Origin of the sequence: Nitrosomonas halophila (assembly GCF_900107165.1) — a bacterium.
GTDB classification, from domain to species: domain Bacteria; phylum Pseudomonadota; class Gammaproteobacteria; order Burkholderiales; family Nitrosomonadaceae; genus Nitrosomonas; species Nitrosomonas halophila.
In genome coordinates, this window is the sequence record NZ_FNOY01000010.1 from 1 (window position 1) to 57,671 (window position 57,671).

A 57,671-nucleotide genomic window follows, 5' to 3' on the forward strand; every position below is an offset into this window, starting at 1 on the left:
ATCGCAAACTCGTTTTGTTGGTGGTATAGGAACCCCAATATTACGAGTTTGTTTCTATCTATTAAATACTTATCTTAAAACGTCAACAGACCCTAGGAGGCTGCCCGATAATAGACTGATCTACTGCGGACGAACCTGCCAAGCTGGATTTTCCGATCCTTTTCGTTGAATAGAACCACTATTCGCCTCAAATGATCGAAAAATCCCGCTCAGCCAGCTTCGCCCTCGCTACGATCGCTATTCTCGGACAGCCTCCTAGCGCCTGCGCGGCCCAACCGGCACGTCCACTCTGCGCCACTGGCCGGGTGCCAATCCCTGCAGCGACCAGGGGCCGATCGCGGTCCGAATCAATCGCAGGGTAGGAAAACCTGCTTTCGCGGTCATTCGCCGAACCTGACGATTCTTGCCTTCTTTCAGTACGATTTCCAGCCATCTGGTCGGTACGGTCCTGCGAAAACGCACCGGTGGCACGCGTGGCCACAATCCATCCGGTTCGGCCACCTGGCGCGCTTGACAGGGGCGCGTCACGAAATCACCCAGGTCGATACCTTTGCGCAACTTCTGCAAGGCCGCTTCATCCGGCTCGCCTTCCACCTGAACGAGATAAGTCTTGGGTAATTTGTGGCGGGGATCGGCAATTCGATGCTGTAACAGTCCATCATCAGTCAACAGCAACAGCCCTTCACTGTCGGTATCCAAGCGCCCGGCCGGATAAACGCCCGCTATCGGAATGAAATCCTTGAGGATCTGCCGGTCACCGTCACTGGAAAATTGGCAAATTACGCCAAACGGCTTATTGAACAGGATAAGCTGCCCCATCAGACCCGCTGCGCCCGTCTGCGCGCAACCAGAAAAATTTGTCGAGACATCGTTGTAAGGCCTTCTTCGCCGAATAAGCTTTCCCATCATTATCACGTGGATCTAAACCGAGGGGCAACTTTTGACGGCCACAGGCATCACGGCATGCCAGCTGGAAGACTGGCCAGACATCAGTTTCCAACCTGCTGTTATAGTATGCTGTACGGACACGTATCTTCCAGGAGGCCCCCATCATGAAAAACTCGATTATCGCAACAGCCATGCTTGTGGCCGCGTGCGCAACTATTGATAAACCGAGAGAAAAGCCAGTTCTTTATACGGACAATGTTACCGGCAATCATGCTGAGCTTGCACTTTGCGTGACCCAACGATTGCAGGCGGATAGCAGGTGGTCGGTGCGCATGCTGCAGTTCAGAAACCGCTCCTATCAAGCTATCGATGCATCGGAAATTATCGCTTATGACGTGCGCTTGATGCCGGGTACTTTTGCGCGCAACATCCCGACCAATCCTGACGCAGTCATGGACTATCATGCTTATCCAAGGCTGGAAGTGGTGCATTCCTATGACGAAAGCACTGAAGCGTACACCCAGCCCGCTTACAGATTTTCCTTGATAATCAAAGAAACTGAGGCGGCAAGCGTCACGGCCACTCTCAAAGGAGACAGGCATCTGGGCAATATTGCCTGGCAACATTTACAGGCATGTTCTTAGAATGCCGGCAGAGCGGTTATTTGCCAGGCCGCCGGCAGCCTGACGAGCCCTGAGTATACCCGGTGTGTACACAATCTGTTATGGCCTGATTACTGAACGCGGGATTTCCAAACAATTCCCGGACATTGCGAATGCCAATTAACAAGGAATTTTATCGACTACGAAATGCCACGCCAAAAGCAAATGGTACAATAACACCAGTTGATTAATTGTTACGCGAGGATCCAGTATGGCTACGATTGAATCTATCCTGCATGAAACCCGAGTATTTTCTCCTTCCGCCGAATTTGCCAAGCGCGCCAATATCTCCGGAATGGCAGCGTATCAGGCATTGTGTGATGAGGCCAAAAGCGATTACGCCGGTTTCTGGGGAAGATTGGCGCGTGATCATATTAACTGGCACAAACCGTTCACGCGCGTGCTGGATGAATCCAATGCCCCTTTCTACAAGTGGTTTGATGATGGTGAACTGAATGTTTCCTGGAATTGCCTGGACCGTCATCTTGCGACGCAAGGGGATAAAACTGCGATCATTTTTGAATCCGACGAGGGTGAAATCACGCATTGCAGCTATCGCGAATTGCATGAACAAGTCTGCCAATTTGCCAATGGCCTGAAATCGCTCGGGGTCAAGCAAGGTGACCGGGTCGTCATCTACATGCCGATGCGTATTGAAGCAGTGATAGCGATGCAGGCCTGTGCGCGAATCGGCGCGATCCATTCAGTGGTATTTGGCGGTTTCTCGGCCAAAAGTGTACACGAGCGTATCGTCGATGCCGGCGCAAGCGTGGTGATCACAGCCGATGAGCAAACACGGGGTGGCAAGCACCATGCGTTGAAAGCCACTGTGGATGAAGCGATGAGCATGGGAAATACCGACCTGGTTCGTGCTGTCGTGGTCTATCGGCATACCGGCACCGATATCGGCTGGCAACCCGGGCGGGATAAGTGGTGGCATGAGCTCGTCGAGGGACAAGCAAGTGAATGTGAGCCCGTCTGGGTGAATGCCGAGCATCCTTTGTTTACACTGTATACCTCCGGCTCTACCGGCAAGCCCAAAGGGGTGCAGCACGCCACGGCCGGTTACCTGCTGGGCGTGATGACCAGCATGCACTGGATTTTCGATTACCAGCCGGACGACATCTTCTGGTGCACGGCTGACGTGGGCTGGATCACCGGCCACAGTTACGTCACTTACGGACCGCTTGCCATGGGGGCAACCCAGGTGATTTTTGAAGGCGTCCCCACCTATCCCGATGCCGGACGTTTCTGGAAAATTGTCCAGGATCACAAGGTCACGACTTTTTATACCGCGCCGACAGCCATTCGCTCACTGATGAAGCTGGGGCCGGATCTGCCCCAGCAGTATGATCTTTCTTCCCTCCGTTTGCTGGGCTCGGTCGGGGAGCCGATCAACCCCGAGGCCTGGATGTGGTATTACACCGAAGTTGGCCAATCGCGCTGTCCGGTGGTCGACACCTGGTGGCAAACTGAAACCGGCTGCCATATGATCGCACCGGCGCCCGGCGCGGTTCCGCTCAAGCCCGGCTCCTGCACACTGCCGTTACCGGGAATCGATGCGGCAGTGGTCGACGAAGCAGGACACGAAGTCGAGCCGGGTTATGGCGGTTTCCTGGTGATCAAACGCCCCTTCCCCTCTCAGCTGCGCACCTTATGGAATGATCCGGAGCGGTTCAAGAGAGCGTATTTTCCGCATGATATCGGGGGCGGGCGCTATTATCTCGCTGGCGACTCTGCACACTGCGATAAGGATGGCTACTTCTGGATTATGGGGCGCGCCGATGATGTACTGAATGTTTCAGGCCACCGGTTGGGCACCATGGAAATTGAATCGGCATTGGTGGCACACCCCTATGTGACCGAAGCCGCGGTGGTCGGCAGGCCGCATGAAGTCAAGGGGGAAACGATCGTTGCGTTCGTCGTGCTGAAGAACAAATTACCGCAAGGCGATCAAGTGGCTGAAATCACGGCAACCCTGCGGGACTGGGTCGCAAAGGAAATCGGCCCGATCGCCCGCCCCGAGGAAATCCGCTTCGGTGAGAATCTACCCAAGACCCGTTCGGGAAAAATCATGCGGCGGCTCCTGCGCGCCCTGGCCAAAGGTGAGGAAATCACTCAGGATACTTCCACCTTGGAGAATCCAGCGATACTGGAACAATTAAAGCAACCTGCACCCTAACATCTGACTGGCATAACTATTATTTCGATGGAACAACTTCCCTCTATCACTGATTACCCGGCTGGGATCAGCGTCATCGACGCGCAATATCATCGTCCTGGGCGTGCAGCGATTCACCTGATGGTGGAAAACGGCGTTGCTGCGCTGGTGGATACCGGCACCCGCTACTCGGTGCCAGGGGTGATGGCGGCCCTGGCCCACAAGCGCATCGCCCCGGAACAAGTCGCTTATATTTTTCTCACCCACATTCATCTTGACCATGCCGGGGGCGCCAGCGAGTTCATGCGGCAACTGCCTAACGCCAAGCTGATCGTCCACCCGCGCGGCGCCTCGCACATGGCCAATCCGGTCAAACTGATCGCGGGTGTCATGGCGGTTTATGGTGAAGCCAAATTCCGGCGCATGTATGGCGAAATCCACCCGATTGCGGCAGACCGCATCATCAGCGCGCCGAATGGCACCTGCATCGAACTGAATGGCCGGCCGCTGCATCTGCTGGATACACCGGGACACGCACGCCATCACTACTGCATCCACGATGCGCGCAGTCAGTCGATTTTTACCGGTGATACATTTGGCGTTTCCTACCGGGAGTTCGATGTAAATGGGTTGGAATTCGTTTTTCCGACCACTTCACCGGTTCAGTTCGATCCTGATGCCGCCCATGCGTCCCTTGACCGGCTCATGGCGCTCGATCCCAAGCACGCTTTTCTCACGCATTATGGCCGCATCGATAACTTGCCCCATCATGCATTGCACATGCACGCCCTGATCGATGCCTTTGTCGCTATTGCACAGCAAGCCCCACCATACCCGGACCGGCATGCGGCTATTGCGCATGCTCTGCAGGACTTGCTGCTGCAACGGCTCATGGCACACGGCTGTATATTGCCGCAAGACGCGATATTATCCCTGCTGCAAATAGACATCGAACTGAATGCACAAGGATTGGGAATCTGGCTCGATCAAATCACCCGGCAGCCGGCACAAACCGTACAGTCATAGCCAGTCCGGCATTCGCCGCCTCGCCAGAGCGAAAATCCTGCCGGGCTGGGCCGACTTGCCGAATGTCGTCTTGCGGCAGCACCGCACTGATAACCGTTCGCACAAATAGGCTTTTAGGCATGTTCAATGACAGTTTTTGGTTTAAGCTTGGAGGACTTGCTGTTTCCTCACAGGTGCTAAAAATCCATGAAACGCATGATAGTCTCGCTTACCACCAGCCTGTTTGCAGTCTGGCTGCTGTTTTCTTTGCTGCTGTATATCCTGCAACCGATATTCATTTATTTTCCTGACAATGCCGTCCGGATGAAGCCCCCAGGTTTTGGTCTGCACCATGAAACAGTCACACTGACCACGGCCGATGGCGTAAACATAAACGGCTGGTGGCTACCGCATGAAAATCCACGCGCAACGATGCTCTTCCTGCACGGGAATGCGGGCAACATTTCGCATAGATTGCAGAAGCTGCAAATCTACAACCGGCTGGGACTGTCTGTCTTGATCGTTGACTACCGGGGTTATGGCCTGAGCGAAGGCACTCCAACCGAACAGGGCACTTATCTGGATGCCGAGGCGGCATGGGCCTATCTGACACAAGTACGCCGCATTCCGGCCCGCGATATCGTGCTCTACGGTGAATCCCTTGGGGGCGTAATCGCGGCCAGGCAAGCCAGCCAGGTCGCAGCGGGTGCCTTGATACTCGAATCGACCTTTACTTCCGTCAGGGATATGGGCAAGCATTACTATCCTTTCCTGCCGGTCAATCTGATCACGCGCATCCACTATCCCGCGCTGGAGTATATCCAGGCAGTCGCCAGTCCCGTCCTGGTCATACACAGTCCAGCCGATGAAATCGTGCCATACGAAATGGGACGAAGACTATTTGAGGCGGCAAGCCCCCCCAAGGATTTTCTGGAGATCAAGGGAGACCACAATGGCGGCTTCCTGCGTAGTGGCGAGTTATACACCGATGGGCTGGATCAGTTTATTCAAAAGCATTTCGATCAGCCTCCAAACCGTCTGGAAAGTTAACTCCCATACATCGAAGGCTATGACACTGTTTGGACATTTCCGTCTTGGGCCCAGCAATCATCCTTCACCGGTTTTACGGTGCGCAAGCGCACCCTACCGCACTCCGCCCAAACAACTTCTATGACCCACAATATAAAAAGCGATGCGCATCCTTGATCGGATAGAACAAATCGGCAACCGGCTGCCGCACCCGGCAACCCTGTTTCTGATCGGATTGGGCCTGGTGATTGCCCTATCCTGTTTGGCGTCCCTGCTGGACTGGACGATTATTCATCCTGTCACTGACGAGCCATTGGTTGCCAACAACCTCGCCTCCAGCGCCGGGGTATGGTGGCTGCTCAGTCACCTGGTGGAAAACTTCATCAGGTTTCCTCCGCTGGCAATCGTCCTGGTCGGCATGCTCGGCATCGGCATGGCCGAGCGCACGGGTTTGCTGGCAGCGGCGCTGCGCTATCTGGTCGTGCGCATTCCCCCGGCATGGCTGACACCCGCCACATTGTTCCTTGGAATTATGTCATCGATTGCTGTCGATGCCGGCTACGTGGTGTTGCCACCGGTTGCGGCAGTGCTTTACATGGCAGCAGGCCGCTCCCCGCTGACCGGGATTGCAGTCGCCTTTGCCGGTGTCTCGTCCGGCTTTAGCGCCAACTTGTTCATCACTGCGCTCGAACCGCTGCTCGCGGGTTTCACGCAAAGCGGCGCAACGCTGATTGTGCCGGAATATCAGGTGGCCGTGACAGCCAACTGGTGGTTCATGATTGCATCGACCTTTGTGCTCACACTCACTGGCTGGTGGGTGACAGTCCGCTGGGTGGAACCCATGAGCAGCCGTTACACCATCACCTCCGGCCGGCAAGAGCCTGTTCTGGGCGAGCAGCTTGCCGAATCGGAAAACAAAGCGCTGCGTCAGGCATTACTCGCGCTGCTCGTGACTTTCGCTGTTTTTCTACTGTGCATCCTGCTGCCAGGTGCCCCCCTGTATGGCGAAGGGGTGCGTTTCTCACGCTGGATTGAGGCCACGGTGCCGCTGCTGTTCCTGATATTTGTCATCCCCGGGGTTGTTTTTGGCATCAGTGCGGGGTACATCAAAAACGACAAGGATGCCGCCCACCTCATGGGAGACACCCTGGCAGCCCTCGGCCCGTATATCGTCCTGGCTTTTTTTGCCGCGCAATTCGTGGAAGCCTTCAAGTATAGCGGCCTCGGAGAAATGCTCGCCATTGCCGGCGGGCAGATGCTGGTGGCGGCACAAATTCCCGCGCCGGTACTGCTGAGTGGGTTTGTCGTACTGGCCATGCTGGCCAACTTGCTGATCGGCTCAGCCTCGGCCAAATATGCCTTTCTGGCGCCGGTGTTCGTGCCCATGCTGATGCTGGCAGGACTCAGCCCCGAGCTCACGCAGGCCGCTTACCGTGTTGGGGATTCGGTCACGAATGTGATTACTCCGCTCAACCCCTACATGATCATCATCCTGGCCTTTGTGCAAAAATATGCGAAGGATGCCGGCATGGGCACGCTGATTGCCATGATGCTGCCCTATGCCCTGGCATTTGCAGTAGTCTGGATTCTGCTGTTGGTTGGCTGGTGGCTACTGGATATACCGCTCGGACCGGGAGGTGGCCTGTTATTCGATTTACAGGCGGAAAAAGGCCGCTAAGGAGCCGTGAAGGAATAAGTGTGACAATTGGGTGCGTCTGGTGGGATGCAATGCAATGCAAGGCGAGAGGAGGAGTCATAGCAAGGCTATGGCGACGACGAGTAACGCCGCAGTGCGCCCGCCAGATGCGATCCAAGTGTTACAGTTATTTATGAGCGACTCCTAACCATAGCTTTTGGGTTGTTGACACTGAATCGGCGCAGGGTGCATTGCATGCAGTGAGCAGAACCGGGTCGTCCGGTTTTGTGGCTATATCATGAGAGGAATCTAAGTGAAACACTTGCAGATCAAAAATATTCTTTTTCTGTGCACGGCGAATGCTGCACGCAGCCAGATCGCAGAGGGACTGGCGCGCAACCTTCTCGGCCCCAGCACCAACATCATGAGCGCTGGCGCTCAACCCACAGCGGTCCATCCCTACGCGATCGAAACCATGGCTGAGATCGGTATCGATATTTCCCGCCAGCGATCGACATCAGAAATGGACATCGATCCCGCCAGCATCGATCTCGTTATCACCTTATGTGCTGAAAGGGTCTGCCCATCCCTGCCAGCGAACATCAGGCATCTCCATTGGCCGATCCCCGACCCGGTTCCGGACGATCCGGCGCTGGCACCCGATGCAATACGGGCGCACTTCCAAGTCACGCGGGATCAGATCCAGGCACGTATAGAAATTCTGGCAAGTCTGCTCAATATACCCCCAGGACCACTGCCACAGGAATTCCATGGCAGCATCCGGGTAAACAGCCTGCCTCATAGTGTCCGCTTTTATGCCTGGCTGCTCGACATATGGCCCAAGGAATGGACACACCGTTATGCGACATTCATCCGCCCGGATCTGAATCTCAACTTCGTCCTGCTGGTTTCGGACGGCAAAGCCCTGCACCATGATACGCTCTACCATCTTGGCATTGGCGTTGCCAACCGGAACGAGGTGATCGAGGCCTACCACCGGGCAATCGCCGTCGGCGCCCAGGTCGAGAAACCGCCGCGCACAACCTGGAAAGGCACCCCCCTGCACGAGCTATGGCTCAAGGATCCGGATGACAACCTGGTCGAGATTTATGCGCGCCTGACCGACGACGAGCTTTTGCAGAAACCCGAGAATGAAGCGCCGTCCTATCTGGTACCCGGCACGGCGCCACCACCGTGACAGATTTGCCTGCAACCAAAATCCCCGGCTGACCATTACCGGGAAAAACCAACCGTATCAATCATTCAGAGGCACGCACTCAATCCGCAACATAGAAGAACTGGGCGGGACCACTACGACGAATACAAGAAGCAGTACGGTGACGAGCCGGAGTTGATCGAAGAAATGATGAAAAACGAACGCTTTGTGCTGCCGCCCTGTATGCGTGCCGTTTTGAGCCCGACAGCAGCTTCAGCGCAGCGCCAATAGCGCCATGGTACACATCTATCGGCACATTGGCCGCTTGATCATTTAATATAAACAACGAAAACAATATCATGATCAACAAAAAAGCCGAGGAAGCGTTATCCGAGTAATCTGAGCAATTGAGCATGGCGTTATTTGAAACCACATCTGCCAGTATCAGCCGTGGGGAGGCCGCGGGAGTTGAGTATGCGTCAGTTGTTAAATGTGATTTTGTATATTTTGAAGACAGGGTTGCCAATGGCGGCAATTGCCTCGTGAATTCCCGGCCTGGTGCTCGGTTTATTACTATTTTCACCGCTGGTCTCATGACGGGACATGGGAACGCCTTCATCATTTGTTGCGTTCCCGCTTGCGAGAGAAATGTGGACGACACAAACAACCGACGGCAGGCTGCCTGGACAGCCAAAGCGTCAAATGCAGCGCAGTTCCTGGGCAACGTGGTTTTGATGCAGGTAAGAAGATCAATGGCCGTAAACGCCATATTCTGGTGGACATACTGGGATTACTGTTGACGGTTGTAGTGACTGTTCCAGTGTACAGGACCGTGACGGTGCTCGCCTGCTGTTCCGTCATCTGCCGGGCGGGTGCAAAAGATTGAGGAAGATTTGGGTGGATGGTGGCTATAGTGGTCGCTTGGTAGACTGGGTTGCCGAGCGGTTTAAATTCTGTCTGGAGGTGGTTGCGCCCAAGGAAAACCAGGAAGTTTGTGCTACTGCCTCGTCGCTGGGTAGTTGAGCGTACTTTTGGCTGGCTGAAAAATTACTGAAAGATTCAGTTATACGAAATTTCCGGATAACTGCCGCTGATTACACCGTCATTCCCGCGCAGGCGGGAATCCATATCGCCTGCGGTAAACAACCGCAAACATGGCTGATCAGGCTGAAAGGCGAGACAACAAAATATCTGGAGGAATTGGGCCATGAGTAACCTGAGCTTTGCAAAACTCGATGTCCTGAAGGCCAAGCTGGGTGCCTCCCGCCCGCTGAATATAGAGGTCGCCAACAATCTGCATGATAACTTGGTGCTGAATGGACGCACCACAGCAACGCCATTGAAGGGAACACACTGACCCTGAAAGAAACCAAGGTCGCACTGGAATTAAATGAGTGACAGGTGGTAGGTGGTAGGGGTGGACGCTTACGGATGAACTGGTATTTTCGCCAATGATAAATTCACTTTCATCCTTCACACTAAACCAGGATGTTAAAATATGGACTATGCATCTGCAACTGCGCCACAATACGCTCCGCTTCCACCGCGACGGCTGCGGGAAGGTTAACTTCAAAGAAGCTCGCCTAGCCGACCATGAGTGCTTCGATGCGCGCGCGCAAGGCAGGCCAGAGCGACCGGTCTACCGGATAATGTTCCCCGGTAGCGTTGAACGGAAAAAATCGTACGTTAAGCTATCACCTGCAGATTTAACCATAGCACAGTGTATCAAAAGCCGGCAGCACATCCATTCGATACGTTCTTTGCCGGCCCTTTAGCCTTCTCAATGTTGCTGCTGTGCGTGCAAACTGGATGGGTAGTACTACTACTCATAGCTGCTGGGCACACACCCCTTTGCGGCACTCATACTTGGCACGGCTCCGATTCACGATGGCGTCAGCGGCAAGTATCACTGGCACGCCCACCACTGTGGTCAGTGATACACTCACCTAGTACTCCGTTCCGCCAAACCGCTTACATGAAATCGCGCCTTCGCCTGTCATGCGTTGTTGCAAATCCTTGCCATAGCTACGGCTATGACTGCGGTTTGCGCCTAGCCTGGCAGGCGAATCCATCGATTTCATTTGCAAGCTAATTGACGGAACGGAGTACTAGAGGCAGGGCCACCGTCAACTCGAAGAAATCGGAAATGCAAATCAGCGCCCAGGAATATCATGTGATACTCAAGCGCAGCGCCAGCGCAGCCAAGGTTGCCGCGAGCACGGGAACAGTAAGTATGACACCCACCTTAAAATAATATCCCCAGGTGATCATTATGCCCTTGCGCGCCAGCACATGCAGCCAGAGCAGCGTCGCCAGTGAGCCGATAGGCGTGATCTTCGGCCCCAGGTCGCTACCGATCACGTTGGCATAGATCATGGCCTCCTTAACCACCTCTGACGCACTTGCCTCATCGATGGACAGCGCCACCACCATCACCGTTGGCATGTTGTTCATGATGGAAGAAAGCAGTGCCGCCAGGAAGCCCGTCCCGAACGCGGCCCCCCACACGCCGCCCTGCGCGAATTGATCAAGCAGGACGGCGATCTCATTCGTCAAGCCCTGGTTGCGCAGGCCGTAGACCACGAGGTACATCCCCAGCGAAAAGATGACGATCTGCCAAGGCGCCTCGCGGACTACCTTGCCGATACTGATGACACCTCCCCGTGCCGCGGTAGTGAGCAGGATCACTGCACCTACAGCGGCCACAGCGCTGACCGGAACCCCCATCGGCTCGAGACCGAAGAATCCGAGGAGCAGCAACACTAGCACGGCCCAGCCCATGCGGAATGTGGCCCGATCGCGGATGGCCTCGTGCGGCATTTTTAGCTGATTCATGTCATAGGAAACCGGCAGGCTACGGCTGAAGTAGAGCAACAGCACGACAAGCGACACGATGACGGCCACAAGGTTTACCGGCACCATCACGACAGCATAGCGGTTGAACCCGATGCCGAAGAAGTCGGCCGAGACGATATTGACTAGGTTGGATACGACAAGCGGCAGGCTCGCCACATCGGCGATAAACCCCGCTGCCATGACGAAGGCCAATGTAGCGGCAGGACCGTAACCGAGTGCCAGTAGCATGGCCATGACGATGGGAGTGAGGATCAGTGCCGCGCCGTCGTTGGCGAATAGCGCGGCCACCGCCGCCCCGAGCAGGACGATGAGCACGAACAACAACCGGCTGCGCCCACCGCCCCAGCGCGCCACGTGCAGAGCGGCCCACTCGAAGAACCCAGCCTCGTCCAGGAGCAAGCTTATGATGATGATGGCGATGAACGCTGCGGTGGCATTCCAGACAATGTCCCAGACGATAGGAATGTCCTCGAGGTGAACGACGCCGGCCAATAGCGCCATGATGGCGCCGATGGAAGCGCTCCACCCGATGCCGAGGCCCCTGGGCTGCCAGATCACCAGCACCAGGGTGGCAATGAAAATAAGCAGTGCGACAAGCATGCCGTTAATCCTCCCTCTTGAGCGGGTTTTCCATTTTTTTCAGGTGACCCAGCAGATCGATGCGGGAAATAACACCGATCACCTTGCCTGCCTCCATCACAGGCAACGAAACCAGGCGATGATTTACCATCAACCGCGCGGCCACGGAAGGATCCATGTCCGGCCCCACGGTATGGATTTCGGCGGTCATCACCTCCGCAGCGGTGCGTCCCTCGGCTTTGCCCGGTGCGTGGCCGCGAGGGTTGAGGAAGGAGATGTAGAAGTTCTCCTTCCAGACCGATTCGCGAGGTTCGAGACGCTCATCGGCGCCGCGGTAGACCAGGTCCGCCGCCGTAACAATGCCGAGCAGGCGACCGGCTTCATCGACCACCGGCATCCCGTTGATGCGGTGCTTCAGCAGCAGATTCGCGATTTCCTCGACAGGGGTATCGGGCCGAACAGTCAGGGGGTCGGGGGTCATGTAGTTGCGGATCAACATAGCTGTACTCCTAGGTTTGAGTTTGAACAAGGGCCCGCAGGCGTTCCACGCCGACCGGCTCATCCTTCAGCAACGGAACAACCGCATAGCGATCCGCATACTGATTCGCCACGGCGTTGATTTCGCTTAGCTCGTTGGCGGCGCGCTGGCGCAACAACGGTGATTTGACCGAGGCCGCCGCCACGCTGGTATTGATAATCCATGCCCACGGCTCGAGCTCAACTGTGTCACGCGGGAGTACGGTCAACGTAGCGGGGATATTCTTGAGCGCCGTTTGTTCCCGTTCGTGGATCGCCGCGGCGAGTGGGTCATTGTCCGCTTCGATGCTGGGCAGGATACCGTTGATGAGGAGATGCCGCTGTTTGAGGCCGATAGCAGCCAACTCTTCATGGGGGTGCGCGCCACTTCGCGCAGTGTCGCCTGCTGTGCGCGTGCGACCAGCACGAGACGTGTTTGCATTGGATCGGCCAAGGTTTTGACAGCCGCCTTGTACTGGACGCGCTGTTTCTCCAGGCCGGCCAGCGGGCCAAGACACGAGGCGTCGCCCTTGCCCGCTTCCAGGAAACCCGACCATGCGCCAGGTGGTTGAAAGTCGCCTCAGCCAGAATGGAACGACAGGAGTACCCGGTACAAAGGAAAAGAATATTCATATCGTCGTCGTTTTGGTGGGGATGGGGACAGTCGTAGCCTTGAAACCCTTAGAAGCAATACGCATTTCAATGCACTCAGCTGGGCTGCCTGAACAGCATTCTTCGGTGAGATACACGATCAAGTCCAGCATTAACGGGATATCTGCGCGATAGCGCTGGAAGCGCCCCTCCTGTTCAACCGTCACCAGGTGAGCTTGTGACAACGCCTTTAAGTGGAAGGAAAGGTTTGCCGGGGGCACATCCAGCATGGCAGCAATCTCGCCAGCCACCATGCCTTCTGGTCCCTTCTTGACCAGCAGTCTGAACACATCCAGACGTAGCCCTGATGAGAGAGATTCGAAGATAGATGTCGCAATTTGTTTCTCCATTGTTGAATAATACAACAACTATTTAAATAATATTAACCGTAAGGTTATGCATCTGTTTAAGCTATCTCTTACCCTGAATATTGCATCAATGAAGGAGGCAATTCCTTCTAAATGTTTTATAAAAATGTTTTATAATTCAGTTATCTAGTACTCCGTTCCGCCAAATCGCTTACATGAAATCGCGCCTTCGCCTGGCAGGCGTTGTTGCAAATCCTCGCCATAGCTGCGGCTATGACTGCGGTTTGCGCCTAGCCTGGCAGGCGAATCCATCGATTTCATTTGTAAGCTAATTGACGGAACTGAGTACTAGGCAGTATTGGTGCATTGGCTCTGAATTTTGATGCAACCGATAATGCGGTTGCACGGCAAACAATCAGGAAGGCCATTCTTTCACAGCTACTATGATCAGTAATGCCCATACCAGAAACTCTTTCTTTCATGCTGCAGCCAAACTGACACCCGGATAGCACGTTCCAACATTTCAAGCTGATTTCTTCCGCAGAAAATGAATCTGCGGGAATCAGCTACGCTTCAAACACTCTAAAATTGCAATTTAATACGACTTTATACCTATACCCAAATCTACTGCGAAATCCGAAATATCAAGGCAAACTTGAAGAAAAATCCAATCTAGATGACATGCTTTATTATCGGACCATCAAAATTTTGATATAGCCAGTGCCCTCCCCGACTCGTCCCTTTGCCGTGACTCATCGCATGGTCTTCAATCTGGCCGTGCCGATGACGCTCGCCTACCTGACAACACCGCTGCTGGGACTGGTCGATACGGCCGTGGTTGGCAGATTGGGCGAGGCGTCACTGATCGGTGGATTGGCGGTGGGCGCCATTCTGATCGATTTGGCGCTGACAACCTTCAATTTTTTGCGCTCTGGCACGACTGGTCTAACTGCCCAGGCTTTTGGCCGAGCCGACGCAGTTGAAATTCAGGCGACGCTATTGCGCTCCCTGATGATTGGCGTGACTTGCGGCCTGATCCTGCTGGCACTGACCCCGCTGCTGCTGGCGATTGGACTGTATCTGATGGATCCTGGCGACAAGGTTGCCATAGCGACCCAGCAATATGTACAGATCCGCATGTTTGGCGCGCCGCTGGCATTGGGCAATTACGCGGTGCTGGGCTGGCTGATTGGATTGGGCCGGACAAAAACTGGTCTGTTACTGCAGATCGTACTCAACGGCACCAATATCGCGCTCTCCTTCCTGATGGGTCTGCACTTGGGATTCGGCATCGAGGGCGTTGCGGCGGCCACTGTCATCAGCGAATTACTTGCCCTGTTGCTCGGCCTGAGTATTTGCCATCGATTGCTTGCAGGGAATAAGCGCCCATCCAGCGAGCGATTGTTTGATCGCGCCGCCCTCTGGCGGCTGGCCAATCTCAATGCCGATATCATGCTGCGCTCCTTCGCCCTGCTCTTCGCCTTCGCATTCTTTACCGCTCAGGGGGCTGAATTGGGCGAGCAGACACTGGCGGCAAATGCCGTATTGATGAATTTCCTCATGATCGCTGGTTATTTTCTTGACGGGCTGGCAACCTCTGCCGAGCAGCTGGTTGGACGCGCCATCGGTGCCAATTACCGCGCGGGTTTTGTGCGCAGCCTGCGTCTCACCCTGGCCTGGAATTTGTGCATGGCCGCTTTGCTCTCGCTGATTTTTGGCCTGTTTGGCGAGACCTTAATCGCAGTGATGACCACGCTGGAATCAGTGCGAATGGAAGCATCGCACTATCTGTTACTCGCTGCTTTGCTGCCGCTCACCGGCGTGCTGGCGTTCCAGATGGATGGTGTCTTTATCGGTGCAACCTGGTCGCGCGAGATGAGCCGGATGATGCTGGTTTCGCTCAGTGCCTATTTGATCGCATGGTGGCTGCTGCAGGATTTTGCCAACACCGGTCTGTGGCTTGCCTTGCATATCTTTCTGCTGGTGCGCGGCCTGACTCTGTCCGTGCGTCTGCCGGTCAGAGTCAGGCAGGCCTTCAGGCAATCATGAGTAGCAACATTTGGCTGGCATTTACTGGAATCACATTGAAATTCATCAGGCCGGACAGCAACAGGCATGCTACCGCTCCCGGTCAGGCTCATTTCCGGTCAGCTGATTCGACCGGGTCAACTGCCGTTTCAGCTGCTGTTTCAGCTGCTGTTTCAGCTGCTGTTTCAGCTGCCAGCGGATCTGGATGAGAATCCTGGTATGCCTCAAAATCTTCCTGCCGTGGATCCAATTCCAGAATGACCGTGGTTGAAACAGGCGCCACCCCCACACAGTGGGTCTGTTCCTCGACTGTCGGGTCTCGTTCCTTCAACGAAGAACGTATGCCCAGCAGCAATAACAGCGACAACGCAGCAGCTGTCAGGAAAAACAATCCCGGTGGTCCCAGCCAGGTGACCGAGAATCCTCCCAGGATCGGCCCGATTACGCTGCCCAGACCAGCCGAAAACAGCATGGTCGCGCTGGCAGGAACAATTTGATGATGAACAAGCATGTCATGCGTCAGGGCCAGGCATAACGGATAGATGCAGGCAACGAGCCCATAAAACAGCGATACGCTCAAATATAGCCAGAGTATTGATTGGTCCCCCAGCCATGCGGCCACCAGCCCGGCAGCAATTGAACCGCCGATGACCACCAGAATCAATATGCGCCGGGGCACAAAATCCGACAAAAGGCCAATTGGCCACTGCAGAAGCATGGCAGCCAGAATAGCCAGCCCCATGAATGCCGCCACTTGCCCGACATCCAGCCCGGACCGGACGGCAAAGATTGGACCAATCGCGGCAAATGCGCTCAATGCAATCGCACTGAACAAGGCGCCTGCAACACCCAGGGCTGACTTTCGCCAAAGTTCCAGTATGCCCAGACGTTCCCCTGCCTCCAGCTCCGGCGCTGGGGAACGCGTGAGCGACAATGGAATCAATGACACAACAATTAGAATGGCCGCAACAATAAACAAATGATGTGTGGCTGGATCACCCCATCCAATCAGGAATTGGCCGAGTGATGCCGCCAGATAAAACAGTACCATGTAAGTGGCGAGCAGTTTGCCGCGAGTTTCTGCTGTTGCGCGGGTATTGGCCCAGCTCTCGGTAATCAGCATCAGCCCTGCGATACAGAAACCCAGGACCAGACGCAACACGCCCCAACCGATAACTGAAATATGGATGGAATGCAGCAGTGCAACCGCACCAGCAACAGCGCCAAATACCGCAAAAGCCCGAATATGCCCCACACGCCGGATCACATGTATCCCGAAAAGTGAGCCGAGCACAAAGCCGATGGAAAAGAAAGCCAGAACCGTCCCGGCAATGCCGGCCCGGTAACCTTCGAGTTCCATTCTGAGCGCAATCACTGTTCCCAACAGATTGTTGCCCATTACCAGGAGTATGAGGCTAAGAAATAGGGCGACAATACTGAGTAATGTTTGAAGTAGCATCACAGAATCCCAAAAAAATCATTAAAACGATTCCAGCGAATGCAGTCTGTCACATGACGTCACCCCGCAACCCGGTTTTGGCAAGCAACCTGGCAGTATTATTGGAAAAACGCTGCAGTCGGCATCAGCTCCTCCGCAAAGCGGATAACATATTGGGTATTGGGGCACAGGACAAGAGCAAGCTTACGACAGGATCATGCCAAGAAACAACAATGCTGCCATGTGCCTGAAAATTGCGTCATCCACCATAAAGCAAACTCACCCATGGCGGGGCACCACATGTTTTTTGAGAAATCCAACTATCTGCCCAGCAGAACACTCAAATCAGCATCAGCCGGCGAATTCAGGATAAAACTGCCGTCACGGGATGGCGTAGCAGTCCGCATTTCGGATGACTGCGTCACCCTATGATCAATTTGGATCTAGAATGACAGACTCATTCTGGAAGAAATTATGTAATCGTTCAATCTGTCTCTGAATTATTTTCAGTGACAGTGTAGTGCATGCAATGCGTCCTGGACGAATATCATGCTTGCCTGAAACGAGCATCAAGCACCACTGCTTTTTAGTATAAGCTACTTGGGTTGACATGGCTAATCGTAGCCGACGCGCAATGACGGTTGCCGGAAAAAGAACTCGCTTCGCGATTCTCAGCCGCCGGTTTTTATGGTGCCCAAGCGCACCCTACCGCACTCTGCCCTCCTTGCCAGACAGGTAGCAGGAAAGGTTATCCATAGTTTTAAAAGCAGTACATATTGACACCTATCCTGCTGCGGCATGATCACCCGAGTTCAGTGTTTCTAAACTGCTTCCAACCCCAAAACTGCATTCGACGACTGCGGTTGTGGGATTAAAATGTCTGGTCTTGCCGACTGTCCAACCGCCTCATGCTGCTGGGTCAGCCCACACTCTCAACAGCTTGCGCAGCACTTTCCGGCAAAGGTTCGCTGGAGCCGTCTGGAGCGGATGACGATGCCAGCAGCGAACCTTCTTTTGCTTGCCGGTATTGCAGAAGTTTGAGCGGATCGATAATCAGTATGGTCATGTCTTCTCCTATCATGGCCGCACCGGCCAAACCGGGTACACGCGATAATTGTGCACCGAGATCTTTCATGACGATCTCGCACCGCCCGGCCAGTTCGCCGGCATGGAGTGCCAAGCGGCTTTGATCGGATTGTAGCAACAGTATTCGCTGATAGCATTTGATCACGGGAGCCTGATCGGCTTCTCCCAGCAGATGCGGGAGATAGCTCACCGGATAGCGTTCTCCCTGCCAATCGATGCCTCCGGTCTGGTAGGCGGTTGTCAAGGTCATATCATCCATTTCCAGAACCTGTGTCACGAGTGGTACCGAAATGCCGTATATGTTGCCAGCCACGCTGGCGACCCAGGTACGCGTAACGGTCTGCGACGCTGGCAAACGCAATGTGCAAGTCATCCTTTGGTTATGTTCGGCAGTGATGGCGATGCTGACACCGATTGCTGCCAGTGCATGCTGGAAATCATCCAGGCTATCGCTTGTGCCACATACTTTATCCAGCACCTCGTCCGAGGCAGTCATTTCAGGTTGATGTACTTTCCCGCTCTGGTGAAAGTGCGCGCCAGCCGGCTGAATGCCGCCAGCTGATAATGTGATGATGAAGCCATTGCCTTCCTGGCGCAGATTGAGCGTGATCTGACCGGTTTCCGCTCTGCCAGCCTGGCACGGTTCATCGGCTGATTCGGTCCCATGTTGCAGAACGCCCCGCAGCACATGCGTGAGTGGTGCTCTGATGGTCTCAAGCATCCTCTGCTCAATCGCCAGATCTTCTCCCTGAATAATGAAATTGATCTGTCTGTCTGTATCTCGAGCGCTTTCGCTGACCACCTGCTGCAGCTGTGTGCACAAATGCGAAAGGGGCTTGAAGCGTATGTTGTCCAGTGTCTGCTGTAACTGGTAATTGAGATGCACTTGCTGGTCCAAAGCCGACTTAGCAGCCTGCTGGGTTGCCAGCAGATTTTGATGGACGCTCAGCAGCTCGTCTAGCTCCATCTCCAGTTGCTGGGTTAATTGCGGCAAGTGTATGGAATGGTCTGGCTGCCCAGCCTCTGCCGGGACCGGATTTTCGGCTGACGATGAGGGCGTGCCGGGTGAATAGCTATCTGCTCCTGTTTTTGCTGCATGCAGGCGTTCACGCATGTGGCGGATACTTGTGCCCAGATGCTGCAGCTGCTGCTCAAAGCCATATAGTTGTTTCTCGACTTGTGAACGGGCCACACTCGCCTCGCTCGCATCATCCACCAGACAGTCGATCAAACCGGCTTCCACCTGCAGAATGGAGGCCTGTCCACCGGTCCCAATCGCTACAGGCTGATTGCAGACAGGCACAGACGGTATGGTATGCGCAGCGGTCTGATGGGATCCGGATTCGCTGGCCTCTCCTACGATCGGGGTTTGGGCCGCTTGATCTATTGGAGCACTGCCTGCATCAGATAGGGTATGCTCGCTGACTGTTTCTGTCACCAGGCTCGTGACTGCCTGATCCATCGACTGGGGCTGATCCTGCTCCACTGCCATGACTGGTTGGCACAAGCCCTCGTCTGATGGAACGCTGGCGGAGGATTGACTGGCTTCAAGCATGAAGCTCCTGATCTGCTCAATCAAGGCTGCGGCCTCGATTTCGACTTCCCCATTTTTGGCGAGCTGCGCACACCAGACACCAAAATGCTCATGGCTTTCTGCCAGCAGCGCCAACAGGCAATCCGTTGCAGGGGCTTGCTCGCCCAGCCAGCGATTCATGAGTTGTTCGATGCGCCAGGCAACCTCACCCAGATCCGGTAGTGCTACCATGCGGCCACTTTCCTTCAGTGTATGGAAACCTTGCCGGATGGCGGCCAGTGCTTCCAGGTCGGCAGGGTTGTAGCGGCATGCCTGCAAATTCTCGGCGATGCTGGCCAGCACGTCATTGCACTCATCAAGAAAGATTGTCAGCAAGTCTGTATCGATCATGGATTCGCTGCTTTCCGGGGAGGCAGCGGTTGATTGCGGAAGAGGCTCGCTGCCGGTATCAAGCGCTTGATCGGCTGGAGACTGATCAAACATGCTGATGGCGGCTTCCACCAGCGCTTCCCGATCTGGTTGAGGATTTCCGAGGGTTTCAATATAGAAACTAAAACTGCTGAGTGCATCAGCCAGCAAAGTTTGTTCGCCAGGATGCGCTGATTCGGCCGGATTCATCAGTTTCTTGGCCTGGCCATGGCATAAATCGAGCAAGATGCCGGCACGATCGAGCTCGAGCATGGCCAACATGCCGCCAATCTGTGTAAATAACCGTGGCAGCATGGACAAATCATCACGAGCTCCGGCATCGATAAAAAATCGCTCGAGAATGTCTTCAATTTGCGTCAGATTGGCGCGTATTTCCTGCGTGACCTGCTGCATCAACGCTTGCGCCTGCGCCGGATCCGTATCCTGATGTGTTTCAGGCGCATCGGCCGAAGATGGCGCCACTGTTTCACCAGCCATTAACGCATGTATACGGCGAGCAAGCAATGCCGCCTTTGATGACAGCTCCGGGGGAAGCTGCTGGATATTGTCCAGCATATTATCCATCAGTGCCAGGCTACCCGTTATCGCCAGCAAAATGCTGTCGTCCTCGCCAGCTGCTGGCATGCTCAATCCGGACCAAGCGTCGTGCACCGCTCCGAGCAATGTTTTCAGCGGCGGACAATTCGACTTAGCAGCAAGAACCTGGAATTGCTCGGACAAGGCCGTTAAAGTGGCTCGATCTTCCGCTTCTTCGAAGCTAAACCGGTACCAGCGGTCGGTGATATCGCTCAACAAGGCACGCATGGCCTCCAATTCGGACGCCGGCAACACCAGGTCTTCCTCCGCGATTTCCGCCAGCGGGTCTAAATTATCGAATGCAGTCAGCAATTGCTGCCAGTCATAGACACGATTGATTTCCTGCAATCGTTCACTCACTGGCTGACAACGTGCGACGCGGTACAGGAGCTCCCTGGTCAACTGATCGGCAACGGTGTGCGCTTCGTTATTGAGCCGCCTGATTTCCTGCTCAATTTTTCCGCAGAGCCGGCGGATGGAATGATCAACACTCTGCTCTTGATGCAGCAGGCTGTCCAGAAAACCGGTAGAAATCCACCAAAAAGCTCTCTGTTCGATTGGTGCCGGCAGCTGCTCGATCATGCGTACGGCATCGATCATTTGCAGCAGACTTTGCTTGTTGCCCGAGTCCCGCAGCCAATTGACCAGGCCAGTCTGGAATAACGTGCGCGCCTGCCGGGCGGCCGTTTGCCTGGCAGGCGTATCAAGATCGGATGATGCCGGGGTGAGCGGCAATGATTCACGCATGCTGGGAAAAAACAAATCGCTTGCGGGAACCTCCTCCAATCCCTGCACCTGCATGATCTTACGATAGACAGGAAACAGTTTGGCGGGATTGTCCTCCCCGCCATCCACCAATGCATTCAAGTAACGCTCTATCGACCGCAAGGATTGGCTGACCACCTGAAGCGTATCGGGCTGCGATGCTATTTTTTGCTCGCACAGGGACTTGAGCAAGGCTTCCAGCTTCTGGCTCACAAATGCAATCCCGCTCAGTCCCAGCATTTCCAGCATACCGTTAAGTTGATGGGTGTAATAATGACAATTTTCGATTTGCTGGCCATCAGCAGGATTGCTGGTATAGGACTCCAGATGACGGTAAATCAGGCGAAAAATCTGCGCAATCGCTTCTCTAATGCCGACGACGGAAGATATATCGATTTTGGTCTCAGTATTCATTGCACGGCTTTCCTAAATCTTGAGAATGAGAGTAAGTATTCCACATTGAACAATCAGCTGGCACGGATGCAAGCCTTTGCACCGGGTCATCATGGACCAGGAGGCCATGGTGCGCTGCCATCTGGCTGGCTGCAATCAGATATCAGATGCATGAAAATTATATTGACATATCCGGACACCACGATAGAGTAATCGCAGACTGCTGGAGACAAAAATGCAAAGAAGTTCGTAAAAACAGCGCTTATCGGTACTTTGCAGCAATAGCAAAATCAGATTTCTGGCAGCGGCCGGAGAGTTGTGCCCGCTCGTTGCGGCATGAGAAGGTGCATGAAGGGGGGGCGGCAAGCAGCAATGCGGGTTGATCGATGCCGTTTTTATCGAAACCAACCCGCTCGCGGTATGCGGCAGATTCGATATGAACCTGGCTGATTCAGGTTGTCAACCGAGAAAAAGCTTATAGGCGGGGTTGGTGCTTTCTTCCCAGTAGCGATAACCCAGCTTGTCAAGGAAATCCCTGAATTCGTGTTTTTCGTTTGGCGGCACTTCCATCCCGACCAGCACGCGGCCAAAATCTGCGCCATGATTGCGGTAATGGAACAAGCTGATGTTCCAATGGTGGCTCATATGATTCAGAAAATTCATGAGCGCACCCGGTCTGTCCGGGAACTCAAAACGATACAGGATTTCATGTTTGACATCCCGGGAGCGGCCACCCACCATATGACGGATATGCAGCTTTGCCATCTCGTTAGCCGTCATGTCTTCGGTACGCAGACCGCTATCCCGCAGACTCTGGATTAAATGCAAAGCTTCTTCGCGGTTACGCACCGATACACCGACAAAGACATGGGCTTCCTTGGGATCGGCATACCGGTAATTGAATTCTGTAATGCTGCGGGCACCCAGCAAGCTGCAGAACTTCTTGAAACTGCCGGGTTGTTCGGGAATCGTTACAGCCATGACCGCTTCCCTTTGCTCACCAAGTTCCGCGCGCTCGGAAATATGGCGTAACCGGTCAAAATTCATATTGGCGCCGGAAGCCACCGCGACCAGCGTTTCATGCTGCAGATTTTCCCGCTCGACATAAGCCTTCAAGCCAGCGACGGACAGCGCACCGGAAGGCTCGACGATGGCACGGGTATCTTCAAAAATATCCTTGATGGCCGCACAGATCGCATCGGAATCGACCAGCAATATTTCATCGACCAGTTCCCGGCATATGCGAAAGGTTTCCTTGCCTACCATTCGAACCGCGACACCATCGGCAAACAATCCCACCTGCGACAGTTTCACGCGCCTTTTGTTTTTCAGGGAACGATGCATCGCGTCGGAATCGACTGGCTCGACACCTATGATCTTGATATTGGGATCGAGCCGTTTTACATAGGATGCAATGCCGGCAATCAGGCCCCCCCCGCCTATCGGCACGAAGATTGCATGGATCTTGCCTGTATGCTGACGCAGGATCTCCATCCCTATCGTTCCCTGCCCGGCAATGACTTCCGGATCATCATAGGGATGGACAAAAGTTGCATCTTCCTTTCTTGTCAGCTTCAATGCGTACTCATACGCATCGTTATAGGAATCACCATGCAACAGAACCGTCGCACCCAGAGCCATCACAGCGTTGATCTTGATCTGGGGCGTGGTTGCCGGCATGACAATGGTGGCCGAACAGCCGAGTTTGCTCGCAGCCAAGGCCACGCCTTGGGCATGATTACCAGCTGAGGCAGCGATCACGCCATGCTGGAGCAAATCTGGGGGGATTTTCGCCATCTTGTTGTAGGCTCCCCGCAGCTTGAAGGAAAATACTTGCTGCATGTCTTCTCTTTTGAGAAAGACTCGGTTGTGCATGCGCGCTGACAAAGACGCCGCCCGATCCAATGGGGTTTCTATGGCGACATCGTAGACACGGGCCGTGAGTATTTTTTCAAGGTAATTATTCTTCATGGGATATATTGGATGATCGGCAGCAACAGCAGCCTGAAACAGCATAACCTGGCTACAATTCCAAACCATCGCTATACTATGGCCGATTTGATCAGCGCGTCCTGCCTGGCATGGCTGACAGAAAACATTGGTTACATTTTATTGTCGTGCATGTTGCATGCAGTATGCTCTGGCTGCTGCAATGGCTTATTCTATCATGCAGGATGCGCGGTCAAGACAGTAAGTCGTTATCTCTATCGGTAAAGTACATGCACACTATATAATCCCAGCTGCCTCAATTGGCCACTCAGCATATTCGTACAAGGTAAATTTTACCGGTCATGCCCATCATTATGATCTGAATTACAACATTGCGATCCCGCTCTAAGGAGCCGTGAAGGAAGAAGTGTTACAGTTATTTATGAGCGACTCCTGACTACCCACATTCAATACCAATAAAAGGAGAGATATATCATGCGTTTTTTTCATCGCATTCGTGTGGCACTCGCATTACCCTTGATACTGAGTCTTATCCTCACCAGTTTTCCCATGGCGGGTTTTGCCGCCAGCCATATCAGCACGGATCAGCTCATTGAAGACAGCATGCTTGCGACTGAACGTGCACGGATCCATGAATTTATGTCGCGCGAGGATGTGCGTGCTGAAATGACCGCTTTGGGTGTGGACCCGGATGAGGCGCTGGCCCGTATCAATAGTTTCTCGGATAGCGAAATACAGCTGATAGCCGGACAGATCCATGCCCAGCCCGCTGGGGAAGGCGCTATTGGCCCCATCATTGGCGCTCTGGTCGGGGTATTCATTATTTTGCTTATCACCGATTTGCTTTGCCTCACTACCGTCTTCAACTTCACCAAGTGCGCAAGATAAAGCTTCAACCCTGCAGCTGCCCCAGTTGGGCTGGTGGCGGCAGCATAACTCTACGGCTTTGCCGGTATGACCCGGCAGGCCGTAACGCAATGGCCGCGTTGCCATGTCCTGAAATGGGATCGCCATTTCTCTTCATGCCAGCTCGCCATGCTCTCTTAGGGCTCGCTAATGAGCCCTAAGCTACTGCGCCTATGCCAACAGGCCCAACTGGGGCAGGTCAACCTGAAACTGCGCGCAGGCCTGCAATGCTGTCTGCTGATGATTCTGCTGAGCGGTTGCACCGCACCGCAAACCCGGTTGGCGCTGGAACAACCAACGGGGTTTGCCAGGCAGGCGATAGTCGCGAATGTGCCATTCTATCCGCAAGAGGCGTATTACTGCGGTCCGGCAGCGCTCGCCATGATGCTAACCTGGGCAGGCATGCCAACCGGGCAGGAGCAAATAGCCCCCGAGGTTTTTACGCCTGGCCGGCAAGGCACGCTCACTCAGGATATATTGGCTGGCGCGAGACGCCATGGCGCTCTGGCAATCACCGTTGATTCCCTGAGCGATATCCTGACCGAGATTTCAGCAGGTAATCCCGTTATGGTATTCCAGAATCTGGGTCTGAAAATCTGGCCACAGTGGCATTTTTCGGTGGCTGTGGGTTATGATCTGGCCAACGAAAATCTGCTGTTGCACTCTGGCCTTACGCCTTATCGCACGACTGATCTGCATGCCTTCGAGCAGACCTGGCAGCGCGCTGGCGCTTGGGCGGTTACCATTACAGCACCCGATCGCTTGCCGGCAACCAGCACGGAAATTGCGGCACTGAAAGCGGCCGCCGGGTTGGAACGTGCGGCGCATTACACGGCCGCGATCACAGCCTATCAGGCCATCATCCAGCGCTGGCCCGAAAGCAAGATTGCTCGCATGGGGATAGGCAATACGGAATACAAGCAAGGCCGGTTTGAACAAGCGGCCACTGCCTTTCGTGCAGTCATCCAGATCGATGCTGCCTATGCCGCTGCCTGGAATAACCTCGCCCATGCGCTTGCCGGCCAGGGGCTCGGCAGCGAGGCGGCCGCAGCTGCCCGCAGGGCCGTTGTCCTGGACGCCAGCAACCCAGCCTATCAGGCGACGCTGCACGCGATCATACAGGACTGATGGCGCCCGGATTCCTGCTTTCCAGACAGGCTGGAAACTATGATGCCAAGGTGGCCAGAACCGGTTTAACCCAATCCGCGTGCCAGATCCGTTCTGATATCCGCTGGTGATTCCAGTCCAACTGCAATCCGCAACAGCCCGTCGCTGATGCCGGCAGCATCGCGCGCTTGCTGACTGATGCGGCCATGTGTCGTGGTGGCTGGATGAGTGAGTGTACTCTTGGTATCGCCAAGATTGGCTGTAATCGATAACAACTTGGTCGCATCGACCACGCGCCAGGCCATCTCCCGGCCCCCCTTCACTTCAAACGAAACGATACCGCCACCGGTCTTCTGCTGCCGCATGGCAAGCCGATGTTGCGGATGCGAGGGCAAGCCAGGATAAAAGACGCGCGCCACGTTAGGATGTGCTTCCAGCCATTGGGCGATTTCCAGTGCATGGGCGGAATGCGCCTGCATTCTGATGCCCAGGGTTTCCAGGCCTTTCAGGATCACCCAAGCATTAAACGCACTCAGCGTGGGCCCTGCCGTACGCAGGAAACCGAATATGCCGCCTTCCATGATCAAATCACGATTACCCAGCACTGCGCCGCCGAGCACCCTGCCCTGCCCATCCAGGTATTTGGTGGCGGAATGAATCACCAGGTCCGCGCCCAATTTCAATGGCTGCTGCAAGGCTGGTGTGCAGAAGCAGTTATCGACCACCAGCCACGCTTGGTTTTGATGGGCGATTGCAGCCAATGCTGCAATATCGGAAATTTCAGTCAATGGATTGGAAGGTGTCTCCAGAAAAAACATTCTGGTGCTGGGGTTAACGGCGGCCTGCCATTCTCCAGGTTCCGTAGCGGAGACAAAAGTCGTTTCGATTTTGAAACGATTGAGAATGTTGGTAAAAAGATTGACGGTCGAGCCAAACAAACTGCGTGATGCGACAACATGGTCTCCGGCCGATAACAGCCCCATCACACAGGCCAAGATGGCAGACATTCCGGAAGCAGTCGCAATACATGCTTCCGCCCCCTCCAGGGCAGCCAACCGCTCTTGCATGACAGTCACGGTTGGATTGGTGAAACGTGAGTAAATATTGCCGGGCTCCTCACCGGAGAAACGCGCCGCAGCCTGTGCGGCGCTATCGAATACGAAGCTCGAGGTTAAATATAAGGGTTCCGAATGTTCGTTAAATTGACTGCGGTGTATGCCGGCATGAATTGCCAAAGTCTCGAGATCTAAATCGCTGGTCATGGAGGTTCTTCAAAAATCAGTCTATCGGCAACAGGCTCAAATCGAGCTGGGTCGCGCGCCCGGTTTGTGACTGGCTGCCGGCGTTGCGCTGTGATTCGATTTTGTATAGGTATTCCTGGGTGACATTCCCCGCAATGTAGCGCCCATCAAAGCAGGAAGTCTCAAAATTGCTGACTTGCAGGTTGACACTGGCAATCGCCTGTTTGAGCGCATCCAGTTCTTGATAGACTAGGTAATCTGCCCCGATTTCCCGGCAAATCTCCTCATCGGAACGGTCGGTTGCAATCAACTCCTGGCGAGTCGGCATGTCTATCCCGTACACATTGGGATAACGCACGGGGGGCGCAGCTGAAGCAAAATAAATCTTATTGGCCCCTGCTTCCTGTGCCATTTGCACGATCTCGCGGCTGGTCGTGCCGCGCACGATGGAATCGTCGACCAACAAAACATTCTTGCCTCGGAATTCCATTTCAATCGCATTCAGTTTCTGCCGGACCGATTTGCGCCGATGTTGCTGACCGGGCATGATAAAGGTTCTGCCGACATAGCGGTTTTTAACGAATCCCTCCCGGAAGTCTATGCCCAGGCGATTGGCCAGCTGCAGGGCGCTTGGACGGCTCGATTCGGGAATCGGGATGACCACATCGATATTCAAATGCCGCATCGATGTACTGATTTTGTCGGCTAAATTGATCCCCATGTTGAGACGGGTTTCGTACACGGAAATCTCGTCCATCATCGAATCGGGCCGTGCTAAATAAACATACTCAAAAATGCATGGATTCAGGCTGGACTGGGTAGCGCACTGCTGATTGTAGAAATTCCCCTCTACGTCGATGAAAATGGCTTCACCTGGCGCAACATCCCGAATCAGGCGAAATCCGAGCGTGTCGAGCGCAACGCTTTCGGATGCCACCATGTATTCCGTACCGGCATCTGTTTCGATGGAACCGAATACCAATGGCCGAATGCCGTATGGATCACGGAAGGCCAGCAATCCATAACCGGCAATCATGGCGATGACCGCATAAGCCCCCTGACAGCGTTCGTGCACCCCCGAGACCGCCGAAAAAATTGCTGCGGGATCCAGCTGATAGCCGGCTGCGCGTTCCTGCAACTCATGCGCCAATACATTCAATAACACCTCGGAATCGGAATGTGTATTGACATGACGACGATCGGCGATGAATAACTCATGGTTGAGTGTATCGGCATTGGTCAGATTGCCGTTATGCGCCAGCACAATCCCGAAAGGTGAATTGACATAAAACGGTTGCGCTTCGGCAGGCGAAGAGGAAGAGCCTGCCGTCGGGTAACGCACATGGCCTATCCCCATATGGCCCAACAAGGCCCGCATGTTACGGGTACGAAAAACATCGCGCACCATGCCCAAACCTTTGTGCATATGGAAGGTATTGCCTTGGGCGGTTACGATACCGGCAGCATCCTGACCGCGATGCTGCAACATTAGCAGGCCATCATACAATAATTGATTTGCAGGTGACCGGGCTACTACACCTAGAATTCCACACATAGCGAGCTCGCTGAAAAAAGTGGATTACAAGAGAATTGAAAAGCTACCAATATGATTCACATGCATGGATGTGAATCAAACAGTCCCAAATGGGCTATCTATCAAAAACGACAAGATCCCTGAATTCCTGGGGCAACCAGGGAACGATATCAGCGGCCATGATTTCCAGTGGCTCGCTCAGCACCGCCTCCTGCCAGAAGGACTGTTGAGGCAATGGCGTGAAGCCGGCGGCTAATACCAGGAACAGCACGATGACCAATCCGCGCGCGAATCCAAATGCGGCGCCCAGCATTCTGTCGACAAGACCAAGCCCCACGCTCCTTACCAATGTTGACAGCAATTGAGCCCCCAGCATGGCCATCAGGAGCACAACAAAAAATGTCACGGCAAATGCCGACAGCATCCGAATGGACGGATCCTCAATAAAATCAGCCAGAAAGGGTTCTATCTCGACTGAATAACGGCTGGCAACAAAGAAAGCGATCACCCAAGCCAGCAGTGATACAACTTCTCTCACCAGGCCACGCGTTACGCTCAGTAATGCAGAAACAGATACGATGCCCAGCACAAAATAGTCGAAAGCCGTCATCTATTTACTCGTGATTACACCGCTTAAACCGATTGCCTTCAATCGCTCGTGTTCAGTCTCGGCCACGTCGCGTGTGGGAAACGGGCCAATGCGCACCCGAGTCATTTCATTATTGCCGATCTTAATTGTTTCGGTATACGCGCTGATGCCATTGGCAATGAGATTTTGCTGCTGCTGTTGAGCTTTGGAAACATCAGAAAATGCGCCCAGTTGTATGACAAATGCTCCCTCAGGTTTTTTTATGGCGGTTTCCTTGGCAACTTGATCCCGATTGGCTGGCCGCATCAGCGAAGGCTTTCTGGCTGGTACGGGTATCCCGCCGACTGCCGGATACTGGCTAGGCGGAATATCCGCCACTGCGGGAAAATCCGGATCGGTGAATGGCAACGGCTTGTCCAGTTCGGGCGCAATGGTCATATCCTCGGCCAAGGATTTATCCTCTTCGGGCAGCATCCAGGGGTAGGCGTCATCCACCAGATTTTCAGAAGGAATTAGAATGTCGATTTCCTGCTGCTCCGGCTTGGGTTCATCATCCAGGACCATAGGTAAAATGACCACTGCCAGAACGACAAGTGTAATCGCACCTATCAGGCGTCGTCTAGCGCGTTTCCTCAGCAGGATCTCTTCTTCACTGATATCTCTGACCATTTATGATTACCTGTTCATTTTCAAGAATTCGACATACCATGGCCTTCCATGACGGCACCCACTGTATGGAAAGATCCAAAAACGCATATTCTATCATTATCATGCGCATGTTCGCGCGCGTATGCGTAGGCACTGCGCACATCAGGAAATACATGTATAGCTTCTGGTCTGGCAACGCCCGCACCCTCAAGCGCTTGCGCCATTTGAGCCTTGGTGGCGCCCCGCGGCACTTCCAATCCCGCCACCAGCCAGCGGTCCATATGTGCTCCGAGTGCCTGAATCGTCGCGACCATATCCTTATCTTGCAACATTGCCACAATCGCATAGGTCTGCCCCGCAGCAGGCAAGGTACTGAGATTGAGCGCCAGTTCACGCGCCGCCGCCGGATTATGCGCGACATCCAGTATGGTCACAGGTTTACCAGGCAATACCTGAAATCTTCCCGGCAAGGTGACTTCAAGCAATCCCCGTCGAATGGCATTCATTGGCACCGGCAATCTGTCACGCAAGGCATCCAATGTAGCCAAGGCAGCACTGGCATTCTGCAATTGACAAGCGCCCCTCAAAGCGGGTAAAGGCAGACTGATCCCAGCACCATCGGAGCCTTGGTAATGCCATTGCACAGCATCAATTTTCTTGTAGCCAAAATGCTCGTGAATGCATGAAAGCCTGGCACCCATGATCGACATCTGCTGGCGTACACCTGGCGGTATGTCCGGTTCGGCACAAACTGCAGGCCTGTCGACTCTGAAGATTCCGATTTTCTCCAAACCGATGGCTTCACGGGTAGTGCCGAGATATTCCATGTGGTCCATATCAATACTGGTCAAGACCGCACAGTCAGGATCAAACACATTGACAGCATCGAGGCGCCCGCCCAGCCCCACTTCCATGATGGCAACATCCACCTCGGACTGGATGAACAGCAACATTGCTGCCAGGGTGCCAAATTCGAAATAGGTTAAAGATGTTCGGCTCAACTCGCGTGCCGTTTCGATGCGCTCAAAAGCAGAACATAAAAGATGATCTGAAATTTCCTGTTGATCGATACGTATCCGTTCCTGGTAGCGCACAAGATGTGGTGATGTATAACAACCGACGCGATAACCCGCGCATCCGAGTATCGATGCGAGCATGGCACACACCGAACCCTTGCCGTTTGTGCCGCCGACGATGATGACAGGAAAACCGGGCGTCAGGCCGGCCACCTCCTGCACGCTTTTCACCCGTTCCAATCCCATATCGATGGTTTTGGGATGGAGTTGACCAAGATAGTCCAACCAGTTATCCAGTGTCATTGACTGTGCGGCCATGATTCGCTGTGGCGCGGGCTAGATTGAGCGCTCAATCTGAGAAACAGAGAAAGCACTCAAGCCTGGTCAAGATTCTGCAGTAAAGGCTGGTTGGGTCACGGGAACTGGCGAGCGCATCAGCAAAGTGCATAGATTTGCCAAGCGATCCCGCATGGCCCGGCGATCGATAATCAAATCGATCGCACCATGTTCCAGTAAAAATTCCGCTCTCTGAAAACCCTTTGGCAATGTCTGCCGGACGGTCTGTTCGATTACGCGCGGACCGGCAAAACCGATCAACGCACCTGGCTCTGCAATGACGACATCGCCAATGAAGGCAAAACTGGCAGAAACGCCTCCCATCGTGGGATCGGTCAATACAGAAATAAACGGCAAGCGCGCTTTGCTCAGCTGCCCCAATACCGCCGTGGTTTTCGCCATTTGCATGAGCGAGAACAGGCCTTCCTGCATGCGTGCCCCGCCGCTTGCGCTAAAGCAGATAAAAGGAATATGATGCGTGATACTTGTCTCGACCGCACGAATAAAGCGTTCGCCGACGACCGAGCCCATCGAGCCCCCCATGAATCCAAATTCAAAAGCGGCGGTGACGACAGGCACAGATTTGATATGGCCACGCATGGCAATGAGCGAGTCGGTCTCGTTTGTGCTGGTAGTAGCTTGTGACAGTCTGTCTGTATAGCGTTTGCTGTCGCGGAATTTCAAGGGATCCTGAGGCAGAATTTCAGCCCCGAGCTCGTGACGATCTGCCGGGTCGAGCAATAGCTCGAGCCGCTGCCGCGCAGAAATCCGGTTGTGATGCCCGCATTTCGGGCAGACATTGAGATTCTTTGCAAGATCGGTGTAATAAAGCACCGCTTCACAAGAGTCGCATTTGCTCCACAATCCTTCCGGCACAACTTTCTTCTCGCCATTTTCCTTGCGCTTTATTTTGGGCGGGATAATACTGTGAAACCAGCTCATGAATCAGCTTCCCTCAAAGAGTTATCCGTTTTTGTTCCATCGATGGCATGACGCAAGGACTGCACAAACTGACCCACGTTATTCAGTAAATTGTCGGCTGAAGATTGCTCGATCTCTTCCACAATACGGCTCCCCACCACGACGGCATCCGCCTGTTCGGAAATAATCCGCGCGGATTGTGCGTCCCGTATGCCAAATCCCACCCCGATCGGCACATTAATGTAAGTGCGAAGCGATGCCAGCTTACGATTGACACTGTCGATATCGAGATGCGCAGCGCCCGTCACGCCTTTTAGCGAAACATAGTAAACGTATCCCTTGGCAAGTTTTGCCACTTGTTCAATCCGCGCTTGTGGTGTGGTCGGTGACAAGAGAAAAATAGGATCTATATCCCATTGTTCCAGGCATTGCACCCATTCCGCACATTCTTCTGGCGGATAATCCACCACCAATACGCCATCAACCCCAGCTTCATGCGCTTGCTTTGCAAAATTGGCATACCCCATCGCCTCGACTGGATTTGCATACCCCATCAGGACAACCGGAACTGTTTGATTAGTCTCTCTGAAGGTAGCCACCAGCGCCAGCACGTCTTTCAGGCCAACATGGTGTTTCAACGCCCGTTCGGATGCGCGCTGTATGGTCGGACCATCGGCCATCGGATCGGAAAAGGGCACGCCCAGCTCGATGAGATCCACCCCGGCCTGGACTAATTGATGCATCAACGCAACGGTAGTCTTGGGATCAGGATCACCGGCAGTGATGAAGGAGATCAATGCCTTCCGGTTTTGTTGCTTGAGACTGGAAAAAGTCGATGCAATACGATTCATTTAAAAGTTACTCAGTAGCGTCAAATAGCTGAAATTCTTACCCGGCATGACTCAATCGATCAAAGCGAGATACCTGACTGCTGCGCGACCGTTGCCATGTCTTTGTCACCCCGTCCGGACAAGTTGACCAGAAGCAATTGATCCTTGGCCAAAGTGGGCGCCAGCTTGGCGGCGTAAGCCAGTGCATGGCTGGATTCGAGCGCCGGCATGATGCCCTCAAACCGGCAAAGTGTATGAAATGCAGACAAAGCTTCTTCATCGGTGACCGCAACGTATTCGGCGCGGCCACAATCCTTGAGCCAGGCATGTTCAGGCCCGACGCCCGGATAATCCAGCCCGGCAGAAATGGAATGGGTCTCGATTATCTGTCCATTCTCGTCCTGAATCAAATACGTGCGATTGCCATGCAACACACCCGGTCTGCCAGTGACCAACGTTGCCGCATGCTGGTGGGTGTCGATTCCTTTGCCTGCCGCTTCCACACCGATCATGCGAACATTTTCCTCGCCGACATAGGGGTAGAACAAACCGATAGCATTTGATCCGCCTCCCACACATGCGATCAGGGCATCGGGCTGCCTGCCATAATCCTCGAGCATTTGCGACTTGGCTTCCCGTCCGATGATAGCTTGAAAATCCCTGACCATCATCGGATAGGGATGGGGACCGGCTACGGTACCGATGATGTAATAGGTATTTTCGACATTGGTTACCCAGTCACGCATGGCTTCATTCAGCGCATCCTTGAGGGTACGGGAACCCGAATCGACCGGGACCACCGTTGCGCCAAGCAGCTTCATGCGATAAACATTGGTCGCCTGGCGCCTGACGTCTTCCGATCCCATGTACACGATGCACTCCATGCCATAGCGCGCAGCGACTGTAGCACTGGCCACACCATGCTGACCTGCACCGGTTTCCGCGATGACCCGGGTTTTGCCCATACGCCTCGCCAGCAGCGCCTGACCCACAGTATTGTTGATCTTGTGCGCACCAGTATGGTTGAGATCTTCACGCTTAAGCAGGATCTGCCCCCCCCCCAGATGATCTGACCAGCGCTTGGCATGATAAATGGGGCTGGGCCGACCCACATAATGCTTTAATTCTCGATGAAACTCCGCCTGAAACTCGGCATCGTTCCGGTAATGCTCATATTGCTCACACAGCTCTTCCAGCGCCGCTATCAGCGTCTCGGCAACAAATGTGCCACCATATGGGCCAAAGTGGCCATGTGCATCAGGAAGATTGTAAATCTTCACAAGATTTTACTCCTTGCATAAAAGCAGAAATTTTAGTGACGTCCTTAATGCCTTTCGCGGATTCGACACCGCTTGAAACATCGATGGCCAAGGGACGCGTTTGTTTGATTGCATCCGCAATGTTACCGGGATGAAGACCGCCTGATAATATCCATGGCAGCGACATCGTGGCAGGGATCAATTTCCAGTCAAAAACTTGACCCGTCCCGCCCGGCTTGCCAGCCGTATAGGTATCGAGCAACAACCCTTGCGCATGTTCATGCTGCCGGGCATATTGTACCAAATCTAGCTCTGCTCGGACACGCACGGCCTTGATGTAAGGCAAACAAAATTGCGCACAAAATTCAGGCGATTCATCGCCATGAAACTGGAGCAAACTCAGGCCGGCTGCCGAGCAGCTTTCCTCTACCCAGGATTTATCAGGATTGACGTATACTCCCACAGCATGCACAAACGGGGGCAGAAGTTTCACGATCCGGCGGACGGCTGCAGGCGCTATATATCGTTCACTCTGGGACCACAGGATGAACCCAATGGCATCTGCTCCGCACTGGACCGCTGCGATGGCATCTTCTGGACGGGTAATTCCACATATTTTCACACGAACACGCATCGACTGAGTTTCCCAATAAGCTTGATGTTAGATGATTGCAGGCGGCCAGAATCCGTGCAAAGCAGCAACTGGATCAACCGTTCCACAAGCAGGGAAGTTCCATTTGGAGTCGTAACGGACGCCTGCCAGATACAACCCGTCTGGAGAAAATGTCGGGGCGGCAAATTTGCGGTCGCGCTGCTCGAGCAGCATTTGTACCCATTCGGGCGGATATTTGCCTTTGCCTACGTAAATCAGGCTCCCCAGGATGTTGCGAACCATATGATGCAAAAATGCATTTGCACGAAATTCAAACAGGAAAAAATGTCCCTGGCAGTTGATTTCCAGTTTGGTCAGCTGACGCACCGGACTCTTCGCCTGACATTCTGATGAACGGAAGGCACTGAAATCATGCGCACCCATCAGCATTCTTGCTGCGGCACGCATTTTTTCCAGATCGAGGCGGTCGTGAATCCAGCCAACTTTTCCCTGGCAAGCACCAGGACGCGCAGGCCGATTCAGCAAGCGATACAGGTAAGTACGCTCGATTGCACTGAAGCGGGCATGAAAATCGGAGCTGACTTGGGATGCCCATAGCACCGAAATATCGCCCGGCAGCCAGGCATTGGCACCCCGCACCCAGGCGCCCAATGGCCGCTGCACATGGGTGTCGAAATGCACCACCTGATAGAGCGCATGCACACCGGCATCCGTCCGGCCTGCGGCAACGACGTGTACCGGACTGCAGGCTATGCGCGACAAAGCGCTTTCCAGTTGGGTCTGAATCGACGCATGCTGGAGCTGCTTTTGCCAACCGCAGTACTCCTGGCCATTGTATTCAAGGATTAGGGCGATTCTCACAGCAAGATTAGTTGATCTCTGCCATTTGGGGTCGATGTCATGCTAGCGAAATGATGGCCTGCTTCCAGCCTGCCATGGCAACTGCCGGGCTGGGTGCGAAGTCATTGGAAGCAGCTTGCCAGGTAATGCACGACAAGCTTAATTCATTCCATCCAGCATCGAACGAGCCTTTGCCTGTTGTTCACTATCACCCTCTGCGAGCACCTCCTCGAGTATTTCCTTGGCGCCTTCCTTGTCATCCATTTCGAGATAAGCTTTGGCAAGATCTATTTTTGTTGCCACCTCGCGCCACTGCAAATCTTCATCGACAGGATAATCTTCAGCCGTTGTGCTCGAGGACTCATCGCCCAGATTCAAATCGATATGCGTCAAGTCTGGTTCCCTGAGCGATTTGCCCCGCAAGCCATGATCTGTATCGGCGCTGCCCACATCCGCGATATCTCGCTGTGAATCGCCCCCATGCGCATCCTCGATCAAAGTATCATGCTGCCCAATTTTTTCCTCGGCATGGTCATCATTGCGCTGTATGTCCAGATCCATGCCATAATCCGGGAAACTCCATTCCGCCTCTCCGGAATGATCCTCGAGCTTACCGGCATCTTCTTCAGCCGGGCTGACTGGATCGGGGCGCATGCCCCCGAGGGATGTATCTAGTTGGGTTGCCTCATCCGACAGGCTTGATGTCTCAGGCGCCCAGTCCGATTCAAGTGACAGCAGCGTATCGGCCGCATTTTCACCGGGATATCCATCCCCATCCTTCGAGAGGCTTTCTTCGACTCTATTCTCAAACTCGGACCTGGCATGCTCATGATGATCATCATGAAGTTTTAATGCAGACTGATCCATGCCAGTGTGCATCTTTTGTTGATTATCTGGCTCAAAACCGGTTTCCGCAAATGCTGCGGAAACCCGCCCTGCTTCGTTACCAAGATGGCTATATGAGGCCATGTCATCAAAATCATCGGCTTGCTCACTTTTTCGGCGAGCGATCGACGCAGCCAGCCAAATAGCGAGCAAGGCCGCAAGCGTTCCACCGAGCAATCCGCCATAGTCCGCTGTCAACGCGGAAAAGGTATCGAACATAGAAAATTTTTCGGATGTCGAATCTTCTGGTCGCTCGATGGCGTTGGGCAGCAGTTCAGAAGAAACCGGCTGTGCGGGAATTGTAAATTCAGGTATCGCCAGATCTTCCATCGGCTGCGGTGCCGAATTGGCAGCCAGGGCCATTGCTGAACGCGCCCCAGAGTACACCTCGTCATCTATCGGAACTCGATCCTGGGCGACCGGAATCCGGGTGTCCTCGGTTGTATTTTTCAGCTCGAGCAAACGCTGTAATTTGGCAATATTCTGTTCTAGGATTGCAACACGCTCATTGGCTTCCGCTAGCGCACGCGCTTTCGCGATGGCGTCTTCTTCCATCATACGCAGATATTGCTGTGCAGAATGGTTGTCGTCCTGCTTATTGGATTGCGGATCGCTATCCAGCAACTCTCCTTTTGAAAGAATCAAAACTTCTTCCGGCTGAGATGCGCCAGTCGTGGTTAATTTCTCTGAAATGGCAGTTATCTTGCCTGTGTGCGAACGGCGGATTTCATTGCTGCCTGGTACACCGGTGGCCATATCTGCGATATTTCGCCGGTAATTGTTCCAGCGCTCAGTCTGTATACTGACCTCACGAGTCGCTGTTTGCGGCGTAATGGCAGCAATGACGCTCTGATCAGGAATCCGCAGAATAGCTCCCACCTTGAGCAAATTCATATTCTTCTGCAGGAAGGCATCGCGGTTGGCACGGTACAGAGCTACCAGCATTTGATTAAGGTCAACATTGCCGGGGGATACCTGACGCGCAATTTTTGTCAAGGTATCGCCATGGTTAACCGGCCCGTAGGTCTTCCCGGCTTGGTCAGATGAGCCTGTCTGAGCGCTGGCGCCCCTGGGCGAATCATCGCTACCTTCAGCTGGGCCATCAATCTGCCCTCTGGCTGGCACCGCGGTACCGGCTGCCTGGGCTTTCGCTGGGTCGAGCAATACAGTGTAATCACGCAGCAGGCGCCCTGAAGACGAGTTAAGCTCGACCAATAAATTGATAAAAGGCTCATTGACAACCTGAGGGGAAGTCACCAGGAGATAGGGTTGGCCATCTATCCGTTGCTCCACTGAAACCGACAGCGATGAGTGATAGGGCAAATAGTTAAGACCTGCTTTCCGAAAAGCCTCGGATGATGCCACCCCGGCAGACAAAGAAGCAGCCTCTTGATCCGTGACCGATACCAGTGCGATTTCTGCTTTAAAAGGTTGCCCGAGATATGATCCCACGGTCAACTTTCCCAGACCGGCCGCATGGATCACCCATGAAGACATGAGTACGAGCACCAACAATGCCTTAAGGACAATACGGGAAAAATCCATCTCTTTCCTGAAATCAACTGTCTTCACACAGATACCTCTCTTATTTCTCGGATTAGCCTGGATAGTAGCATCGAAGAAAATTAGTGGAAAATTTGATAACTCATCGCAATACCGTTTATTTCGATAAATCTCATCAAAACCATCGGAGTTGTGGTCAGCCCCAATAACCATTCCGGTATGCCTGCCCGTAGCGGATGCTCAAACGCTTTCTCAGCTGAATAATGGTAGCGAGCAGGCCCAGAACCGAATAATCGATGGCTATGCTGCCTGCTGTTCAATCAGAATGCGCAGCATTCGGCGCAAGGGTTCAGCGGCGCCCCATAATAATTGGTCACCTACTGTAAAGACAGAAAGATATTCACCACCCATGGCCAATTTGCGCATGCGTCCGACATGCACATCCAGTTTACCGGTCACGGCAACTGGCGTGAGCTCCTTGGTGGTGGCTTCCTTATCGTTGGGTATGACGCGCACCCAATCATTGGCCCCTGCGACCACCGCTTCGATTTCATCCAGCGGAATATCCTGCCGAAGTTTGATTGTCAACGCCTGACTGTGGCAGCGCATGGCGCCTATGCGCACACAAATACCGTCAACTGGTACCGGCTGATCGGTGTGACCCAGAATTTTATTGGTCTCAGCCTGTCCTTTCCACTCTTCCCGACTTTGTCCGGGCGCCACTTCCCGATCTATCCAGGGTATCAGACTCCCTGCCAAGGGCACTCCAAAATTTTCTGCAGGAAACGTCTTGTCGCGCAGTTTTTGCGCGACTCTGCGATCGATTTCCAGGATATTGGATGCAGGATCATTCAGCAAATCCTCTGCCACATGGTGGGTTTCACCCATTTGCAGCAGCAACTCGCGCATATTCTGTGCACCAGCACCCGATGCGGCCTGATAGGTCATGACACTTGCCCACTCGACCATTTCCCGCTCGAATAATCCACCGACCGCCATCAGCATCAGGCTGACTGTACAATTGCCACCGATATAGCTTTTTACACCCTTGTGCAATGCTTGCTCGATTACAGACCGATTCACCGGATCAAGAATAATCACGGCATCATCATGCATTCTCAACGCGGAGGCCGCGTCTATCCAGTAACCCTGCCAGCCCGATTCGCGCAGTTTGCCAAACACCTGGTTGGTATAATCGCCTCCTTGGCAAGAGATAATGACATCCATTTTCTTGAGCGCCACGATATCAAAGGCATCCTTGAGTGGCACCATTTCCTTGCCAATATCCGGCCCTGCCTGACCCACTTGGGAGGTCGAAAAAAATACGGGGTCAATCAATGAAAAATCATTTTCTTCACGCATTCGTTGCATGAGCACGGAGCCCACCATACCCCGCCAGCCCACAAATCCTACTTGTTTCATATAATTCTTTAAACCTTTTGCAAAAGAAAGTTATCGATCAGTTGCTCATGCCCACATTGAGCGATTATCCGCCTGGCCAGTGCGAAACCTACATATTCGCGAGCACCGCATCCCCCATTTCCACCGTACCCACCCTTTTCATGCCCGATTCAAAAATATCGGCCGTCCGATATCCCTGCTTCAATACTTTCTTAACAGCATGCTCGATGCGCGAAGCAGCAATTTCCTGATTGAATGAATAACGCAGCATCATGGCAGTTGAAAGAATGGTCGCCAAAGGATTGGCAATATTCTTGCCAGCGATATCGGGAGCAGAGCCATGAATCGGTTCGTACAACCCTTTATTCTGGTCATTCAGGGATGCGGAAGGCAGCATTCCGATCGAACCGGTCAGCATCGAGGCTTCATCCGACAGGATATCGCCAAACATATTGCCCGTCACAATGACATCAAATTGTTTCGGATCGCGCACCAGCTGCATGGCTGCATTGTCTACCAGCATATGCGTCAGCGCCACATCCGGATATGTTTGCGCCGTCTCCGTCACAATATCGCGCCACAGTTGCGTACATTCCAGCACATTCATCTTGTCTACCGAACACACCTTGCCCTGCCGCCTGCGGGCGGCCTGGAATGCGATATGGGCGATGCGCCTGATTTCGGATTCAGAATAGATCATGGTATTAAAACCCACTCGCTGCCCATCTCTTTGTTCAATCCCGCGCGGCTGGCCGAAATAGATATCGCCAGTGAGCTCACGGACAATGAGGATATCCAGTCCCGCCACAATTTCCGGTTTCAGCGTTGAAGCATTTGCAAGCTCCGGATAAAGAATGACCGGACGTAAATTGGCAAACAAATTAAGTGTCTTGCGTATGGTCAGCAGCCCTTGTTCAGGCCGTTTTTCTCGAGGCAAATTATCGTATTTCAGTCCACCCACTGCCCCCAGCAGAACGGCATCGGCTTCGATCACCAATTTGCGGGTTGCTTCGGGAAAAGGCTCGCCGGTGGCGTCAACGGCACAACCACCCAGCAAACCGGATTCAAGCTCCATCTTCAATCCGTCTGCCATCAGAAACCGTAAGACACGCTCGGCCTGCGCAACAATTTCTGGACCGATTCCGTCACCGGCCAGCAATGCAATTTTCATATCACTTGTCCATTTTTATCACGTGAATAACCAGGGCTGTTGTTGCCGCCGGTTTTCCTCGAATTGCCTGATTTTGTCGGCATGCTGCAAAGTCAGTCCGATTTCATCGAGTCCGTTGAGCAAGCAGTGCTTGCGAAATGGATCAATTTCAAAGGGATAAACATCATTCGAGGCTGCTGTAACCGTCTGTGCAGCCAAATCAATCAGCAAACGATAGCCGTTGGTAGCAATCGTATCCTGGATCAATTTATCCACTACAGCCGCCTCCAGCACGATTGGCAGCAATCCAATCTTGAAACAGTTATTGAAGAATATATCGGCGAAACTTGGGGCAATAATGGCCACAAAACCATAATCCTGCAAGGCCCAGGGCGCATGCTCCCGGCTCGACCCGCAACCAAAATTATCACGTGCAACCAGTATTTGGGCACCTTGATAACGCGCCTGATTAAGGATGAAATCCGGGTTAATCTGACGTTGCGAGGCATCCATACCTGGCTCGCCATGATCGAGAAAGCGCCATTCATCGAACAAATTCTGTCCAAAACCGGAACGCTTGATGGATTTCAGAAATTGCTTGGGTATAATGGCATCGGTATCGACATTGGCGCGGTCGAGCGGTACGACCAGGCCATGACATCGCTCAAATTTTTTCATGTATTTAGATTTTATTTAGCCGTTCTTTCAATCGCTTCGCCGCCGCGCTGAAGATCTTTACCAAATCCTTGCACGGTGTTGCAGGCCGACAACTGCGCCGCAATGGCCAGCAATAGAAGAAATGTGAATATCATTTTCATGTTTAATCCCGGAAACAAAGAGAAACTTTATTGACGAGGAAAAGCACGCACATCGACAAAATGGCCGCTCACAGCCGCTGCCGCCGCCATAGCCGGACTGACCAGATGGGTACGGCCTCCCGGACCTTGCCTGCCTTCAAAATTACGGTTGGAAGTCGACGCACAACGTTCTCCCGGCATCAATCTATCATCATTCATCGCCAGGCACATCGAGCAGCCCGGTTCACGCCATTCAAATCCAGCTTCAAGAAAAATCTTGTCCAACCCCTCCTGCTCAGCCATGGCCTTGACCAATCCAGAGCCAGGCACCACCAACGCCAGCTTGACATTTGGCGCAACATGCCTGCCTTTGACAACTTGCGCGGCTTCGCGCAAATCCTCGATACGGGAATTCGTGCAAGACCCAATAAACACTTTATCGATATGGATATCTTCAATCGGCATATCGGGCAATAGCCCCATATAGTCCAGTGCATGCTCAATATCCTTGCGCTTGACTGGATCGGCGCACTGTGCCGGATCGGGTACACGCCCATCAATAGCGGTCACCATTTCCGGCGAAGTTCCCCAAGTCACCTGTGGTCTAATCTGTGAAGCATCAAGCTCGACTGTTCGCGCAAAGACCGCGCCCGGGTCGCTGTTCAAGGTGCGCCAGTAAGCCACCGCCCGGTCCCAGTCAGCCCCCTTGGGCGAAAAAGGACGATTTTTGAGGTAATCGATGGTGACCTCATCGACACCGATCATGCCTGCGCGCGCTCCGGCCTCGATCGCCATGTTGCAAAGGGTCATGCGCCCTTCCATGGAAAGCGCCCGGATGGCACTGCCCGAAAACTCAATGGCATAGCCCGTACCACCGGCCGTTCCAATGGCGCCGATGACTGCCAACGCAATATCCTTGGCAGTCACACCCGGTAACAATACTCCGTCGACCTCGACCCGCATTGCCTTGGATTTCTTCGTCAATAAACACTGTGTGGCCAGCACATGCTCAACCTCGGAGGTGCCGATCCCGAACGCCAGGCAGGCAAACGCACCATGCGTGCTGGTATGAGAATCCCCACAGACCACTGTCATGCCGGGCAGCGTTGCGCCTTGCTCAGGGCCGATTACATGGACAATACCTTGCCGCTTGTCATTCATTTTGAACTCGGTGATCGCCAGTTCTTCACAATTGCGATCCAGGGTCTCGACCTGCAATCGCGAGACCGGGTCACTGATGCCAAGGCTGCGATCGGTGGTTGGCACATTATGATCTGCTACAGCCAGCACCGAACTGCTTCTCCAGGGCCGCCGCCCTGCCATCTTCAACCCTTCGAAAGCTTGCGGACTGGTGACTTCATGCACCAAATGACGATCGATATAAAGGATCACCATCCCATCCGGATCACTTGACTCCGTGTGGACGACATGATCTTCCCATAACTTGTCGTATAACGTTTTCATTTTCGATATGATTGCCTGCTTTTTACTTTTCACGATTATCCCATAAAGGCCAGTCAACTAACAAATTGCCAATCAGATCGCACACCATTTTTGAGTAACAATTATCAGTTACTTCCTGGCATTAACATCCATATAAAAATGCCTGTTTTTTTACAGGCCGATCGAACGTAACTCAATAAACCACAAGGCAAAAATGGATTTTAGAATGTCAAGAATTAGTTGACATCGATTTGTATCAAATGTAGATTCGACGCTTTGAACGTCAACCTAATGGAGGGAGAAATCTAAAATGGTCTCAACAGTTTATGCTATCACACTTGTGTGCATAGCCTTGATAGCAGCGGTTTTCTATTTTGTCATCGCCAATTCCAAAAAAGCTGAAGCGGATTACCCGTCAATTACCAAAAAATGGTATGGCGTACGTGGCAAATGGTTCCTGTTTCTGATCACACTCGGTCTCGTTATCACATACTTTTCACTGAGTCCTTTCCCGATCCCAGATCAAAAGAAAGACTATCCGGCCAATGATCATCAGGTTGTTAAAGTTGGGGCCTATCAATGGTATTGGACCATGACACCCGATACCGTGGAAGCCGGCAAACCAGTGGCATTTCTGGTAACAGGTGAAGACGTGAACCATGGATTCGGCATTTATGACGAAAACTTGAAACTGGTCGGTCAAACCCAAGCGATGCCAGGCTACACCAACAAGCTCGTGCATGTATTCGACAAGCCAGGCAAATATAAGATCCTCTGCCTGGAATATTGTGGGCTGGCACATCACGCCATGATCACCGAGTTAACCGTAAAGTAAGTAATTCAATAGCATAGCAATGTCGCAAAGAAAAATTAAAGAGTGGAGGGCACAATGAGCAGTACAGCAGCAAGTAGAAAGATTGAATATAGTGACTCAGAAAACAGGAATGCCTTGATTGCGGTCAAAGCACATTTGATCGGCGGTTTATTGGTATTTCTGTTGATGATGCTGGCCGGATTTGCCATGCGGGCAGCCCAAGGCACCTGGCTGGAAATCGCCGTTGATTTGTTTTACCAAATCATGACCGTTCACGGCGTAGGCGTTGTCGGTGCGGCAGGGATCGCTTCAACCGGCGTGCTCTGGTATTTCCTGCGCCAGTATGTGCGTTTGAGCAATACCATTTTTTGGGTTAATTTCTGCATTTTCCTGACCGGGGTCGTCATGATCCTCGGCTCCATTTTCCTTGGCGGCTATGGCGGCGCGTGGACCTTCCTTTATCCATTGCCAGCCATATCAATGGGCGCCTGGTCCACTGGCGCAGCAGCTGTCTTCCAATTGGGGCTGCTGGTAATCGGTACTGGTTTCCTGATTCTGTATTTGGATATCGGCCGTGCCATTCTTGCCGGCTACGGTAGCCTGGCTGCCGCCCTCGGACTGCCTCAGCTGTTCGGCAAAGTACCTGTCGACAATACACATCCACCCACCGTTGTGGCTGGCACCATGGTGCTGATCGTCAATTTCCTGGGAATCGCAGCAGGTGCAGTGGTATTGGTAATGGGTTTGGTCAATCTCTACAATCCAGAATTCCAACCCGATGCCTTGCTGATGAAGAACCTGATTTACTTCTTCGGCCATGTTTTCATTAACGCGACCATTTACGCCTCGGTAACAGCAGTGTATGAATTGCTGCCGCGTTATACCGGCCGCCCCTGGAAAACCAGCAAAGTCTTTTATGCAGCCTGGTTTGCCATCGTATTCATGGTAATGGCCGTTTATCCACACCACTTGATGATGGACTTCCCAATGCCGCAATGGATGCTGGTAATGGGCCAGATATTATCTTTTGGTAGCGGCATTCCGGTCCTCGTTGTCACTGGCTACGGTGCCCTGATGATCGTTTACCGCTCCGGTATTCAATGGAGCACCACTACGAAATTGTTATTCCTGTCCATGTTTGGCTGGGCAGCGGGTGTCATTCCTGCAATTCTGGATGCCATGGTGACCATCAACCGCGTATTCCACAACACCATGTGGGTGCCAGGGCACTTCCATTTCTACTTGCTGCTTGGATTGTTACCGATGATTATCGGCTTTACCTATCACCTCGCTGGTGAAGGCCGCCAGAAAGAAGTCAAAGCAACCGATAATGTGGGTTTCTACGCCTACCTTATCGGCGGCTTCCTGACTTCGATGGTGTTCCTTGCCAGCGGCGCCAGCAGCGTTCCACGCCGCTGGGCCGTGCACATGGATGAATGGGTCACCTTTGCGCAAGTTGGCACTGTCGCCGCCGCATTGGTTGTATTGGGCACGTTATTGTTTATATTACGTGCGCTGATCAGCCTGCCCAGAGCGGCTGATCCCAGCTAAAACAGCCCCCCCCTCCCTGCCGCACTTGGCGGGGAGGGATTGCGAAAAAAGCAGAAACGTCTAGAATAGCGCCACGATAAGCAACACCGTTTCAATAATTTTAGGCATTTCTGCCGAAGGAGAATTAAAGAATGAGAACTTTCCTGGCAACGACTCTGATTGTCATTACAGGATTACTCATTCTCTGGACCAGCACAGATGGGGGGCGTGCCTTTACCGCTGAAGAGGCCCGCCGTCTCGACGTACGCGAAAATCCCCGCCCCGTTCCTCACTGGCAGCTGGAGAACCAGAGTGCCGAGATCATCACAGTCAACAATTGGCACGGTCATTTCATAGTCGTTGATTTTATCTACACGAGTTGTCCAAGCGTATGTCTGATACTCAGTAGTGGTCTGAGGACGCTACAAAAGGATCTTGCCGACAAACTGGAGAACAGCCGTTTACACTTGCTAAGTATCAGCTTCGACCCGGAAAAAGACACCCCGCAAAGGCTCAAGGAACACCTTTCCCATTTTTCTGCCGATCTTCGATCCTGGACAGCATCCCGTCCAACCAGCCCATCTCAGAGAGAAGCCATTCTCGACTTCTTTAAAGTCATTGTCATCCCTGATGAATACGGTGGATACACGCATTCTGCCGGTTATCACGTCATCGATCCAGAAGGCCGGCTGGTCGCCATTTTTGGCGTCGAACAACTCGATGAACTTAAAGAATACCTAATTCAAGCACTGAACACAGAAAATGCTCCTCAAGATTAAGCAGGAATGGCTGCCACTGGCAGCTTGGTTCATTTTGGCCCTCCCCCCCATGCAGCGGTTTCTCGAACAAAGCATGGTCACGCACATGCTGGTACAAATTCCGATGCTGATCATCATCGGATGGATGATCGGGAAAACATTGCCCGCCGAATGGAAGGCGAAAATTGCCCCATGGAATCGATGGGGTATAACTGGCATGGCACTGACTATTGTCATCATGGCCTATTGGATGCTGCCCCGCTCTCTGGACGGCGCCGTGTCGGAATGGTATTTTGAAGTCCTGAAATTCATCACCCTACCTGTCATGGGCATTGCTCTGAATCTGAGCTGGCCGTTGCTCAATTCGATCGCACGGGGCGTACTCATGCTTGAATTCTGGGCAACCCTTATGCGCCTTGGATGGTTGTATCTGGATTTGCCCGATCGTCTGTGCGCAAACTACCTGTTGAGCGATCAGCGTATCTTGGGGCAATTGCTTTTGCTGGGAGGAAGCGCCTACGCCATCAGCTGGACACTCCGCATCATGTTTGGCACCAAAATTATCAAGGCCTGATTAAATACTATATTCTTCTTCCCGGTCGGATATCGGCCGAAGAAGAACCAATAAGCATCGCAAACCATGCGCCAAATCAAGAAGATGAATGGCGTGCAAGGCACCTCCCATTCTCGTACGGTTTTCCATGCGCACGCGGCATCAGACATAGGCATAGACTTAGTCGCTATTTTTCAACAACTTTACCCATAAAAAACGGTGATGCGCGCATCACCGTTTTTTTAACTGTACTGATCAGTACTAGGCACTATGCGTGCGGTACCACAACATCGAATTGAATATCACCGCACCCAGAATATTACCAATCGTCACAGGAATCTGATTCCACCACCACCACTGTGAAATGGTCACATCAGCCCCCGACAGTATCCCGATCGGAAAAACAAACATGTTTACCACAGCATGCTCAAAGCCTAACGCGAAGAAGGTGGCGATTGGCAACCAAATCAGCATGACCTTGCCAGGCACGCTACGCGATGCTTTCGCAAAAACCGGGCCAAGGCTGACCAGCCAGTTACACAATACCCCCATGCCCACTGCAGCCAGCCAGCCATTCATGCCAAATTCGGAATAAGAAGCTTTCTTTTCAGCGAGCTTGGCCAGTGTAGTCAATACACCGCTGGGCTCCGTAGAACCGCCCTTCGTCAACGAGAACCAAAGCAACCAGGCGAAGAAAATGCCCCCCACCAAATTGGCGACAAATGTCCAGGACCAGTTGCGCACGACGCTCGGAAGCTTGATTCGTCCGGCAAACATGGCCATCGGCATGACCGAGAAACTACCGGTTGCCATTTCCAGACCGAGCATGGCCAGCATGATATATCCCACTGGGAAAATCAAACCTGCGGCCGCTGTCGTCCAGCCCTGAGATACCAATAACGCAGTCAATGCCGTAGCATAGGCAAGAAATGGCGTACACAGAAATCCTCTCACCAGGATCTGCGATACATTGAATTTACTTTTCTTGACTGCATCCTCGACCAGATCGCGCCCCATCTGCGGCGGCAACACCTGATCCAAGGCCGAAGCATCGCCGCCTTTAGCAGGTGCAGCACCCATACTTCCCGCGGCAACACTGGCGGAGGATGACGCTGTTGTCACATTTTCACCGGCATGCCCACCACCGCCTGACAAGCTTTCGGCGACAATACTTGATTGAATGACCTGTTCGTTTGAACTGATCGTAGGTTGTTCGGATTCTTTCATATTTTCTCTTAGATAACGTTAGTAGAGGAAATGCTGACTGTTATACTATGCGATGCTATGCATGGTGGCCATCGATTCTGCCACATCTTGGGATGACCGGCAAGCAGCCGAGCCATCCGCTGAATAAGTTAAGTCACTGATAGAGCAAGTGCTAATTTTCTGGGAATCTTATACGAATGAAAGAAATTGGCTTCATCGGTCTGGGTATCATGGGCAAACCCATGGCCAGACACTTGATTGAATATGGCTATACGGTTTTTTTAAACTCCCGCAGCGGTGTGCCGGATGAGCTGATTGCCTTGGGCGGCCGGGCCTGCCCTGCCCCCAAGGACGTGGCGGAAAAATCCGATATCATTTTCCTGATGCTGCCCGACACTGCACATGTTGAAACCGTGCTGTTCGCCCAGAACGGCATTGCAGAAGCCCTGTTGGTCGACCGCTCGCGACCCCGAATCATTGTAGACATGAGTTCGATATCGCCCGTTCAAACCTGGGCATTTGCCAAACGGCTATCGGAATTGGGCCACCATTACGCTGATGCACCGGTTTCTGGCGGCGAAATCGGCGCCCAGAATGCCACACTGACGATCATGGTTGGCGCGACCGAAGCCATTTTTGAAACGATCAAACCGGCGCTGGCGGTGATGGGGCAAACGATTACCCGGATAGGTGATCCTGGCGCTGGACAAATCTGCAAGGTCGCAAACCAGATTGTTGTCGCACTCACGCTGGAAGCTGTAGCTGAAGCATTGGTATTCGCTTCCAAAGCGGGGGCGGATCCAGAAAAAGTAAGGCAAGCACTGCTGGGAGGATTCGCGGCATCGCGCATCCTCGAGGTTCATGGTGAACGGATGATCAAACATACATTCGACCCCGGATTCCGCATTGATTTGCAGGTCAAGGATCTGGACATTGCGCTTGCCAGTGCCTCGGCTCTGGGTGTGAGCCTACCCGGCACCGCCCTGGCCCAATCACTCTACAATGCGTGCATGGCACAAGGCGATGCACGCTTGGACAATTCAGCCATTGTCCGCATACTTGAAAAATTGGCTGAGCATGATCTGACCCAACCGATACCATGCAACGCACCCGATTGATCCAGGCATTCCGGAATTTTCTGCCGGCGGAATCCGTACTGGCTGCAACAGAAGATCTCAGACCCTACGAATGCGACGCTTTGTCTGCTTACCGGCAGTTACCCATGATTGTGGTATTGCCGCAGACGGAAGCGGAAATCGCTGAAATTCTCAGGATCTGCCATGCCGAGCAAGTGCCTGTCGTCGCGCGCGGCGCTGGTACAGGCCTTTCGGGCGGCGCGCAGCCGCATGCAGAAGGCGTGCTGGTATCCCTGGCTAAGTTAAACCGTATTCTTGAAATCGATCCTCTGGCATGCAGCGCAAGAGTCCAACCCGGTGTCAGAAATCTGGCAATCAGCGAAGCGGCCGAAGTTTATGGCCTGTACTATGCGCCCGATCCCTCCTCGCAGATTGCCTGCACAATTGGCGGCAACGTGGCGGAAAACTCGGGCGGTGTGCATTGCCTTAAATATGGCTTGACCGTGCATAACATTCTGAAATTGCGCGTATTGACGATCGAAGGCGCTTGTCTGGAAATTGGCGGGGATGCACTGGATAGCCCCGGTTATGACTTGCTTGCATTGCTGACGGGCAGTGAAGGCATGCTGGGTATTGTCACAGAAATCACGGTCAAACTTCTCCCCAAGCCGGAAACTGCCAAGCTGGTTATGGCCATGTTCGACGATATCAAAAAAGCTGGCGAAGCCGTCGCCAACGTCATTCGGGCCGGCATTATTCCAGCCGGGATGGAAATGATGGATAAAATCACCATTCATGCTGTCGAGGATTTCATTCACGCTGGTTATGACAAGGATGCCGCTGCGATTCTGCTATGTGAATCGGATGGCCTGGAAGAAGAAGTGGCCGATGAAATCCGGCAGATTCAGGCCATTCTGACTGCAAGCGGCGCGGTGCGTGTCGACACATCACGCAATGAACATGAACGTCAACGATTCTGGGCGGGACGCAAGGCTGCATTCCCCGCAGCAGGCAGAATCTCTCCCGACTATTACTGCATGGACGGCACCATTCCCCGCAAACACCTGGCCCAGGTACTGCAGCAAATCGAGCAGCTCTCCGTGGAATATGGCCTGCGATGCATGAATGTCTTCCATGCGGGCGATGGCAATTTACACCCGCTGATTCTCTACGATGCCAATCAGCCAGGAGAGCTACAGAAAGCGGAAGACTTCGGTGCACGCATCCTGGAAATCTGCATCGCGGCAGGCGGCACGCTTACCGGCGAACATGGTGTCGGGATCGAAAAACTCAATCAGATGTGCTTACAATTCAGCGATGCAGAACGCGAACTTTTCCATGCCCTCAAAAGTGCATTTGATCCTTCCATGCTGCTGAATCCAGGCAAGGCTGTTCCCACGCTCCATCGTTGTGCTGAATTCGGCGCGATGCATGTTCATCGTGGCACAGAGAAATTCCCGGAAATACCGAGATTCTGATCTCTACCTTAAACGATCTGAAATTTCCATCATGCAGGCTATACTCGATCATCTGACCAACACCATCGTTGAAGCGGGAACAGAGAAACAACGCTTATACATCCAGGGTGGCGGGAGCAAGGATTTCTATGGCAATCCGCAGGCATTGCACCATCCCAAGCTGGACCTGACCCCCTATCACGGCATACTTGATTACGAACCCAGCGAACTGGTGATCACCGCGCGTGCCGGCACACGCATGCAGGATTTGGAAAAAACATTGCATGACCAGGGGCAAATGCTGGCCTTTGAGCCCCCTTGTTTCAATACCGCAGCCACACTCGGCGGGTGCGTAGCCGCCGGACTCTCTGGCCCCAGGCGTGCCTATGCCGGCGCAGTCAGAGATTATGTGCTAGGCGTCAAACTACTCGATGGCAAAGGAAGCGTGCTGTCCTTTGGTGGCCGTGTCATGAAAAATGTGGCGGGCTACGATGTTTCCCGTCTCATGGTCGGCGCGATGGGCACGCTGGGCGTACTGCTCGAAATCTCCCTCAAGGTTCTGCCCAGGCCGGCAGCGGAACAGACCCTCGGCTTTCAGGTAACGATGGACAAGGCCATGGCAATTATGCGCCAGTGCACTGGCAGCCCCCTGCCAGTTTCCGCGACATGCTTTGTTGATGAGCATTTGTATATCCGGCTTTCTGGCGCTGAATCCGCCATCCGGGCTGCGCAAAGCAAACTGGGTGGCGAATGGGTCGGTGACGATACAAGCTTCTGGAATGCCATCAGACATCACACTCATCCATTTTTTACGATGAAAAACATGCTCTGGCGTTTGTCGGTCAAAGCCACGACACCGCCACTGTCATTGCCTGGCACGCAGATGATCGAATGGGGCGGTGCACTTCGCTGGGTGGCGATGGATGAGCATGATTGCCATCCCGCGGGGATTCGTGATTTGGCATCCAGTGCGGGTGGGCATGCAACTTTATTTTATGGGGATAAATCGGCAGCTCCGGTCTTTCATCCCCTGCCCCCTGCCCTGTTGACCCTACACCGGCGCCTGAAAGATCAATTCGATCCGGCAGGCATCCTGAATCCTCAACGCATGTACACTGAGTTTTAATCACCATGCAAACCCGCCTTACCGATCTCATCAAGGATACACCTGAAGGAAAAGAAGCCGATGCCATTCTGCGCAGCTGTGTGCATTGTGGTTTCTGTCTGGCAACCTGTCCCACTTATCAATTATTGGGCAATGAGCTTGACAGCCCACGGGGGCGAATTTATCTGATCAAACAATTAATGGAAGGCGAGCCAGTCACTGCTAGCACGCAATTACACCTCGATCGCTGTCTGACCTGCCGTGCCTGTGAGACCACCTGCCCTTCAGGGGTGCGCTATGGCCATTTACTGGATATCGGCCGCGGCATGGTCGAGCGGCATGTCGAGCGCCCGCCTCATGCCAAATTTGTGCGTTATTTATTGCGCACACTGTTACCCAATCGGACAATATCCGGCCTCTTGTTTGGTTTGGCCCGCCTTGGACGCCCGCTGCTGCCAGGCCGCTTAAGAAAACTGATCGCTCCCGGATCCAGAACAGCCAATGAATTGCCCCAGACAAAGCATGCACGCACCATGCTGATTCTGGATGGCTGCGTACAGCCGGCCTTGACACCCAACACCAACCATGCCGCTGCCCGCGTGTTGGACAGGCTCGGAATCTCACTCGTTGCGGCAAAGCAGGCCGGGTGTTGTGGCGCATTGGCCTATCACCTCAATGCCCAGCAAGAAGGGCTCGACGCCATGCGTCGCAATATTGATGCCTGGTGGCCGCATGTCACCCACAAGGACAGACCGGTCGAGGCAATCGTCATAACCGCGAGTGGCTGTGGGGCAACCGTCAAAGACTATGGCCATCTTTTGCAACACGATCCGCTCTATGCCGGGAAAGCCGTACGCATCTCGGAATTGGCACGTGACATCAGCGAAATCATCGCCTCAGAGCTCCCCTGTCTGACATCCTTGCTGAATCAATCTGAACCCGCACCTTCACCACGCCATATCGCTTTTCATGCCCCCTGCACATTGCAGCATGGCATGCGTCTGGGTGGTAAGGTCGAAAGCATCCTGAAAGCCTCAGGCTTTCATTTGTCCAAGGTTGCAGATGCGCACCTTTGTTGTGGATCGGCCGGCACTTATTCGATTTTACAACCGAAACTTTCCCGCCAGCTGCGCGACAACAAGCTCGCCGTGTTGACTGCGGATAATCCCGAGTTGGTGGTAACGGCCAATGTCGGCTGTCAAACGCATCTGCAAGGCGGGGCAGATTTACCCGTGCGGCACTGGATTGAAATACTGGATGAAAGACTCAATCATCACACCTCAGGGTAACGAATTCAGCAATCATCTTCCTCGCACACCTCAGCCTGGAGCAGGCATAGCCTGGTGCAGCCGTTCCACCGCTATTCCACGAGAGCAGTTGATTGTCAGGAAAGCCCATACTCCAGTGCCAGCTTTTCGCCCCATGCCGTCAGATTATCCAGCATGCGTGCTGCATCAGACGCATGCAACGGAGGTTGATCTCGCAACAGCTTTATTTTTTCGCGATATTCGGTTAGCGTCAAGCACCCGGCACTCACCTTTTCAGTAAGGTGGGCACGGCAAATCATCCGCCAACGCTGGCTTTCTTCACCAGATAACGTCGCTGGCCAGTTACGCGCACGATAGCGGAACAGCAGTTCCGGGTAGCGTGCATCCCTGAATGGAAAAACCAGTTCAGTCAGCTGCTCCGGCGGGGCGGTACGGACCCGCTGCAACAGACTGCGGTCATGATCATCGATGAACCCTTGATAAAGTGCCTGATCGGCATCATTGGCTGTTATGGGTTCGCGCAGCGCATAGGCACATCTGACACGCTGCCAGAAATCCTGACGACTCTGCAGCAACTGCCAATGATGACGGCACGCGCCGATATCCAGCTTGATTCTGTGCGCAACCTTATCATCGAGAATTTTCTGAGGCGCGATGGCCGGACACTTATTCAATCTCACCGTCTTCACGGGCAAACGCAGCTGACCGGCTGCCAGATCCGAATTGGGAGTGAACAGGCATTCAGCCAGTGCGTCCGTATCCAGTTCCAGAAAAGGGATTGGATCATGCCGTAAATCATATGCCAGGATACTGTTGGCATTGTTCGCCTCGGCCAGCAACGGCATGATCAAGGTTGTGCAACCATACTCTGCCGGATACATGCGTGATGTATGCAGCACCGGAGTATGCTTTGCCAGATCCAGCAACTTCGCAACTGCGCGTTTGTCGCGCAAGCGAAACAACCAGTCATACAGCCGTGGTTGCTGTGCGCGCATCAAACGCGCCAGTGCAATCGTCGCCCGCACATCTGACAAGGCATCATGCGCACTGTCATGTGCCAGCTGATTGGCAGACGCGATATCTTCCAACCGAAAGCTGGGCCTGCCGCCCTCATTCAGCGGCCAGACCATGCCTTCAGGGCGCAATGCATAAGTCATGCGCACCAGATCAATCAAATCCCAGCGTGAATTGCCATGCTGCCATTCACGTGCATAGGGATCGTAGAAATTACGATAGAGTGCGTAGCGAGTAACTTCATCATCAAAGCGCAGGGTATTGTAGCCCAGTGCGCAAGTACCCGGCTGCATCAGCTGTTCATGAATGCGGGCCATAAACACCGGTTCCATGAGCCCCTGCTCGTCCGCCATCTGGGGAGAAATACCGGTAAGCAGACAGGCTTCGGGTTGCGGCAATCTGTCATGCGGCGGTCTGCAATAAATGACCAGCGGTTCGCCGATTTCATTCAGTGCCGAATCGGTACGGACCCCGGCGAATTGAACGGGACGATCCCACTTGGGATCAGTCCCGGATGTTTCATAATCATGCCAGTATAAGGTCACTGGCGCCTGCTGCGCGGTGTGCGCCATGGTTTATAAATCCAGACGTTGCCAGATTTTTGTGGACAAGACGGCTGAATTCAGCGTGTAGAAATGCAGTCCCGGTGCGCCCGCTTCCAGCAAGCGCGCGCACATCGCTGTCACGACATCCAGCCCAAATGCCTGAATCGACGCAGTATCGTCCCCAAACCCCTCGAGCTTTCTGCGAATCCAGCGCGGAATCTCGGCACCGCAACCATCGGAAAATCTAGTCAGCTGGGAAAACTTACTGATGGGCATGATGCCCGGAACAATCGGAATCGTAATATTCGCGGCTTCACACATATCCACGAAATAAAAATAGGCATCGGCATTGTAAAAAAACTGCGTAATCGCTGCATCCGCACCTGCCTCGACTTTTCGCCTGAAGTTGGCAAAATCTTCTTGGGCGGAACGCGCCTGGGGATGGTATTCAGGGTAAGCCGCCACTTCAATGCGAAATGCCTGCCCGAATGTCTGGCGAATGAAAGCGACCAGTTCATTGGCATAACGGAACTCACCTGCCCGCGCCATGCCCGAGGGCAGATCGCCGCGCAATGCAACGATATGGCTGATACCAAGGCTCTGGTATTTTTCCAGGATGGCAAGAATATTTTCCCGGGTTGAACCGATGCAGGAAAGATGGGGCGCAACCGGGTAGCCCTCCGCTTGAATTTCCAATACGGTCTCAAGCGTGCGTTCACGCGTCGATCCACCCGCACCGAATGTCACAGAAAAGAACTTGGGGTCAAATCGAGCCAGTTGCGCACGCGTCGCGCGCAATTTCTCCATGCCCTCAGGCGTCTGGGGAGGAAAAAATTCAAAACTAAAGGTAGGAGAAAATTTCTTCTGGGATTGCATCAAGACTTACACTCGCTGACACTATGAAGCGTGTCCGTAGAATCAGAAAAAAGATGAACCGGGGAGCCATGATATCCGTCACGACTCCCCGATCAGCGGCACGAGGCCTGTCCGAGAATAGCAATCGTAGCGAGGGCGAAGCTGGCGGAGCGGAATTTTTCGATCATTTGAGGCAAATAGTAGCTCTATTAACAAAAAGGATCGGAAAATCCGGTCAGCCAGGCTCGTCCGCAGTAGATCAGTCTATTCTCGAACAGCCTCCTAGTAACGGTACATATCGGGTTTATAGGGCCCGTTCTTATTCAAATTGAGATAACGTGCCTGCTCATCAGTCAACTCGGTCAGCTGGGCACCGAGTTTTTCAAGATGCAAGCGTGCAACCATTTCATCCAGGTGCTTCGGCAACACAAAAACTTTTTTCGGATAGTCCGCGCCATTTGTCCACAGCTCGATTTGCGCCAATACTTGATTGGTGAACGAATTCGACATGACGAATGAGGGATGGCCGGTTGCACAACCGAGATTCACCAGACGTCCCTGCGCCAGCACAATGATCCGGCGGCCAGTCGGGAAAATAACATGATCTACCTGCGGCTTGATGTTCTCCCAAGGGTATTTCTGGATGGAGGCAATATCGATTTCCGAGTCGAAATGACCAATATTACAGATAATTGCCTGATCCTTCATTTTCACCATGTGGTCATGATGAATGACCCGAAGATTGCCGGTGGCAGTCACAAAAATGTCAGCTTTGTCACAAGCATCCTCCATGGTGACGACACGATAGCCTTCCATCGCGGCTTGCAATGCGCAGATTGGATCAATTTCAGTAATCCAAACCGTTGCGCCCAGGCCGCGCAATGATTGCGCACAACCCTTGCCGACATCGCCATAGCCACAGATTACCGCAATTTTACCGGCGATCATGACATCGGTCGCGCGTTTGATCCCATCAACCAATGATTCGCGGCACCCATAAAGATTATCGAACTTGGATTTGGTGACCGAATCATTCACATTAATGGCAGGAAATGGCAATTCGCCTTTCTTGTCCATTTCATACAACCGATGCACACCGGTGGTGGTTTCCTCGGTAACACCGCGAATATTGGCCAGGTTGCGTGAATACCAGCCAGGTTGCTCGGCCATGCGTTTTTTGATCGAAGCGAATAATACCCGCTCTTCTTCATTGGTCGGATTGGCAATGACGGAAGGATCCTGCTCGGCCTTGCTGCCGAGGATGAGCAGCAATGTAGCATCGCCACCATCGTCCAGAATCATATTGGCAGCGCGTGAGCCATCAGACGACCACTCGAATATACGATGAGCATAATCCCAGTATTCTTCCAGCGATTCTCCCTTGTAGGCGAATACCGGAATTTTTTGGGCCGCAATAGCTGCGGCAGCATGATCCTGGGTGGAAAAAATATTACAGGAGGCCCAACGAACCTCGGCACCCAGAGCGACCAAGGTCTCGATCAATACCGCAGTTTGTATGGTCATATGCAGGGAACCGGCGATCCGAGCCCCGGCCAGCGGTTGCTGACTGGCATACCGTTCACGCAACGCAATCAGGCCCGGCATTTCGGTCTCGGCAATGGCGATCTCCTTTCTGCCCCACTCTGCCTGGGATGGATCGGCGATCTTGCAGTCGATAAAAGAGTTGTCGCCCGTATTGGGACTTATTACAGCATTCATAGCACATCTCCAATTAATGAAAGAGCGCCGTTATATCATCATCCACTTGCCCGAGCCTCACGGCGTTTAGCCGCTGCAGCGCTCCTCAGCACAAGTGGAAATTCATTCACCCATCTATCGGGCAGTCATCAAATACCTGCATCCGCCCGCAACAACTCGGCCATATCTGTTTTTTCCCAAGTGAAATCAGTGTCCTCCCGGCCAAAATGACCATGGGCTGCAGTTTTGGCATAAATCGGACGCAACAAATTCAGCTCATGAATAATTGCCCGCGGACGCAGATCAAAATGCCTGGTAATCAGTTCAGCCAGTTTCTCATCTGCAATTTTCCCCGTGCCAAAAGTTTGCACCATGAGCGAAACGGGTTGAGCGACACCGATCGCGTAGGCCACCTGCACTTCACACTTGCGTGCCAGGCCAGCGGCTATGATATTTTTGGCCACATAACGACCGGCATAGGCAGCTGAACGGTCAACCTTGGAAGGATCCTTGCCGGAGAAAGCGCCACCACCATGGTGGGCGGTGCCGCCATAGGTATCGACGATGATTTTGCGGCCCGTCAGACCGCAGTCGCCCATCGGCCCACCGACCACAAACCGGCCTGTCGGATTGACCAGGTACTTGATGCGGTCGTGGATCATTTCCGCTGGCAAGACAGGTTTGATGATCTCCTCGATGACACCTTCGGATAAGTCAGCGTGCGAGATATCCGGGTCATGCTGGGTGGAAATGACTACGGTCTCTATGCTTTGTGGATAGCCGTCGACGTAACGTACAGTGACTTGTGATTTAGCATCCGGGCGCAGCCAGGGCAATTTGCCGTTTTTTCTCAGCTTTGCCTGCTGCTCAACCAAACGGTGCGCATAGAAGATCGGCATTGGCATCAATTCTGGGGTTTCATCGCAGGCATAACCAAACATCAGCCCCTGGTCTCCTGCTCCCTGATCCATCTCCTCCTCTTTGCTGCGATTCACACCTTGCGCAATATCCGGGGATTGTTTGTTAAAGGCAGTCAACACTGCACAAGTGGTGGCATCGAAGCCGATTGCAGAGCTGGTATAACCGATTTTACGCACAGTCTCACGGGAAATAATGTTGTAGTCCAC

Annotated in this window: 51 protein-coding genes, 1 pseudogene and 1 riboswitch (1 of these 53 running past the window's edge); of the genes and pseudogenes, 20 read left to right on the forward strand and 32 right to left on the reverse strand. The window is 53.3% G+C overall.

Going from position 1 to position 57,671, the window contains the following annotated elements; all coding sequences use genetic code 11:
• Positions 1 to 255: 255 nt before the first annotated feature.
• The gene (locus BLV85_RS03755) at positions 256 to 819 is read right to left on the reverse strand and encodes a pseudouridine synthase (RefSeq protein WP_090412290.1); all 564 of its coding nucleotides are present in this window, start codon (positions 817 to 819) and stop codon (positions 256 to 258) included.
• Between the two features lie 233 nt (positions 820 to 1,052).
• Here BLV85_RS03755 and BLV85_RS03765 point away from each other — a divergent pair, with 233 nt between their 5' ends.
• The 3 genes from BLV85_RS03765 (at position 1,053) to BLV85_RS03775 (ending at position 4,737) form a co-directional block, all read left to right on the forward strand.
• Positions 1,053 to 1,532 (forward strand): hypothetical protein, encoded by a 480-nt coding sequence (locus BLV85_RS03765; RefSeq protein WP_090412294.1) that lies wholly within the window; start codon positions 1,053 to 1,055, stop codon positions 1,530 to 1,532.
• Positions 1,533 to 1,761: 229 nt separating this feature from the next.
• Positions 1,762 to 3,732 carry an acetate--CoA ligase gene (gene acs, locus BLV85_RS03770; RefSeq protein WP_090412296.1) on the forward strand — a complete coding sequence of 657 codons (1,971 nt, stop codon included), beginning with the start codon at positions 1,762 to 1,764 and terminating at the stop codon, positions 3,730 to 3,732.
• Positions 3,733 to 3,759: 27 nt separating this feature from the next.
• On the forward strand, positions 3,760 to 4,737 hold the full coding sequence (locus BLV85_RS03775) for an MBL fold metallo-hydrolase (protein WP_090412298.1): 978 nt from the start codon (positions 3,760 to 3,762) through the stop codon (positions 4,735 to 4,737).
• Here the strand turns inward: BLV85_RS03775 and BLV85_RS15090 are convergent.
• On the reverse strand, positions 4,703 to 4,858 hold the full coding sequence (locus tag BLV85_RS15090; protein ID WP_176973915.1) for a hypothetical protein: 156 nt from the start codon (positions 4,856 to 4,858) through the stop codon (positions 4,703 to 4,705). The genes BLV85_RS03775 and BLV85_RS15090 overlap by 35 nt on opposite strands.
• 65 nt (positions 4,859 to 4,923) lie before the next feature.
• On the opposite strand from BLV85_RS15090, the gene BLV85_RS03780 reads away from it, so the two are divergent.
• From BLV85_RS03780 to BLV85_RS03790, 3 genes are all read left to right on the forward strand, one after another.
• On the forward strand, positions 4,924 to 5,766 hold the full coding sequence (locus BLV85_RS03780) for an alpha/beta hydrolase (protein ID WP_090412301.1): 843 nt from the start codon (positions 4,924 to 4,926) through the stop codon (positions 5,764 to 5,766).
• 142 nt (positions 5,767 to 5,908) lie between these two features.
• Entirely contained in the window at positions 5,909 to 7,423 is a 1,515-nt protein-coding gene (locus tag BLV85_RS03785; protein ID WP_090412303.1) for an AbgT family transporter, read from the forward strand.
• A 271-nt stretch (positions 7,424 to 7,694) separates the two neighbouring features.
• Positions 7,695 to 8,579, forward strand: a complete 885-nt coding sequence (locus BLV85_RS03790; protein ID WP_218132769.1) for a VOC family protein — start codon at positions 7,695 to 7,697, stop codon at positions 8,577 to 8,579.
• A gap of 79 nt (positions 8,580 to 8,658) precedes the next feature.
• Here the strand turns inward: BLV85_RS03790 and BLV85_RS15425 are convergent, their stop codons facing one another.
• Entirely contained in the window at positions 8,659 to 9,120 is a 462-nt protein-coding gene (locus BLV85_RS15425) for a hypothetical protein (RefSeq protein ID WP_218132775.1), read from the reverse strand.
• On the opposite strand from BLV85_RS15425, the gene BLV85_RS15920 reads away from it, so the two are divergent.
• The 3 genes from BLV85_RS15920 to BLV85_RS14825 all read left to right on the forward strand — a co-directional run bounded on the left by BLV85_RS15920 (position 9,073) and on the right by BLV85_RS14825 (position 9,894).
• Positions 9,073 to 9,423, forward strand: coding sequence for a transposase (locus BLV85_RS15920; RefSeq protein WP_218132770.1), 351 nt, complete (start codon positions 9,073 to 9,075; stop codon positions 9,421 to 9,423). The genes BLV85_RS15425 and BLV85_RS15920 overlap by 48 nt on opposite strands.
• Before the next feature lie 81 nt (positions 9,424 to 9,504).
• Positions 9,505 to 9,591 carry a transposase gene (locus tag BLV85_RS15925; RefSeq protein ID WP_425433777.1) on the forward strand — a complete coding sequence of 29 codons (87 nt, stop codon included), beginning with the start codon at positions 9,505 to 9,507 and terminating at the stop codon, positions 9,589 to 9,591.
• 153 nt (positions 9,592 to 9,744) lie between these two features.
• Positions 9,745 to 9,894: a hypothetical protein gene (locus BLV85_RS14825; RefSeq protein WP_218132771.1), complete on the forward strand. Its 150-nt coding sequence runs from the start codon at positions 9,745 to 9,747 to the stop codon at positions 9,892 to 9,894.
• A gap of 812 nt (positions 9,895 to 10,706) precedes the next feature.
• On the opposite strand, the gene BLV85_RS03800 is transcribed toward BLV85_RS14825, so the two are convergent.
• From BLV85_RS03800 to BLV85_RS03820, 5 genes and pseudogenes are all read right to left on the reverse strand, one after another.
• Positions 10,707 to 11,993, reverse strand: a complete 1,287-nt coding sequence (locus tag BLV85_RS03800) for an arsenic transporter (protein WP_090412305.1) — start codon at positions 11,991 to 11,993, stop codon at positions 10,707 to 10,709.
• A gap of 4 nt (positions 11,994 to 11,997) precedes the next feature.
• Positions 11,998 to 12,471 (reverse strand): CBS domain-containing protein, encoded by a 474-nt coding sequence (locus tag BLV85_RS03805; protein ID WP_090412307.1) that lies wholly within the window; start codon positions 12,469 to 12,471, stop codon positions 11,998 to 12,000.
• 10 nt (positions 12,472 to 12,481) lie between these two features.
• A complete protein-coding gene (locus BLV85_RS15880; RefSeq protein ID WP_342707032.1) occupies positions 12,482 to 13,006 on the reverse strand; it encodes a hypothetical protein in 525 nt (174 codons plus the stop codon).
• 39 nt (positions 13,007 to 13,045) lie between these two features.
• Positions 13,046 to 13,121, reverse strand: a pseudogene (locus tag BLV85_RS03815) (arsenate reductase/protein-tyrosine-phosphatase family protein); the annotation flags it as partial.
• Complete coding sequence (locus tag BLV85_RS03820) at positions 13,118 to 13,489, reverse strand: ArsR/SmtB family transcription factor (protein WP_090412309.1); 372 nt, start codon at positions 13,487 to 13,489, stop codon at positions 13,118 to 13,120. The gene BLV85_RS03820 and the pseudogene BLV85_RS03815, both read right to left, overlap by 4 nt.
• Positions 13,490 to 14,167: 678 nt before the next feature.
• Here BLV85_RS03820 and BLV85_RS03825 point away from each other — a divergent pair.
• Complete coding sequence (locus BLV85_RS03825; RefSeq protein ID WP_218132772.1) at positions 14,168 to 15,496, forward strand: MATE family efflux transporter; 1,329 nt, start codon at positions 14,168 to 14,170, stop codon at positions 15,494 to 15,496.
• 88 nt (positions 15,497 to 15,584) lie between these two features.
• Here the strand turns inward: BLV85_RS03825 and BLV85_RS03830 are convergent, their stop codons facing one another.
• The 3 genes from BLV85_RS03830 to ilvA all read right to left on the reverse strand — a co-directional run bounded on the left by BLV85_RS03830 (position 15,585) and on the right by ilvA (position 23,667).
• Positions 15,585 to 16,934 carry an MFS transporter gene (locus tag BLV85_RS03830; RefSeq protein WP_090412313.1) on the reverse strand — a complete coding sequence of 450 codons (1,350 nt, stop codon included), beginning with the start codon at positions 16,932 to 16,934 and terminating at the stop codon, positions 15,585 to 15,587.
• A gap of 898 nt (positions 16,935 to 17,832) precedes the next feature.
• Positions 17,833 to 21,717, reverse strand: a complete 3,885-nt coding sequence (locus tag BLV85_RS03840) for a FimL-related protein (RefSeq protein WP_090412317.1) — start codon at positions 21,715 to 21,717, stop codon at positions 17,833 to 17,835.
• Between the two features lie 438 nt (positions 21,718 to 22,155).
• Complete coding sequence (ilvA, locus tag BLV85_RS03845; RefSeq protein WP_090412383.1) at positions 22,156 to 23,667, reverse strand: threonine ammonia-lyase, biosynthetic; 1,512 nt, start codon at positions 23,665 to 23,667, stop codon at positions 22,156 to 22,158.
• Between the two features lie 453 nt (positions 23,668 to 24,120).
• Here ilvA and BLV85_RS03855 point away from each other — a divergent pair, with 453 nt between their 5' ends.
• The gene (locus tag BLV85_RS03855; protein ID WP_090412321.1) at positions 24,121 to 24,534 is read left to right on the forward strand and encodes a PA2779 family protein; all 414 of its coding nucleotides are present in this window, start codon (positions 24,121 to 24,123) and stop codon (positions 24,532 to 24,534) included.
• Between the two features lie 168 nt (positions 24,535 to 24,702).
• Positions 24,703 to 25,680 carry a PA2778 family cysteine peptidase gene (locus tag BLV85_RS03860; protein WP_090412322.1) on the forward strand — a complete coding sequence of 326 codons (978 nt, stop codon included), beginning with the start codon at positions 24,703 to 24,705 and terminating at the stop codon, positions 25,678 to 25,680.
• A gap of 65 nt (positions 25,681 to 25,745) precedes the next feature.
• Here BLV85_RS03860 and BLV85_RS03865 read toward each other — a convergent pair whose 3' ends face one another.
• The 16 genes from BLV85_RS03865 to leuC all read right to left on the reverse strand — a co-directional run bounded on the left by BLV85_RS03865 (position 25,746) and on the right by leuC (position 42,686).
• Positions 25,746 to 26,921: an O-succinylhomoserine sulfhydrylase gene (locus BLV85_RS03865; protein WP_090412324.1), complete on the reverse strand. Its 1,176-nt coding sequence runs from the start codon at positions 26,919 to 26,921 to the stop codon at positions 25,746 to 25,748.
• A 16-nt stretch (positions 26,922 to 26,937) separates the two neighbouring features.
• Positions 26,938 to 28,455: an amidophosphoribosyltransferase gene (purF, locus tag BLV85_RS03870; protein ID WP_090412326.1), complete on the reverse strand. Its 1,518-nt coding sequence runs from the start codon at positions 28,453 to 28,455 to the stop codon at positions 26,938 to 26,940.
• Between the two features lie 94 nt (positions 28,456 to 28,549).
• Positions 28,550 to 29,044 (reverse strand): CvpA family protein, encoded by a 495-nt coding sequence (locus BLV85_RS03875; protein WP_090412327.1) that lies wholly within the window; start codon positions 29,042 to 29,044, stop codon positions 28,550 to 28,552.
• Complete coding sequence (locus tag BLV85_RS03880) at positions 29,045 to 29,692, reverse strand: SPOR domain-containing protein (protein WP_090412328.1); 648 nt, start codon at positions 29,690 to 29,692, stop codon at positions 29,045 to 29,047.
• 20 nt (positions 29,693 to 29,712) lie between these two features.
• Positions 29,713 to 31,005 carry a bifunctional tetrahydrofolate synthase/dihydrofolate synthase gene (folC, locus tag BLV85_RS03885; protein ID WP_090412329.1) on the reverse strand — a complete coding sequence of 431 codons (1,293 nt, stop codon included), beginning with the start codon at positions 31,003 to 31,005 and terminating at the stop codon, positions 29,713 to 29,715.
• A gap of 66 nt (positions 31,006 to 31,071) precedes the next feature.
• Positions 31,072 to 31,965, reverse strand: a complete 894-nt coding sequence (accD, locus tag BLV85_RS03890) for an acetyl-CoA carboxylase, carboxyltransferase subunit beta (protein ID WP_090412330.1) — start codon at positions 31,963 to 31,965, stop codon at positions 31,072 to 31,074.
• Positions 31,962 to 32,795: a tryptophan synthase subunit alpha gene (gene trpA / locus BLV85_RS03895; RefSeq protein ID WP_090412332.1), complete on the reverse strand. Its 834-nt coding sequence runs from the start codon at positions 32,793 to 32,795 to the stop codon at positions 31,962 to 31,964. Before trpA ends, accD begins: the two co-directional genes overlap by 4 nt.
• Before the next feature lie 59 nt (positions 32,796 to 32,854).
• Positions 32,855 to 34,054 (reverse strand): tryptophan synthase subunit beta, encoded by a 1,200-nt coding sequence (gene trpB, locus BLV85_RS03900; protein ID WP_218132773.1) that lies wholly within the window; start codon positions 34,052 to 34,054, stop codon positions 32,855 to 32,857.
• Positions 34,032 to 34,667 (reverse strand): phosphoribosylanthranilate isomerase, encoded by a 636-nt coding sequence (locus tag BLV85_RS03905; protein ID WP_090412334.1) that lies wholly within the window; start codon positions 34,665 to 34,667, stop codon positions 34,032 to 34,034. The genes trpB and BLV85_RS03905 overlap by 23 nt, the downstream gene beginning before the upstream one ends.
• A 27-nt stretch (positions 34,668 to 34,694) precedes the next feature.
• On the reverse strand, positions 34,695 to 35,507 hold the full coding sequence (gene truA, locus BLV85_RS03910) for a tRNA pseudouridine(38-40) synthase TruA (RefSeq protein WP_090412336.1): 813 nt from the start codon (positions 35,505 to 35,507) through the stop codon (positions 34,695 to 34,697).
• A gap of 138 nt (positions 35,508 to 35,645) precedes the next feature.
• Entirely contained in the window at positions 35,646 to 37,943 is a 2,298-nt protein-coding gene (locus BLV85_RS03915; RefSeq protein WP_245725084.1) for a motility hub landmark protein FimV, read from the reverse strand.
• Positions 37,944 to 38,174: 231 nt separating this feature from the next.
• The gene (gene asd / locus BLV85_RS03920) at positions 38,175 to 39,296 is read right to left on the reverse strand and encodes an aspartate-semialdehyde dehydrogenase (protein ID WP_090412339.1); all 1,122 of its coding nucleotides are present in this window, start codon (positions 39,294 to 39,296) and stop codon (positions 38,175 to 38,177) included.
• A gap of 88 nt (positions 39,297 to 39,384) precedes the next feature.
• Positions 39,385 to 40,446, reverse strand: a complete 1,062-nt coding sequence (leuB, locus tag BLV85_RS03925; RefSeq protein ID WP_090412341.1) for a 3-isopropylmalate dehydrogenase — start codon at positions 40,444 to 40,446, stop codon at positions 39,385 to 39,387.
• Between the two features lie 18 nt (positions 40,447 to 40,464).
• Positions 40,465 to 41,103: a 3-isopropylmalate dehydratase small subunit gene (leuD, locus tag BLV85_RS03930; protein ID WP_090412343.1), complete on the reverse strand. Its 639-nt coding sequence runs from the start codon at positions 41,101 to 41,103 to the stop codon at positions 40,465 to 40,467.
• Between the two features lie 11 nt (positions 41,104 to 41,114).
• A complete protein-coding gene (locus tag BLV85_RS03935; RefSeq protein ID WP_090412345.1) occupies positions 41,115 to 41,243 on the reverse strand; it encodes an entericidin A/B family lipoprotein in 129 nt (42 codons plus the stop codon).
• Positions 41,244 to 41,270: 27 nt separating this feature from the next.
• Positions 41,271 to 42,686 (reverse strand): 3-isopropylmalate dehydratase large subunit, encoded by a 1,416-nt coding sequence (gene leuC / locus BLV85_RS03940; protein WP_090412347.1) that lies wholly within the window; start codon positions 42,684 to 42,686, stop codon positions 41,271 to 41,273.
• Positions 42,687 to 42,975: 289 nt separating this feature from the next.
• Between leuC and BLV85_RS03945 the strand changes: the two genes are divergently transcribed.
• From BLV85_RS03945 to BLV85_RS03960, 4 genes are all read left to right on the forward strand, one after another.
• Positions 42,976 to 43,500 (forward strand): cupredoxin domain-containing protein, encoded by a 525-nt coding sequence (locus BLV85_RS03945; RefSeq protein ID WP_090412349.1) that lies wholly within the window; start codon positions 42,976 to 42,978, stop codon positions 43,498 to 43,500.
• A 54-nt stretch (positions 43,501 to 43,554) separates the two neighbouring features.
• A complete protein-coding gene (locus tag BLV85_RS03950) occupies positions 43,555 to 45,030 on the forward strand; it encodes a cbb3-type cytochrome c oxidase subunit I (RefSeq protein ID WP_090412351.1) in 1,476 nt (491 codons plus the stop codon).
• Positions 45,031 to 45,161: 131 nt separating this feature from the next.
• The gene (locus BLV85_RS03955) at positions 45,162 to 45,788 is read left to right on the forward strand and encodes an SCO family protein (protein ID WP_090412353.1); all 627 of its coding nucleotides are present in this window, start codon (positions 45,162 to 45,164) and stop codon (positions 45,786 to 45,788) included.
• The gene (locus BLV85_RS03960; protein WP_090412355.1) at positions 45,772 to 46,341 is read left to right on the forward strand and encodes a hypothetical protein; all 570 of its coding nucleotides are present in this window, start codon (positions 45,772 to 45,774) and stop codon (positions 46,339 to 46,341) included. Before BLV85_RS03955 ends, BLV85_RS03960 begins: the two co-directional genes overlap by 17 nt.
• 240 nt (positions 46,342 to 46,581) lie before the next feature.
• Here the strand turns inward: BLV85_RS03960 and BLV85_RS03965 are convergent, their stop codons facing one another.
• Complete coding sequence (locus tag BLV85_RS03965; protein ID WP_176973916.1) at positions 46,582 to 47,547, reverse strand: formate/nitrite transporter family protein; 966 nt, start codon at positions 47,545 to 47,547, stop codon at positions 46,582 to 46,584.
• A gap of 170 nt (positions 47,548 to 47,717) precedes the next feature.
• Here BLV85_RS03965 and BLV85_RS03970 point away from each other — a divergent pair, with 170 nt between their 5' ends.
• From BLV85_RS03970 to glcF, 4 genes are read left to right on the forward strand one after another with little or no spacing between them, the layout of a single operon-like run.
• Positions 47,718 to 48,644, forward strand: a complete 927-nt coding sequence (locus BLV85_RS03970; RefSeq protein ID WP_342707031.1) for a 2-hydroxy-3-oxopropionate reductase — start codon at positions 47,718 to 47,720, stop codon at positions 48,642 to 48,644.
• The gene (locus tag BLV85_RS03975; RefSeq protein WP_090412359.1) at positions 48,626 to 50,080 is read left to right on the forward strand and encodes an FAD-linked oxidase C-terminal domain-containing protein; all 1,455 of its coding nucleotides are present in this window, start codon (positions 48,626 to 48,628) and stop codon (positions 50,078 to 50,080) included. Before BLV85_RS03970 ends, BLV85_RS03975 begins: the two co-directional genes overlap by 19 nt.
• Before the next feature lie 31 nt (positions 50,081 to 50,111).
• Complete coding sequence (glcE, locus tag BLV85_RS03980) at positions 50,112 to 51,185, forward strand: glycolate oxidase subunit GlcE (protein ID WP_090412362.1); 1,074 nt, start codon at positions 50,112 to 50,114, stop codon at positions 51,183 to 51,185.
• 5 nt (positions 51,186 to 51,190) lie between these two features.
• Positions 51,191 to 52,453 (forward strand): glycolate oxidase subunit GlcF, encoded by a 1,263-nt coding sequence (gene glcF, locus BLV85_RS03985; protein ID WP_090412364.1) that lies wholly within the window; start codon positions 51,191 to 51,193, stop codon positions 52,451 to 52,453.
• A 95-nt stretch (positions 52,454 to 52,548) separates the two neighbouring features.
• Here the strand turns inward: glcF and sbcB are convergent, their stop codons facing one another.
• From sbcB to metK, 4 genes are all read right to left on the reverse strand, one after another.
• On the reverse strand, positions 52,549 to 54,018 hold the full coding sequence (gene sbcB, locus BLV85_RS03990; RefSeq protein WP_090412366.1) for an exodeoxyribonuclease I: 1,470 nt from the start codon (positions 54,016 to 54,018) through the stop codon (positions 52,549 to 52,551).
• A gap of 3 nt (positions 54,019 to 54,021) precedes the next feature.
• Complete coding sequence (gene metF / locus BLV85_RS03995; RefSeq protein ID WP_090412367.1) at positions 54,022 to 54,867, reverse strand: methylenetetrahydrofolate reductase [NAD(P)H]; 846 nt, start codon at positions 54,865 to 54,867, stop codon at positions 54,022 to 54,024.
• Between the two features lie 261 nt (positions 54,868 to 55,128).
• Positions 55,129 to 56,565 carry an adenosylhomocysteinase gene (gene ahcY / locus BLV85_RS04000; RefSeq protein ID WP_090412368.1) on the reverse strand — a complete coding sequence of 479 codons (1,437 nt, stop codon included), beginning with the start codon at positions 56,563 to 56,565 and terminating at the stop codon, positions 55,129 to 55,131.
• A 15-nt stretch (positions 56,566 to 56,580) separates the two neighbouring features.
• Positions 56,581 to 56,659, reverse strand: a riboswitch (S-adenosyl-L-homocysteine riboswitch).
• 34 nt (positions 56,660 to 56,693) lie between these two features.
• On the reverse strand, positions 56,694 to 57,671 hold the 3' portion of the coding sequence (gene metK, locus BLV85_RS04005) for a methionine adenosyltransferase (RefSeq protein WP_090412369.1). Its footprint extends 186 nt past the window's final position; only the last 978 of its 1,164 coding nucleotides appear in the window; its start codon lies off the right edge, out of view — the gene reads right to left on this strand; the stop codon is at positions 56,694 to 56,696.

Bases quoted from the DNA above. Each gene is read 5' to 3' on its own strand.
- BLV85_RS03775 (WP_090412298.1), top strand. From the start codon at position 3,760: ATGGAACAACTTCCCTCTATCACTGATTACCCGGCTGGGATCAGCGTC.
- BLV85_RS03830 (WP_090412313.1), bottom strand. From the start codon at position 16,934: ATGCTACTTCAAACATTACTCAGTATTGTCGCCCTATTTCTTAGCCTC.
- glcE (WP_090412362.1), top strand. From the start codon at position 50,112: ATGCAGGCTATACTCGATCATCTGACCAACACCATCGTTGAAGCGGGA.
- sbcB (WP_090412366.1), bottom strand. From the start codon at position 54,018: ATGGCGCACACCGCGCAGCAGGCGCCAGTGACCTTATACTGGCATGAT.
- leuB (WP_090412341.1), bottom strand. From the start codon at position 40,446: ATGAAAATTGCATTGCTGGCCGGTGACGGAATCGGTCCAGAAATTGTT.
- BLV85_RS03905 (WP_090412334.1), bottom strand. From the start codon at position 34,667: ATGCGTGTTCGTGTGAAAATATGTGGAATTACCCGTCCAGAAGATGCC.
- trpA (WP_090412332.1), bottom strand. From the start codon at position 32,795: ATGAATCGTATTGCATCGACTTTTTCCAGTCTCAAGCAACAAAACCGG.
- BLV85_RS03755 (WP_090412290.1), bottom strand. From the start codon at position 819: ATGGGGCAGCTTATCCTGTTCAATAAGCCGTTTGGCGTAATTTGCCAA.
- BLV85_RS03765 (WP_090412294.1), top strand. From the start codon at position 1,053: ATGAAAAACTCGATTATCGCAACAGCCATGCTTGTGGCCGCGTGCGCA.
- metF (WP_090412367.1), bottom strand. From the start codon at position 54,867: ATGCAATCCCAGAAGAAATTTTCTCCTACCTTTAGTTTTGAATTTTTT.
- BLV85_RS03855 (WP_090412321.1), top strand. From the start codon at position 24,121: ATGCGTTTTTTTCATCGCATTCGTGTGGCACTCGCATTACCCTTGATA.
- BLV85_RS14825 (WP_218132771.1), top strand. From the start codon at position 9,745: ATGAGTAACCTGAGCTTTGCAAAACTCGATGTCCTGAAGGCCAAGCTG.
- ilvA (WP_090412383.1), bottom strand. From the start codon at position 23,667: ATGAAGAATAATTACCTTGAAAAAATACTCACGGCCCGTGTCTACGAT.
- BLV85_RS03945 (WP_090412349.1), top strand. From the start codon at position 42,976: ATGGTCTCAACAGTTTATGCTATCACACTTGTGTGCATAGCCTTGATA.
- glcF (WP_090412364.1), top strand. From the start codon at position 51,191: ATGCAAACCCGCCTTACCGATCTCATCAAGGATACACCTGAAGGAAAA.
- BLV85_RS03975 (WP_090412359.1), top strand. From the start codon at position 48,626: ATGCAACGCACCCGATTGATCCAGGCATTCCGGAATTTTCTGCCGGCG.
- folC (WP_090412329.1), bottom strand. From the start codon at position 31,005: ATGGCCGCACAGTCAATGACACTGGATAACTGGTTGGACTATCTTGGT.
- BLV85_RS03785 (WP_090412303.1), top strand. From the start codon at position 5,909: ATGCGCATCCTTGATCGGATAGAACAAATCGGCAACCGGCTGCCGCAC.
- BLV85_RS03960 (WP_090412355.1), top strand. From the start codon at position 45,772: ATGCTCCTCAAGATTAAGCAGGAATGGCTGCCACTGGCAGCTTGGTTC.
- leuD (WP_090412343.1), bottom strand. From the start codon at position 41,103: ATGAAAAAATTTGAGCGATGTCATGGCCTGGTCGTACCGCTCGACCGC.
- accD (WP_090412330.1), bottom strand. From the start codon at position 31,965: ATGAGCTGGTTTCACAGTATTATCCCGCCCAAAATAAAGCGCAAGGAA.
- BLV85_RS03880 (WP_090412328.1), bottom strand. From the start codon at position 29,692: ATGGTCAGAGATATCAGTGAAGAAGAGATCCTGCTGAGGAAACGCGCT.
- acs (WP_090412296.1), top strand. From the start codon at position 1,762: ATGGCTACGATTGAATCTATCCTGCATGAAACCCGAGTATTTTCTCCT.
- BLV85_RS03860 (WP_090412322.1), top strand. From the start codon at position 24,703: ATGAGCCCTAAGCTACTGCGCCTATGCCAACAGGCCCAACTGGGGCAG.
- BLV85_RS03875 (WP_090412327.1), bottom strand. From the start codon at position 29,044: ATGACGGCTTTCGACTATTTTGTGCTGGGCATCGTATCTGTTTCTGCA.
- BLV85_RS03780 (WP_090412301.1), top strand. From the start codon at position 4,924: ATGAAACGCATGATAGTCTCGCTTACCACCAGCCTGTTTGCAGTCTGG.
- BLV85_RS03820 (WP_090412309.1), bottom strand. From the start codon at position 13,489: ATGGAGAAACAAATTGCGACATCTATCTTCGAATCTCTCTCATCAGGG.
- BLV85_RS03805 (WP_090412307.1), bottom strand. From the start codon at position 12,471: ATGTTGATCCGCAACTACATGACCCCCGACCCCCTGACTGTTCGGCCC.
- BLV85_RS03955 (WP_090412353.1), top strand. From the start codon at position 45,162: ATGAGAACTTTCCTGGCAACGACTCTGATTGTCATTACAGGATTACTC.
- ahcY (WP_090412368.1), bottom strand. From the start codon at position 56,565: ATGAATGCTGTAATAAGTCCCAATACGGGCGACAACTCTTTTATCGAC.
- BLV85_RS15090 (WP_176973915.1), bottom strand. From the start codon at position 4,858: ATGCCTAAAAGCCTATTTGTGCGAACGGTTATCAGTGCGGTGCTGCCG.
- purF (WP_090412326.1), bottom strand. From the start codon at position 28,455: ATGTGTGGAATTCTAGGTGTAGTAGCCCGGTCACCTGCAAATCAATTA.
- BLV85_RS03965 (WP_176973916.1), bottom strand. From the start codon at position 47,547: ATGAAAGAATCCGAACAACCTACGATCAGTTCAAACGAACAGGTCATT.
- leuC (WP_090412347.1), bottom strand. From the start codon at position 42,686: ATGAAAACGTTATACGACAAGTTATGGGAAGATCATGTCGTCCACACG.
- BLV85_RS03840 (WP_090412317.1), bottom strand. From the start codon at position 21,717: ATGAATACTGAGACCAAAATCGATATATCTTCCGTCGTCGGCATTAGA.
- BLV85_RS03865 (WP_090412324.1), bottom strand. From the start codon at position 26,921: ATGACCAGCGATTTAGATCTCGAGACTTTGGCAATTCATGCCGGCATA.
- BLV85_RS03950 (WP_090412351.1), top strand. From the start codon at position 43,555: ATGAGCAGTACAGCAGCAAGTAGAAAGATTGAATATAGTGACTCAGAA.
- asd (WP_090412339.1), bottom strand. From the start codon at position 39,296: ATGAAACAAGTAGGATTTGTGGGCTGGCGGGGTATGGTGGGCTCCGTG.
- BLV85_RS03800 (WP_090412305.1), bottom strand. From the start codon at position 11,993: ATGCTTGTCGCACTGCTTATTTTCATTGCCACCCTGGTGCTGGTGATC.
- BLV85_RS03935 (WP_090412345.1), bottom strand. From the start codon at position 41,243: ATGAAAATGATATTCACATTTCTTCTATTGCTGGCCATTGCGGCGCAG.